The organism is Phenylobacterium sp. P4_E10, assembly GCF_056401675.1.
This window is the reverse complement of sequence record NZ_JBFUIW010000025.1, coordinates 1-43804: the sequence shown is the minus strand read 5'-3', so window position 1 is coordinate 43804 and position 43804 is coordinate 1. Positions and strand designations below refer to the sequence as shown.

The window sequence follows — 43804 nt, the reverse complement described above, 5'->3', positions numbered from 1 at the left end:
GCCTCCGCCTCCCCCGCCGCCGCCTCCGCCGGCGTATGAGGCCAAGCAATTCATCGTCTACTTCCCGTTCGATCAGTACGTGCTGACGCCGGAAGCCCAGACGGTGGTGCAGGAAGCTGCGACCTACTCGACCAGCGGCAACGCCACTCGCGTGATCGTGGTCGGCCACACCGATACGTCGGGTTCGGCCGAGTACAACATGCGTCTGTCGGAACGCCGTGCGAAGGCCGTGGCCGACGCGCTGGTTGGTCTGGGTGTTGGCCAGCAAACGCTGCAGGTCGACTTCAAGGGTGAAACCCAACTCGCCGTCCCGACTGCTGACGGCGTGAAGGAACCGCTGAACCGCCGTTCGACGATCGACATCAACTTCTAAGTCGATCTCGGCGATCAGCCGAACTAGCGGAGAGCCCGGCCGAAAGGCCGGGCTCTTTTGCTTTGGGGCGAGCCTTAGGGCCGCCGCAGGTCGGCTAGCCGGCGATCAGGATCCAGACGCCGATCGCCGCGAACAGCCCAGCCGCCGCCCAGCGGATGTACTTCAGCGGCAGGCGGGTGGCCGCGGCCTCGCCCAGCAGCACGGCCGGGACGTTGGCGATCATCATGCCCAGCGTGGTGCCGGCGGCGACCAGCAGCACCTGCTGGAACTTGGCGGCCAGGGCGACGGTGGCCACCTGGGTCTTGTCGCCCATCTCCACCAGAAAGAAGGCGACCAGCGTCGTCAGGAACACCCCGGCCCGATCCTTGGGGCGGTCGCTGTCGTCGAACTTGTCGGGAATCAGCGCCCAGCCGGCAAAGCCGATGAACGCCAGGCCCAGCAGCCACTTCATCCACGGCCCCTGCAGGAATTCGCCCGCGGCCATGCCGATCCAGGCGGCCAGCGCATGGTTGGCGATGGTGGCGACCAAGATGCCTAGGATTATGGGGATCGGTTTTCGGAACCGGGCGGCCAGCAGCATGGCCAGCAGTTGAGTCTTGTCACCGATCTCGGCGATGGCCACGAGGCCGGTGGAGACGAGCAGAGCTTCCATTGGGAACGGGCGTCCGGGCGGGGTCGAGGCATACCAATGGCTTTCCGCGCCGCCGACCCCGCATGGACCGACGCACGAAAGCCAAAGGTCTCGCCAAGCAAATGCCGAATGCGCCATGCCTTTCGGCAAGTTTGTTGACGCATTCCCCGCTGGAGCTACGGGCGGCTACTCCCCAGTGACGGCGTGTGGATAGGTTGGTGGGGGAAGGTGGGCAAGTGAGAACGACTCGCGATTGTTCCGCCCCCAGCTTTCACATGCGCGTGAACGCGTCCCTTGTCCGGCCGCGGAGCGCCTGTGGAAAACTCATGCCCGCAAGGCCCCGGCGGCAAAGGTAAATGAGGTGTTAACGAAATTCTCGTGGGGATGACCGCTCGGACCCGTTGACGAGTCATTAGCCTTCGTGGCCCCATATGAAGCGTATCGGGGGCGGGGCAGCCACTAGATATAGCGGTGACGACGGCCGGGCGGTGTCCCGGAGGCAAAGCATCTGATAGTTATGGGTTTTGGGGCATGAGCAGCGGCGAAGCGGTGATGCGGACGGTTTCGGAAGCGACGCAGACGGCCCCGGAGCGGGTCGAGCGGCCCCAGCTGCAGCTGGTCCGCAAGGTCGAGGTGGACCGGTCGCGCGACGCGCTGCTGACCGAGTTCGGCAAGACCACCCTTGAGGACCGCTACCTGCTGGCGGGCGAGAGCTACCAGGACATGTTCGCCCGGGTGGCCACGGCCTACGCCGACGACGCCGAGCACGCCCAGCGCGTCTACGACTACATCTCGAACCTCTGGTTCATGCCGGCCACCCCCGTGCTCTCCAATGGCGGCGCCGGTCGCGGCCTGCCGATCTCCTGCTTCCTGAACGCCGTCGGCGACTCGCTGGAAGGCATCCAGAGCGTCTGGAACGAAAACGTCGCCCTGGCCTCCAACGGCGGCGGCATCGGCACCTACTGGGGCGGCGTCCGCTCCATCGGCGAAAAGGTCAAGGGCGCGGGCCAGACCAGCGGCATCATCCCCTTCATCCGCGTGATGGACTCGCTGACCCTGGCGATCAGCCAAGGCTCGCTGCGCCGCGGGTCGGCCGCTGTCTATCTCGACATCCACCACCCGGAGATCGAGGAGTTCCTCGAGATCCGTAAGCCGTCGGGCGACTTCAACCGCAAGTCCCTGAACCTGCACCACGGCATCAACATCACCGACGAGTTCATGGAAGCCGTCCGCGAAGGCGCCATGTTCGGCCTGCGCTCGCCGAAGGATCAGGAAGTCCTGCGCGAGGTCGACGCCCGCTCGCTGTGGCAGAAGATCCTCGAGATCCGGCTGCAGACCGGCGAGCCCTACCTGATCTTCTCCGACACCGTGAACCGCTCGATGCCGCAGCATCAGCGCGACCTCGGTCTGTCGGTGCGCCAGTCGAACCTGTGCTCGGAGATTATGCTCCACACCGGCGCCGACCATCTGGGCCACGAGCGGACCGCGGTCTGCTGCCTGTCCTCGGTCAACGCCGAGAAGTTCATGGAGTGGCGCGACCACCCGACCTTCATCGAGGACGTGATGCGCTTCCTCGACAACGTGCTTGAGGACTTCATCCGCAACGCGCCGGCCGACATGAAGAACGCCGTCTACGCCGCCCAGCGCGAGCGTTCGGTGGGCCTGGGCCTCATGGGCTTCCACTCGTTCCTGCAGATGCAGAACGTGCCGTTCGAGAGCGCCCTGGCCAAGAGCTGGAACATGCGCCTGTTCAAGCACCTGCGCCGCCAGTGCGACGCGGCCTCACGCACCCTGGCCGCCGAACGCGGCGCTTGCCCGGACGCGGCCGAGAAGGGCGTCATGGAGCGGTTCAGCCACAAGCTGGCCATCGCCCCGACCGCCTCGATCTCGATCATCTGCGGCGGCACCTCGGCGGGCATCGAGCCGATCCCGGCCAACATCTACACACACAAGACCCTGTCCGGCTCGTTCGCCGTCAGGAACCCCTACCTGGAGCGCGTGCTCGACGAGAAGGGCAAGAACACGGCCGGGGTCTGGGACTCGATCCTGGAGAACGAAGGCTCGGTCCAGCACCTCGACTTCCTCAGCCAGGACGAGAAGGACGTCTACAAGACCGCCTTCGAACTGGATCAGCGCTGGGTCATCGAGCTGGCCGCCGACCGCACCCCGGACATCTGCCAGTCGCAGTCGGTCAACGTATTCCTGCCGGGCGACGTCGATAAGTGGGATCTGCACATGCTGCACTGGCAGGCCTGGGAACGCGGCTGCAAGTCGCTCTACTACCTGCGCTCCAAGTCAGTGCAGCGCGCGGCCCACGCTGGCGGCGAAGGCGCGGCGGTGATCATCGACGCCCCGTCCGAGCGCACCGACTACGAGGAATGCCTGGCCTGCCAGTAGGCGGTCAGGCCCGGACGTCCCCGCGCCGATTCTTCGGTCGGGGACGCGCCGCGCGATAATCCGGAAGGACTTGGAGGCGGCCGTTGGGTCGCCTCTTTTCGTTGGGCCCGGCGCGAAGTCGGGGCGCGCAAAATGTAGGCAAACCCGTTGTTTTGTCTCGATTTGAAGCAGGTCCGCGCCCGCCTGACGGCCACCTAAGGTGTAACCCCCATGTGAGCCTCGAAAGAGGAACGGATTTACCGTTGGCGTCATTTCATCATCATGGAAGGATGCTTGTTGAGCCGCACGCTCAACGATGCGGCAGGGAGGTTCGCTATGAGGCCGTTGGCTGGGGTGGCCATCGCCTTGGGTGTCGGCGCCGCGACGCAAGTTGCTGCGCAGACTGTAACGCCAGGGTCGGCAAAGGCTACGAGCCTGAAGGACGCCGCCTTCGCGCAAAACTACGCCCCAAAGGTGCAGGGCGACGACTTCTCCAACCTCATCGAGCATGAGCAGTTCGCCGCCGACGGCAGTCCGGTGCGGTGGACGACCAGCACCTTCAAGCTCGGCAAGAGCGACACCGGCGCCAGCAACCAGGTCCGCCTCAGCCTGGGCGGCGCCATGCGCACGCCCAGCGGCCTGCCGCAGAATATCGATCCCCGCGCCCAGTTCGACGCCGACGCCTACGAGATCGCGGTCACTCGCGACTGGGCCCCGGTGCGCTTCGACGCCGGCCACCTCGACGTCGACGTCACCCCGCACACTGGGCTGGGGGTCTCCAACAGTGGCGGCCAAGCCGAGGCGGGCGCGACCCTCACCGTCGCCCAGAAGCGCGAGGAGACGCTGGAAAACAGCCTGAGCGACCTGGGCGTGCGCGACGGCGCTTCCTACGGCGACAAGGGCCGCTGGTACCTGTTCGCCGCCGCCAGCGGCCGAGCGGTCGGACTGAACGTGCTGCGCAGCGGCAACAGCTGGAACCGCGACGGTTGGTCGACGGACGCTTCCAGCGCCCTGATCGGCGACGCCCATGTCGGCGTGGCCTACCGCAAGGGCGCGATGCAGACCTCGCTGGGCTACATCCACCGCGAGGTGAAGGGCGAGCACATGGTGTTCGGCCAGGAGACGGTGGACGACTCGGTCGTCGCCTTCACCTTCTCGATCAAGCCGAAGGAATGATCCTTCAATTCCTCCCCCGCCGGGGGAGGTGGATCGCCGCTGAGCGGCGAGACCGAGGGCTGCGGAGCAAGATCCCCCTCAGTCAGCCATGGGGCTGACATCTCCCCCAGAAGGGGAGCAACTTGATGCCTCACCCTTCCCAACCCTGGTCGAAGCCCATCCGCTCAGCCCACAGGCCGTGCAGTCGCGGGTCCTCGTCGATGCGGCGCACCACATCGGCCATGTTCGGCGCTTCGCGATAAAACCGCCTGCGGCGCGGTCTGAACCGCGAGACCACAGCGACATAGAGGTCCAGCACGCTGAGCTGGTCGCCCAGCAGGTAGCGGCCCGGCGAGACCTGGGCCCCCATGATCCGCCAGCATTCGGCGATCCGCTCCAAGGTGCGTTCGGTCAACGCCTCGTGGCCGGCGGGATCGGGGACCAGCCGCGACGGATCGTCCTTCACCCAGTAGAGCGAATAGATGGCGCTGGAGACGAAACTCATCCAGCGCAGGAACGGGGCCCGTTTGTCCGCGCCGGGTTGCGGGGCCAGCCGCGCGTCCGGGAACTGCTCGGCCAGCCAGATCAGGATCGCGGCGCTCTCAGTGATCGCCTGGCCGCCCGGCAGCACCAGGGTCGGCACCTGGCGCATCGGATTGGCCGCCAGCACCTTGTCGCCGCTCTCGGGGTCGTCCTTGTCCCAGGTGTAGGAGTCAATCAGCCGATAGGGCTGGCCGGCGAGGGTCAGCGCCGCCTCCACGGCCACCGCTCCTGACCCCCGTGCGCTGAACAGCGTCCATGGCTCGCTCATGATTCATCCCCGTGCTGTTCACAACATCTTGGGGCAGCGCTTCACTTCGCCGCTAGATGTTGTCGTGGATCGGTGGCTAACTTCGGCCGTTAACGTCTCCGACCAGATTCGAAAGCCGCAACCGTGACCGCGACGTCCGCCCTGCCTGGCCTGCTTACTCCGTCCTACGCCTACAAGCCGTTCCGCTATCCGTGGGCCTACGACTTCTGGAAGAAGCAGCAGCAGGTCCATTGGATGCCCGAAGAGGTGCCGCTGGGCGAAGACCTCAAGGACTGGGCGGCCAAGCTCAACGATAAGGAGCGCAACCTCCTCACCCAGATCTTCCGGTTCTTCACTCAATCGGACGTCGAGGTGAACGACAACTATATGGAACGCTACAGCCGCGTCTTCAAACCGACCGAGGTGAAGATGATGCTGGCCTCCTTCTCCAACATGGAGACGATCCACATCGCGGCCTACGCCCTGCTGCTCGAAACGATCGGCATGCCCGATAGCGAGTTCACGGCGTTCCTGGATTACCAGGAGATGCGGGACAAGCACGACTACATGCAGAAGTTCGGCGTCGACTCGAACGCCGACATCGCCCGCACCTTGGCCATGTTCGGCGGCTTCACCGAGGGCCTGCAGCTGTTCGCCAGCTTCGCGATGCTGCTGAACTTCCCGCGCCACAACAAGATGAAGGGCATGGGCCAGATCGTCTCCTGGTCGGTGCGCGACGAGAGCCTGCACTGCGAAGGCATCATCAAGCTCTACCACGCGTTCAACAAGGAGACCGGCGCGGTCACCAAGAGCGTCGGCGACGACATCATCGATTGCTGCAAGACCGTGGTCGGTCTGGAAGATGCCTTCATCGACCTGGCTTTCAACGCCGGCGAGATCCAGGGCATGACCCCGGACGACATCAAGTCCTACATCCGCTTCATCGCCGACTGGCGCCTGCGCCAGCTGCAGCTGCCGGAAGTCTACGGCGTGAAGGAAAACCCGTTGCCCTGGCTGCAGTCGATGCTGTCGGGCGTCGAGCACGCCAACTTCTTCGAAGCCCGCTCGACCGAGTACTCCAAGGCCGCGACCAAGGGCCAATGGCAAGGCGCCGACGGCGTCTGGTCGTCGTTCGACAACATGCTCGCCAAGCGCAACGAGCCGGCGGAGTAGGGCTGGGTCCACGCGCCACGCATGTTTCGTCGTCTTCTCCTGGGGCTGGCGCTCGCCTGCGCTTCTGGCGCGGCGTTTGCCCAGTCGGCCCCGGTCCCGGTCATCGAGATCGGCGACGTCGCCCGTTTCTATACGATCTATGACGCCGCCGGCGGCAAGCCGACCCCCGAGCAGCTTCAGCACGACTATCTCGACGCGGGATCGGACGGGCTGAAGACCTTCGCCCGGCTGCGCAACACCACCGGGGCGCGGATCGCGGAGGCTGTCGCCGCGCGTCCGCAGATCTATGTCGAGGGCCGGCGCTGCGCCGAGGTGCTGCTCGCCGCGCGAGGCCGCTTGCAGATCTCGCTGGCCAAGCTCGCGGAGCTCTATCCGCTGGCGCGGTTTCCCGCAGTGACGATCGCGGTCGGCCGCGGAAAGCCGGTCGGCGTCGGCAGTCCTGTGACGGGCATGCAGATCGGGCTGGAGGCACTTTGCGCCGCCGACTTCCTCAATCCCGACATCGAGGACCGCTTCGTCTACGTGCTGGCGCACGAATTCATCCACGTTCAGCAGTCGCCGGTCCTGACCGAGAAGCAAAACCCGACCGTGCTGGAGGCGTCGCTGGTCGAGGGCGCGGCCGAATTCGCCACCGAGCTGATCGCCGGCGAGGTCGCCTACTCGCACCTCGCGCCGCTGGTCGCGGGCCGCGAGGCGCAGATCGAGACGGCCTTCCAGGCCGACCAAGACAAGACCGACCTTTCGGCCTGGCTCTACAACAGCAAGCCGGGCGAGCCGGGCGACCTCGGCTACTGGGTCGGCTACCGGATCGCCAAGGCCTACTACGCAAACGCGACCGACAAGCGTCGCGCCCTGCGCGAGATCCTGGAAGTCAGCGACGCCAAGGCCTTCCTCGCCGCTAGCGGATGGAAGCCGGGCATGCGGCTCGAATAGATCCTCCCCCACTGGGGGAGCAATTGGCGGATCCTCACCGCCTCGACGTGCAGCCCGTCGCGCATCACCCCGTCGACCCGCCGGGTGTCGGTGTCGCGCAGCGCCTGATCATCGCGGCTCCCTCCGGTCTGGCCACCACCTCTCCCCGCGTCCATTGTGCCATCAACGCAAGAACGAGGGGAAACGCCATGGGTAAGCTCGTCGAGGTGTCCGACGCCGGCCACGTCCGCACCATCCGCCTGAACCGTCCGGAGAAGAAGAACGCGCTCAGCCAGCAACTGGCCTGGGGCGTGGTGGCCGCGGTGGACGAGGCGGCCCGCGACGACAATGTCTGGGTGGTGGCGATCACCGGGGCCGGCGACGCCTTCTGCGCCGGGCTCGACCTCTCGGGCGCAGAGCCCTTCCATCCGGCCGGCGGCATGACCGCCCAGCTCGACGACATCAGCTGGGTCGGTCAGTTCGTCCTGGCGATCCGCAAGCGCTGCGACAAGCCGGTGGTCGGCGGGATCAACGGCGTGGCGGTGGGGGCGGGCCTGGGCCTGGCCATGGCCACCGACGTGCGCCTGATCGCCTCCAGCGCGCGGCTAATGGCCGGCTACACCCGGATCGGCGGCTCGCCGGACGCCGGCCTGACCATCACCCTGCCGCAGGCGATGGGCTATGAGCGCGCCATGCGCTTCATGATGGAGAACCGCACCCTCGTCGGCCAGGAGGCGGTCGACTGGGGCATGGCCGGCGAGGTGGTCGCCGACGCCGGGTTCGAGGCGCGGCTGGCCGAGTATTGCGCCCAGCTCTGCGAGTGGTCGCCGATCACCCTGCGGCTGCTCAAGCGCGGCATCGTGAAGTCCTACGAGTCGATCGATATGGAGCAGCAGCTGCGCTACGAGGTCTCCAACATCGGGCGCGCCTTCGGCAGCGAGGACGGCAAGGAAGCCCGCCGCGCCTTCCTGGAAAAGCGCAAGCCGGAGTTCAAGGGACGCTAGGAGCGTCCCAAGATTTCCTGCGGCATCTCGATATCGATCTCCAGGGTCGAGACCTGGTCCTGACGGTCGAGCTTGACGTTGACCTTGTCGCGGCTGATCGGGATGTGCTTGGCGATCACCGCCAGGATTTCCTCCTGCAGCACGGCGGCCAGGTCCGGCCGACCGGCCAGGGCCCGCTCGTGCGCCAGCAGCACCTGCAGCCGGTCGCGCGCCACCGGGGCGGTGCGGTTGCGGTTGAAGAAGTTGAGAAAGCTCACGCGACCGCCGCCTTTCTGCCGAACAGCCGGCTCATCAGGCCGCGCTTGGTCTGCGGCGGGCTGACCGCCACGTCTTCCCCCAGCAGCCGCCGCGCCGCCTCGGTATAGGCCCGGGCCGCCGGCGAACTCGGATTGTGCAGGGTGACCGGCGAGCCGACATTGGAAGCGGTCAGCACGTCCGGGCTCTCCCCGACGATGCCCAGCAGCGGGATCGCCAGGATCTCCAGAACATCCTCGACCTTCATCATCTCGTTGCGGGCGGCGCGCGCCGGATCGTAGCGGGTCAGCAGCAATTGCTTCTCCAGCCGCTCGCCGGTCTCGGCCCGCATGGTCTTGGAGTCGAGCATGCCGATGATGCGGTCGGAGTCGCGCACTGACGAGACCTCGGGATTGGTCACCACCACCGCCAGGTCGGCGAACCGCATGGCCAGTAGCGCGCCCTTCTCGATTCCCGCGGGACTGTCGCAGATCACCCAGTCGAAGCGCTCGCGCAGTTCGTCGATCACCCGCGCCACGCCCTCCTCGGTCAGGGCGTCCTTGTCGCGGGTCTGCGAGGCTGGCAGCAGATGCAAGGTCTCCAGCCGCTTGTCGCGGATCAGGGCCTGCGGCAGCTTGGCGTCGCCCTGCACCACGTTGACCAGGTCGAACACCACCCGGCGCTCGGCTCCCATCACCAGGTCGAGATTGCGCAGGCCGACATCGAAATCGACCACCGCCACGCTTTGCCCGGCCTGGGCCAGCGCCGCCCCGAGCGACGCCGAGGAGGTGGTCTTGCCGACTCCTCCCTTGCCTGACGTGACGACCATTACCTTGGACATGTGATCCACTCTTTCTACTCGTCGCCCCTCAGGCCAAAGCGGCCAGCCGCAGCGAACCTCGGTCGCACATGACCTGGACGGCGCGGCCGTGCAGCGCATCGCCCCAATGCTCCGCGGTCCGGTAGAGCCGATCGACCCCGACCAGCTCGGCCTCCAGCCTGCTGCAGAAAATCCGCGCCGCTGAGCCGGTCCGCAGCCCGGCGATCGCCCGGCCGCGAAGCGGGCCGTAGACGTGGATCGAGCCGCCGGCGATCACCTCCGCCCCCGAGGCGACCGCGCCGATGATGGTGATGTCGCCGTCCTCGAACAGGATCGATTGCCCCGAGCGCACCGGCCGGTCGATCAGCAGCGAGCCGGCGGCGGGTGGGGGTTCAGCGGGCGTGTCGGCCGGGGCCAGGGCGGTCCACGCCTCCAAGGTCTGGGCTCGCCCATGGAGGGTCTTGGGGAGGCGCTCCCAGCGGGTGCCGGCCAGCAGCGGTGCGGCGACGCCCTCGACCCCGATCAGCCGTAGGTCGCGGGCTTCCAGGCCCTCCAGCACGATGTGCACCGCCTCGGGACCGCCGGTCTCCAGGGTCGCGGCGAGGTTGGCGACGATCGGGCGATCGATGAAGAACCCGGCCGCCCCGCGCATCTGTTGGTCCAGCGCGGCGAACCAGTCGGCCATCGGGTACTCGGGCGCGACGATCAACGCCATGAACGTCCGTCCACGGAGCGTGATCGGCGGCAGGAGCGAATCCTCGCCCGATGCGGTCGCCGGAACGGAACTCTGGGAGGCGCGCAGATCAGCCATGGACCGTGGAAACTCCCTCCCAACTCAAGCGCTCGCCACGCCCGCGGCGGCCAGGCCGCAGGCTGGTCGCAACCGAGCGGTCGCGATCCGAATCATGTTGCAGGAGATGGCCCGCGACCCGCCGTGCGCCCCTTGTGTCCGGGGCGACCTGGGCCGATTTGCGGCCGGGAAATGGCCGATTAGGAGCCGAGCTTGGCTGTTGCCGGCGGCGCCGGGCGCCTCAGTTGATGGCCTCGCCGCGCTGGAACTTCTCCACGCGCGCGGCGTGGAAGTCGCTAACGGCGGCGGTGTGCGGCGTGCGTTGCGCGAACACCTCGATTTCGGCCAGCATCTCGTTCCAGGCGCTTTCGAAGGCGGGCGACCAGTCCGCGCCCAGCAGGTCGCGCAGGGCGTCGCGCACGATGGCGAAGAAGGTGGAGAACACCTCGCGGGGCACGTCATAGCCCTCGTGGGTGACCATCTCGGTCCCGATCATGTGATCGGCGTAGCGGCGCTCGCCGACGAAATCGAGGATGGCGGAAAAGGTGCGCGACAACATCTCGCCGCGGATCGCCCCATCGGTGTCGCGCCAGAAGTAAGGCTCCATCTGCGGGTGCAGTTCGAACATCCGCGCATAGACCCGAGCGGTCGGATCGATATCGCGCTCGGCCAGAAGTTCGAGGCTGGCCTCGATCTCGGCGGCGCGCGCGAAGGCGTTGTCGTCAGGCATGTCCGCTTCCTTCCCGCCCGGCCTCGATACGGGCCGGTCAGGAAAGAGTGGGCCCCGGCGCTTGCCGTCGCAACCCAGTAGCGTTCCTTAGCCTCAGCTGTTCCAGGGCCCTGAACGCGGCCGATCGGTGGTCGGCACCGCGGTGGCGGCGCGGCGACCGCCGCTGACGATCGGCGAGCCGCCCATCGGCGGGCCGGCCCGCAGCTTCATCAGCGCCGCCACGCGGTTGGCGGTGGCCGGGTGGGTCGAGAACAGATTGTCGGCTCCGTGGCCGTTCAGCGGGTTGATGATGAACATCTGTCCGGTGGCGGGATTGCGCTCGGCGGTGACGTTGACGATGCCGTGGGCGTAGGCCTCGATCTTCTGCAGCGCGCTGGCCAGGGCTTCGGGATCGCCGCTGATCTCGGCGCCATGCTTGTCGGCCTCGTACTCGCGGCCACGGCTGATCGCCATCTGCACCAGGGCGGCCGCCATCGGGGCCAGCACCATCAGGGCGATGGTCCCGATGATCCCGCCCGGGCGTTCGCGGTCGTTGCCGCCGAAGAACAGCGCGAAGTTCGCAAGTGACGAGATCGCCCCGGCGATGGTCGCGGTGATGGTCATGGTCAGGGTATCGCGGTTCTTCACGTGCGCCAGCTCGTGCGCCATCACCCCGCGGATCTCGCGTCGGTCCAGCATCCGCAGCAGGCCGACGGTGGCGGCCACGGCGGCGTGCTCGGGGTTGCGGCCGGTGGCGAAGGCGTTCGGCTGCTCGGTCTCCATCACGTAGACCTTCGGCCGCGGCAGGTTCGCGCGGTCAGCCAGCTCGTAGACGTCGATGACGTAATTGCGCAGCAGCGGCTCGGCGGTCGACGGGTCGACCTCGCGCGCGCCGTACATCCGCAGCACGATCTTGTCGGAGTTCCAGTAGCTGAAGAAGTTCATCGCCACGGCCAGGGCCAGGGCGATCGCCATGCCTGCGGCTCCGCCGATCAGATAGCCGATGCCGACGAACAGGGCGGTCAGGGCCGCCAGCAGCATGAAGGTGCGAAGATGGTTCTGCATGGGGCTGGATATGGGGGCGGCCCGGGTCGGTTCGCAAGCGGGTCTGGCGTCCGGCCGCGCTTGCAGGATATTCAGGGCCCGCGCCTAGCGCTCGCCCCTTCGCCGGACAGGAACTGCGACTTGATCATTGAACCCCGTATCCGCGGCTTCATCTGCACCACCGCCCATCCCGTCGGGTGCGCGATGAACGTCCGCCAACAGGTGGCCTATGTGACCGGCCAGCCGCCGATCGAGAACGCACCCAAACGGGTCCTGGTGCTGGGCTGCTCGGCCGGATACGGCCTGGCCTCGCGCATTGTCACCACGTTCGGCGGCGGGGCCGACACGGTGGGCGTCTCGTTCGAGAAGGAGCCGACCGAGACCAAGACCGCCAGCGCCGGCTGGTACAACAACCGAGCCTTCGAGGCGGAGGCCAGGGCCGCGGGCCGCAAGGCTGTCACCCTCGACGGCGACGCCTTCTCCGACGAGATGAAGGCCAAGGTGGTCGCAGCCGTCCGTGAAGAGCTCGGCCAGATCGACATGCTGGTCTACAGCATGGCCGCTCCGGTCCGCACCGATCCGCGCACCGGCGTGACCCACCGCTCGGCCATCAAGCCGCTGGGCGAACCGGTCCGCGTCAAGACGCTCAACACCGACAAGGGCGAGGTGTTCGACACCGAGCTCGCCCCCGCCACGGCCGAAGAAACCGCCGCCACCATCGCCGTCATGGGCGGCGAGGACTGGGAGATGTGGATCGACGCCCTGGCGCAGGCCGGCCTGCTGGCCGACGGCTTCCGGACCCTCGACTACACCTATATCGGCTCGCAGCTGACCTGGCCGATCTACTGGCACGCGACGCTCGGCAAGGCCAAGGAGGACGTCGATCGCGCCGCCGCCGCCATCCGCGGCCGGCTCGGCCCGGACGCCGCCCGCGTGGTCTCGCTGAAGGCGGTGGTCACCCAGGCCAGCTCGGCCATCCCGGTGGTGCCGCTCTACGGCGTGGTGCTGTTCAAGGTGATGAAGGAGATGGGCCTGCACGAGGGCTGCATCGAGCAGATCGACCGCCTGTTCCGCACCGTGTTGCCGTCCCCGGCGCTCGACGAGGCCGGACGCGTCCGCCTCGACGATTGGGAATTGTCCGAGCCGGTCCAGGCCGAGGTGAATCGCCGATGGGAGCTGATCAGCACGCAGACCTTGCCTGAGCTCGGCGATCTTGCGGGCTTCCGCAGCGACTTCCTGAAGATCTTCGGCTTTGGCCTGCAAGGCGTCGACTACGCCGCCGAGGCCGACCCGCAGGTAGTCCCCAGCCTGGCTTAGAACGCGTTGGCGCGAAGGGTCGCGGCCGCCGCCATGATGCGGTCGGTCTCGGCCCCGGCGCCGGCCGCCTGGTCGCGCAGCAGCGCTTCGCACTGGTCGCCGGGCATCGGGCGGGCGAACAGGTAGCCCTGCATCCGGTCGCATCCGGCGGCGCGCAGGAAGATGGCCTGGGCCTCGTCCTCGACGCCCTCTGCGACGATACGGATATCCAGCGACTTGGCCGCGCCCAGCATTGCTCGCACCAGCTTCGAGGTGCGCGGGTCGCGTCCGACCCCGCCGATCAGCGACTGGTCCAGCTTCACCGTATGGATCGGCAGCTGCAGCAGGGCGCGCAGGTTGGAATAGCCGGTGCCGAAGTCGTCCAGGGCGATGCGCACCCCGCGCGACGCCAGCCGCTCGATGTGGCGGCGTGCAAGCGCGATGTCGTGCACCAGGAACGTCTCGGTGATCTCAACCGTCAAGGCGGTGGCCGGAAGGTCGGTGTCGGCCAGCCGGCTGATCAGCTTGCGCGAGAAGGCCGGGTCCAGCAGCTCGCGCTGCGAGACGTTGCACGAGATGGTGTCGATCAAGCCTTCGGTGACCCAGGGCGAGGCCTGCTGGCAGGCGCTCTGGAAGATCGCCCCGTCCAGCTCGCCGATCAGGCCCAGTTCCTCGGCCAGCGGCACGAAGACCCCCGGCGGGATCATGCCGCGCTCAACGTGGTTCCAGCGGGCCAGCACCTCTGCGGCGATCATCCGACCGTCGGAGGCGTTCACCACCGGCTGGAACCAGGGCACGATGTCGCCGGCCGGGATCGCCCGGCGCAGCTCGGTCTCCAGGCTGTGGCGCGCCTCGCTGGCCTGGCGCAGGTCGTCGTCGAAGGCCGACCAGCGGCTGCCGCCAGCCGCCTTGGCCCGATAGAGCGCCATGTCGGCGAAACGCTGCAGGTCGGCGGCGTCGGTGGCGTCGTGCGGATAGACCGCCACCCCGACCGAGGCGCCGGGCGCGATCGCCCGTCCATAGATGGTGTGGGTCAGGGTCAGCAGCTGGGTGAGGGCCGCGGCCCGCTGGCGCACGTCCGCGCCGCTGGCGATCACCGCGAATTCGTCGCCGCCGAGCCGCGCGACCACGTCGCCGGGCCGCGCGTCGGATTGTAGTCGCCGGCCGATCTCGTTCAGCAGCAGGTCGCCGGCATGGTGGCCGAGGCTGTCGTTCAGGTGCTTGAAGCGGTCCAGGTCGATGACGAACAGCGCCATGGCCTCGCCGGTGGCCTGAGCTTCGTCCAGCCGCTCGACTAGGGCGGAGGTGAAGGCCCCGCGGTTCAGCAGGCCGGTCAGCCCGTCGGTGCGGGCCAGGTGCATGGTCAGCGCCCGCTCGGCCTCCAGCTCGTCCACCCGGCCGGCCAGGGTTTCGTACACCCGGCGCAGCTCGTGGTTGGTCTGGAACAGCTCCAGGGCCTTGGTCTCGAGCAGGGCCTCGGCTTCGCGCCTGGCGCGCCTCTCCCGCTCGATCCGCCGCGCGACTGTCGCCGCGTCTATCATCTCCGGATCCACGTCGGCCTCAGGCGGCTTTGCGGTCGATGGTGAAGCGGACGAACTCGCCGGCGGCGTCGACCATCTTGGACGACGAGACCGCCACGGGTTCGCGGTAGTAGTCGGAGGTGGCCTGGATCAGTCCCTCGGCCAGGGCCTCCAGTCCGCGCTCCGAGCGATAGTCCAGCAGCAGCCGGTCGGCCGAGCGCTCGGCGATCCGCATCGAGGGGAGCTCGGCGTCCGGATAGAGTTTGCGGACTTCGACGTGGATGTGGTCGTCGATCGAGGCCAGGAAGTCGAACAGCGACTTGGCGGCGTCGAAGTACTGGCCATAGCCTGCCGTGAAGGTGGTGCAGAGTTTCTGGCCGAACCCGCGCAACAGCCCGGCCGGATCGGCGCCCGAGCGCGCGACCAGGGCCATCAGCAGATCGCGCAGCTCGGAGAACGGGTAGGTGCCGACCGCGGTGTAGGCCCCGCCGGTCGAGAGCTGGCAGTCGTCGATGATCGTGTCGACCATGTCGGGGCCCATCTGGTCCTCGACGAATTCCAGGAACTCCGTGAAGACGATGCCCTTCATGCCCGCTGCCCCCGCGCTCCCGTATCGACGTTGCGCGTAGTAGCGGAAAGGACGGAATCGTCCGTTAACGGGCGACCGGAAGAGTAGCGGTCTGGACATTCTGATCCTCCCCTCCTGGGGGAGGTGGATCGGCGCGAACGCGCCGAGACGGAGGGAGCCCGCCTTCAGGAAGCGGGCGTCAAAGTCCCCCTCGGTCCGCCGTTCGGCGGACAGCTCCCCCAGCGGGGGAGCATCTCCTCATCAGGCCTTAGCCGGTTCGGCCCCGTCCTCGACCGGCTCCTCGATCTGGCCTTCCCACTTGGCGACCACGGCCGCGGCCACGGAATTGCCGAGCACGTTGGTGGCCGAGCGGCCCATGTCCAACAGGTGGTCGACGCCGAGGATCAGCAGCAGGCCGGCTTCGGGCAGGTTGAAATAGGTGAGGGTGGCGGCGATCACCACCAGCGAGGCGCGGGGCACCCCGGCCATGCCCTTGGAGGTGACCATCAGCAGCAGCAGCATGGTGATCTGCTGGCCGACCGACAGTTCGATGCCGTAGGCCTGGGCGATGAACAGCACCGCGAAGGTGCAGTACATCATCGAGCCGTCGAGGTTGAACGAATAGCCCAGCGGCAGCACGAAGCTGGCGATGCGGCGCGACAGGCCGAACTTCTGCAGCTCCTCCAGGGTCCGCGGATAGGCCGCTTCAGACGAGGCGGTGGCGAAGGCCAGCAAGGCCGGCGAACGGATCGCGCCCAGCAGCTTCAGCGCCCGCTTGCCGACGATCAGCAGCACCGCGGCGCAGAGCAGCGCCCAGAGCACGCCCAGCGAGGCGTAGAAGCCCAGCACGAACTTGGCGTAGTCGACCAGCACCCCCAGGCCCTGGGTCGAGATGGTGGCGGCGAGGGCGGCGAAGATCGCCAGCGGCGCGGTCTTCATCACATAGCCGGTGACCTTCAGCATGATGGTGGCGATCTGGTCGACCAGGGCCAGCACCGCCGGCGCCTTGTCGTCGATCGACGACACCGCGGTGCCGACGAACACCGAGAACACCACGATCTGCAGGATCTCGTTGTTGGCCATGGCCTCGACGATCGACTTCGGCACAAGGTGGGTGACGAATTCCTTCAGGGTCAGCTTGGTGGCGTCCACCGCCCCGGCCGCGCCGGCGGGGTCGGCCACCAGGCCCATTCCGACGCCCGGCTGGATCAGGTGCACCATGAACAGGCCGATGGTCAGCGAGACGATGGAGGCGGTGATGAACCAGCCCATGGTCTTGATCCCGACCCGGCCGATCGAGGCGGCGTCCTCCATGTGCGCGATGCCCGCCACCAGGGTCGAGAACACCAGCGGGGCGATGATCATCTTGATCAGCCGCAGGAAGACGTCGGTGATGATGGTCAGGTTTTCGGCGACCGACTTGGCCTGCTCGGGGCTCAGGCCTTGGTTCACGCCCCAGCCGACCAGCACGCCGAGCACCATGGCTCCCACGATGAAGGCGGTGAAAAGTCTGTTCATGGCGGGGCCCTGGCGGAAGTACTGAGGGCGACCTTGTGGCCGACAACAGGCCGGTTCGTCCATAGCATTGCAAAAATGGGGCTCAGACGTCTCGCAACCTTCGCAGGAGCAGGCTAAACTGACCCATGTTCAACGAAGAAAAAGCAGCCGCCATCGTCGAGCGGCTTAGTGAAGAATATCAGGCGACCGTCGAAGCTCTGCGGAGCGCCTTGAAGACCTTCCTGGAGCGCGGAACACCGCCGGATCCGGCCCTCCGGAGCCAGGGAATTTTCTGCTATCCTGAATTGCGCCTGACCTGGCCTTCCGGCCACAGCTATCCGCGCTTGTCGCGGGCCTATGCGCGCCTGTCGCAGCCTGGAGACTACAGCGTCACCATCACGCGGCCGGATCTCTATCGCGAGTACCTGACCGAACAGATCAGCCTGCTGATGACCGACTTCGACGTCACGATCGAAGTCGCCCGCTCGAACCAGGAAATGCCGTTCCCTTACGTGCTGGACGGCGCGGTCGACCTGGCCATGGCCGATGTCGGTTCCTCCGAGATCGCCCGCCACTTTCCGACCACCGAGCTCGCCCACATCGGCGATGAGATCGCCGACGGCTTCTGGAACGCCGGCCTGGAGCCGACCCGGCCGCTGGCCCTGTTCGACGGCTTGCGCACCGACTTCTCGCTGGCGCGGCTGGCCCACTACACCGGTACGCCGGCCGAGCACGTGCAGCCCTTCATCCTGTTCACCAACTACCACCGCTATGTGGACGAGTTCGTCCGCTGGGGCTGCGAGCAGATCAAGGCGGGGCGCTTCGACGCCCTCTCGGCCGCCGGCCGAGTGCTGGTCACAGCCGACACCGAGAACCCGGAGCAGGTGGTGGCCGACGGCGCCTGGCGGCGCCACCAGATGCCGGCCTATCACCTGATGGCCAAGGGCCGGCGCGGCCTGACCCTGGTCAACATCGGCGTTGGCCCCTCCAACGCCAAGACCATCACCGATCACCTGGCGGTGCTGCGTCCGCAGGCCTGGCTGATGATCGGCCACTGCGGCGGTCTGCGCGGCTCGCAGACCATCGGCGACTACGTCCTGGCTCACGCCTATCTGCGCGACGACCATGTGCTGGACGACGTGTTGCCGCCGGAGATTCCGATCCCGCCGATCGCCGAGATCCAAGTCGCCATGGGCCGCGCGGCCGAGATGGTCACCGGCGAGAGCGGCGAATTGCTCAAGCGCCGCCTGCGCACCGGTACGGTGGTCACCACCGACGACCGCAACTGGGAGCTCCGCTTCTCGTCCTCGTCGCTGCGGTTCAACCAGTCGCGGGCCGTGGCCATCGACATGGAAAGCGCCACCATCGCCGCCCAGGGCTACCGGTTCCGTGTGCCGTACGGGACCTTGCTCTGCGTGTCGGACAAGCCGCTGCACGGCGAGATCAAGCTGCCGGGCCAGGCCAACGCCTTCTACGAACGCGCCATCGGCCAGCACCTGCAGATCGGCATCGCCACCATGGATCTGCTGCGCGAGGAGGGGCCCAAGCTGCATTCGCGCAAGCTCCGCAGCTTCGACGAACCGCCGTTCAGGTAGGGCGGAGGCTCCGGGGCGCCCTTTGCGGCGCCCCTGGGGGCTCGCAAATTCCCCGCGAAATGGCTAAATCCGGGCCATGACGAAGATCAATTTCGACGGCATCGAGAACTTCCGCGACTTCGGCGGCTACGCCACCGCGTCGGGCCGCCGCCTGCAGAACGGCCGGCTGTTCCGGTCGGCCAACCACGCCTACGCCACCGACGAGGATCTCGCCAAGTTGCGGGACCTGGGCGTCTCGGTGATCGTCGACCTGCGCCGCCGCCGGGAGCGCGAGCGCGAGCCGTCCCGCCGCTGGGAAGGCTTCGCGGGCCAGGTGATCGAGAACGATATCGACGGCACCTACGCCGACTGGGCCGAGGCCCTGACCACCGCCGAGCGGATCGACGCGGGCTGGTTCTACGAGGACAGTCTCGGCTACTACCATCGCGCCCCGCACGAGCCGCGGCACGTCGATCTGTTCCGCCGCTACTTCCAGACCCTGGCGGAGGCCGACGGCGCCCTGGTTGTGCACTGCGCGGCCGGCAAGGACCGCACCGGCATGATCTGCGCCCTGACCCATCACATCGCCGGCGTCCACCGCGACGACACCATGGCCGATTATCTCGCCACCAATGACGAGACCCGGATGGCCAAGAAGATCGGATTCCTTGGCCCCTGGATCACCGAGCTCACCGGCCGCGTGCTCGACGACGCGGCCCTGCGCCAGGCGGTCAGCGTCAACGAGGCGTTCCTGGCCGAGGCCTTCAAGGTGATGGAAGACCAGCATGGCGGCGTCGACGCCTATCTGGAAGAAGTGCTGGGTGTGGACACGGCCCTGCGCGCCCGGATCGAACAGCGGATCTTGGGGTAGGCTCAACAACTCCTCCCCCGCTGGGGGAGGTGGCTCGACGCATAGCGGCGAGACGGAGGGGGACTACCGAGTCCGCTGTCCCCCTCAGTCAGCCATTCGGCTGACCGCTCCCCCAGCGGGGGAGCAACTTGGTGTGCGATGGGCTGACATCCTGCCCGCCATCCCCTAAGCGTCCCCGCAATCAAATTACGGGCCAGATTTACGGGGACGACCACATGCAGAGCTTCCAGCCGCCGCGGCGCATCCTGATGGGCCCGGGCCCCTCCGACGTCAGCCCCCGCGTGCTCTCGGCCCTGGCGCGTCCGACCATCGGCCACCTGGATCCGCAGTTCCAGGAGCTGATGGAGGAGATCAAGTCGGCCCTCGCCCGCCTGTTCAACGCCCCCGACCACGCCTGCGTCCCGCTGCCCGCGCCCGGCACCGCCGGCATGGAAGCGGCGATCATGAACCTGCTGGAGCCGGGCGACCGGGCGGTGATCGCCATCAACGGCGCCTTCGGCGGCCGCATGGCCGACATGGCCGACCGCGCCGGCGCCGAGGTGGTGAAGCTCGAGTTCGAATGGGGCAAACCGGTCGACCCGGCGGTGGTCGAGGAAGCCCTCAAGGCCACGCCGGCCAAGGTCTTCGCCTTCGTCCACGCAGAAACCTCGACCGGCGCGCGCAGCGATGCGGCCACACTCTGCGGCCTGGCCCGCAAGCACGGCGCGCTGTCGATCGTCGACTGCGTGACCTCGCTCGGCGGCATCACCGTCGACGTCGCCGCCTGGGACGCCGACGCCGTCTATTCGGGCACTCAGAAGTGCCTGTCGGCGCCTCCTGGCCTGTCGCCCATCGCGCTGTCGAAGCGCGCCCAGGAAGCCATAACCGGCCGTAAGACCAAGGTCCGCAACTGGCTCTGCGACTTCAATCTGCTGATGAGCTACTGGGGCGGCGATGGCGGCCGCACCTACCACCACACCGCGCCGATCAACGCCCTCTACGGCCTACACGAAAGCCTGGTCGCCCTGTTCGAGGAAGGCCAGCAGGCGGTGCTGGTCCGCCACGCCCGCACCCACGAGGCGCTGGCCGCCGGCATCGAGGCCATGGGACTGAAGTTCCTGGTCGACGCCAAGGACCGGCTGCCGCAGCTCAACGCGGTGATCGTGCCGGACGGTGTCGATGAGGCCGCAGTCCGCGCCTACGTCCTGGCCAAATGGGATCTGGAGATCGGCGCCGGCCTCGGCCCGCTGAAGGGCAAGGTCTGGCGCATCGGCCTGATGGGCGCCTCGGCCACCCCCTGGCACGTGCGCCTCTGCCTCAACGCGCTGGCCGAAGCTCTCGCCGCCCAGGGCTTCAAGGCCGACGGCCCCGCCGCCCTCGCCGCGGCCGAAGGCAAGCTCGCCTAGCGCGGTTCGATCCCCTCTCCCCCGTGGGGGAGAGGGTAGGGGTGAGGGGGCGTCCGACCGAGCTGAAGCACAGGCCGAACTTTCCCCTCCCCATCGCCTCGCAAGGGCGTAACCTCCTCCCAAGTCCGCCGTTCGAGCGGTCGCCAGGGGAGACCGCCTCGTGAGCAGCGTGGAAGCCAGCGGATCGGGCGCCGTCGCCGATCTGCCCATTGATGCCGAGGTGATGGGCGACGGCCGCCTGACCAGGGGCGGGGTCTCCTGGGCGCTCTTCGAGGGCGCGCGTAATCCCTACGTCGTCCTGATCACCATCTACATCTTCATGCCCTATGTGGCGGGCGTGATGGTCGGCGACCCGGTTCGCGGCCAGGAGATCATCTCCCAGTGGAGCCAGTACGCCGGCTGGGCGGTGATGCTGACCGCCCCCCTGCTCGGCGCCTCCATCGACCAGCTCGGGCCGCGCAAGCGCTGGCTGGCCCTGGTCGTCGGCCTGATGGTCCCGATGATGGCCGCGCTCTGGTGGGCCAAGCCGGATGGGGCGGGGCTCAGCGTCACCATGGTGCTGCTGCTGACCACCTCTATCGGCCTGCTGTTCTCGTTCAGCGAGGTCCTGCACAACTCGCTGCTGGTCCGCGCCGCCGGTTTGTCGGGGGCGCACAAGGCTTCCGGCCTGGCCCTGGCGCTCGGTAACCTGGTGTCGGTTCTGGCCCTGGCCTTCACCGCCTGGGCCTTCGCCCTGCCGGGCAAGGTCGACTGGTCCTGGGTTCCGAAGACGCCGCTGTTCGGTCTCGACCCCGCCGCCCATGAGCCGGAGCGGGTGGTCGCTCTGCTGGCCGCCGGCATCTTCGCGCTCGGAGCCTTGCCGCTGTTCCTATTCACGCCCGACGCGCCCAAGACCGGCATCCCGATGCTGAGCGCTTTCCGCAACGGCGCGAGCCAGCTGGTGCGGATGATCGCCACCGTGCGCGGCTACAAGGACGCCGCGATCTTCCTGGTCAGCCGCATGTTCTATGTCGACGGCATGAACGCCATCCTGATCTACGCCGGGCTCTACGCCATCGGCGTGATGAAGTGGGGCGCGCTGGAGATGCTGATCTACGGCATCATCCTCTCGATCCTCGCCGTGCTCGGCGGCTTCGTCGGCCGCTGGCTTGACGCCGGCCTCGGTCCCAAGGGCGCGGTGCGGTTGGCGATCTTCATGTCGCTGGTCGGCATCATCGCCATGCTCGGCATGGCCCCCGATCGTATCCTCTATTTCTGGACCTTCGACCCGGCCGCCCATCCGCCGATGTGGGACGGCCCGGTGTTCCGCACCCTGCCGGAGTGGATCTTCATCCTGATCGGGTTCTCCAACGCCATCTTCATCACCGCTCAGTACGCCTCCAGCCGCACCATGCTGACGCGCATCACCCCGCCCGACCAGACCGGAGCCTTCTTCGGCGTCTATGCGCTGTCGGGCGTCGCCACCGGTTGGCTCGGCCCGATGATGGTCAACTGGGGCACCAAGGCCACCCACAGCCAGCAGGGCGGCTTCGCTACCGTCACCCTGCTGCTCGCCATCGGCTTCGTCGGCCTGCTGTTCGTGCGCGGAGGCGGCCGCCGCATCTGACTTCCCCTCGGGCTGCGCCAGGGCTAAGGCCCAGGCCATGCAGTTCATCGCCCAGCGTTCCGCGGACTGGCGCGACCCGATTGAGGTCCTCGGCGGCTTCGCGGGCGAGCCCTGGGCCGTGGGCCTGCTCTCCGGCGGCGGCGGTGAACGTGGACGCTGGTCCTATGTCGCCCGCCGCCCCGACCAAGTGCTGACCGCCGGCGGAGACGATCCGGCCGACGCCTTTGCGGGACTGGTCGATCTGCTGGGGTCGGTCTCGCCACAGGCGGGGCAGGGGCCGCCGTTCCAGGGTGGGGTGATCGGCCTAGCCGCCTATGAGCTGGGCGACCGGGTCGAGCGTCTGGGCCTGGCGCGCCAGCCCGACTGGCCCGACCTCGCCGCTGCGCGCTACCTCAGCCTGCTGGCCTTCGATCATGTCGAGCGGCGCATCCTCGCCATTGGCCGCGGCGTCGACCCCGCCGCCGCCGAACAGCGCGCCGCCGAGGCCCTGGACTGGCTCGCCGAGAAGCCGGCGCCCCGCCTCCGCGGCCCGCTCGCCCGGCCGCTCTTCGCCTCCGATCCAGCGGCCTACGAGGCGGCGGTCGCGCAGGTCGTGGGCCGCATCCACGCCGGCGAGATCTTCCAGGCCAACATCGCCCGCGTCTGGTCCGCGCGGCTGACCGAGGGCGCGACCCCGTTCGACCTGCTGGCGCGGCTGGTCGAAACCAGCGCCGCCCCGTTCGCGGCCTACCTGCGGCTGCCGGGCCTGGCCCTGGTCTCAAATTCGCCGGAGCGGTTCATCGCCGTGGGCGGCGGCCAGGCCCAGACCCGTCCGATCAAGGGCACCCGCCCGCGGGGCTGCACGGGCGGCGAGGATGCGGCGCTGGCAGCCGACCTGCTGGCCAGCGAGAAGGATCGGGCCGAGAACCTGATGATCGTCGACCTGATGCGCAACGACCTGGCCCGCGTCTGCGCGCCTGGGAGCGTCAAGGTCCCCGAGCTGTTCGCCCTGGAGAGTTTCGCCAACGTCCACCATCTGGTGTCCACTGTCACCGGGCGGCTGGCGGAGGGACGCACCGCGCTCGACCTGTTGCACGCCGCCTTTCCGCCGGGCTCGATCACCGGCGCACCCAAGGTTCAGGCCATGAAGGTGATCGCCGGGCTGGAGAGCCCGCGCGGTCCGTACTGCGGCTCGCTGTTCTGGGCCGGCTTCGACGGCGGCTTCGATTCCAGCGTGCTGATCCGCACGGTCGCCTGCGTGGAGGCGGCCGGCGGCTGGCGGGTCGAGGCGCGGGCCGGAGCGGGCATCGTCGCCGACAGCGATCCGCACGCCGAACGCCTGGAGACCGAGGCCAAGATCGCCGCCATCGCCCGCGCCCTGACGGAGTCCGACTGATGATACCTGCTGACGACCGCGGCCTGCTGCTCGGCGATGGGCTGTTCGAGACGGTGCTGGCCGTGAACGGCGCGCCGGTGGGCGTCGACGCGCACCTCGATCGAATGAGCGCCGGCTGCGCTGTGCTCGGCCTGCCGCGGCTCGATCGCGCCGAGGCCGAGCGGCTGATGATCCAGGCGCTCGCCGGGCTGGACGCGCCTCGTGCGGCGGTGCGTCTGACCCTCACCGCCGGCTCCGGCGGGCGCGGACTCGACCGTCCCGACGCGCCCCAGGTGCGGATGTTCGCCACCGCCGCGCCGGCGCCCGCGCCGCGGGACGCCGCGGCTCTCGTCACCAGCACCATCCGCCGCAACGAGCACTCGCCGGCCTCGCGGCTGAAGACGCTCGCCTATCTCGACAACGTGCTGGCCAGGGCGCAGGCGCGAGAGGCGGGGGTGGACGAGGCCCTGATGCTCAACGCCCACGGCGACGTCGCCTGCGCCGCGGCGGCCAACGTCTTCTGGCTGTGGGGCGGGCGGCTGTTCACGCCCAGCCTCGACTGCGGCGTGCTGGCCGGCACGATGCGCGCGCGGGTGATCGCGACGGCGCGCGGGCTTGGCGCGGAGGTGGCGGAACTGCGCGCCGGTCCTGCCGAGCTGGCGCGCGCCGACGCGGTGTTCCTGACCAACAGCCTGATCGGCGTGCGTCCGGTCCGTTCGCTCGACGGCTTCGACCTCGCAGACGCCGCCCTGGTCGCGCGGCTGGCGGCTGAGGTCAGAGCAGGGTGATCGCCACCCCGCCGCGCGGGCGCAGGTCCATCTTGTGCCGGAACGTGAAGGTCCCCGGCAGCATCTTCTGGAACGGCGTGCGGAAGGTGTAGATCGTCTCGGCCCGCAGGATGGCCGAGTTGGCGACCTTCATGCTCGCGTCGACCGTATTCAGGTCGGTGGTCGGGATCGTCCCGCGCGCCCGGGTCCAGGCCGAGCTGGGCACGCCTGAGCCGTTCATCGTGATGCTGGTCACCCGGATCGCCAGGCCGCTGGTGGGAAACGGCTTCATCACCGCGGTGCTGGCGTCGAAGATGTTGTCCACGTCGGAGGCGCTCACCTGTGTCGCCTGGGTCACCAGGTCGCCGACCGCGGTGGTCAGGGCGCTGGCCCGGCGGTTCACCAGCAGCGCCTGGGTCGACTCGACCATGCCGTAGTAGAGCAGCAGCATGATCGGCACGACGAAGGCGAATTCGACGGCCGCGGCGCCGCGTTCATCGCGGGTCACTTGTCTTAGCATGAGGTCGAGTTCCCCCTCTTCTGCAGGGAAGGGTCGAAGGGCTCGTTGCGGAACAGACGCGTCGTGGTCACCAGCCGGCCGCCGGCGTAGTTCTCAAACAGCGGCTTCAGCAGCGGGGTGACGATCGGCCATTTGAAATAGGTCCGCACCACCACGATGTCTTCCGGGTTGCCCGGGCACCATGAGGTCTTCAGCGGGTCGAAGACATCATCGGCGGGGCGGGCGGGCAGGGCGCCGGCGCTCGTGAAGTTGGCGAAGGTCTCGGTCTCGACGTACAGCTTGCCGGGGTTCACGCCCTGGGCGTCGATTTTGCACATCGACTCCAGCCAGTTCATGTTGCGACAGACCATCTTCTCGAAATCGACCTTGGTCGCCCCGCCGCTCTTCTGGAACACCCCGGTGCGGATGTTGCGGGCGGCGAAGTCGGTGGCCATGTCGAGCGTGGCCGAGACCAACAGGATCATGCACAGCTCAAGCACGCCGAACATCAGCATCATCAATGGAATGCTGATGAAGGCGAACTCGACGGCTGTCGCGCCGCGGCTCTCGCGAGCAAAGCGGCGGATCAGCTGCAGAGGTCTGGAAGCGAGCCCCGTCATGGCGTCCCCGTTAGGTGCCCGGGAACAATAAGAAAGTCTGGCTAACCGCTGGTTTAGGGGGATGCCTAACGGAAGCTTACGGCTTGGCGGCCGCGGTGTCGGTCGCGGCCCGCTCGCAGCCGCCGGCGCAGGCATAGTCGTCGACCTTGCCGCCGCGGATCACCGAGACCCGTCCCGCGTTGGGGGCGGAGACCACCACCTGGCGCTCCAACACCGTGCGGCCCAGCTGGTCGATGACGATCAGGTTGGTCACGCCATAGCCGCGGCCGACCACCACCGCCTTGCTGATGTCCAGCACGCTGACATCGGCGATCGCCGGGTTGCCGATCAGCACGTCGCGGGTTCCACGCGGCAGCGACACCGCCGCGCTCTGGTCGATGGGCACGACCAGCGGCGGCGCAGCGGCCTGAGCGGACCCTCCGGAGAGGGCCAGAGCGGCGATCATGATTGACAGCGAGCGGCGCATGGCGAGGTCCGAATAAAATTCCGTCAGCCAAGGTTCGGTTGGAATGGTCAACAAAGCCTGAATTTTCGGGCCTCGTGTACGTGAGAATCATAATGTCGAATCCGCGATTTCCAGCGGTTTTGACCTGCATGGTTAATGATAGTTTATAGTAAACTCAAGTAAACCATGGGTTACCAAGCGTTTATACATGACTGTTTACTGCCAATTAAGCGAGATGCGCGAAATTGATCCTGCGTTTCGGGGCGAGCAGACCACTCGGGTTTGATCCCTCACAGTCAGCTCGCCAAACAAAGGAGATCGAGCACATGTCGAAGTTCGTTTCGCGTTTCATGAAGGACGAGTCCGGCGCCACCGCCATCGAGTATGGCCTGATCGCCGCCCTCATCGCCGTCGTTCTGGTCGCCGTCATGGGCACCCTGGGCACCGGTCTGAAGGCCGCTTTCGGCAAGATCGAAGGCGAACTGTCGGGCACCGCTTCCTAAGCGATCGACACGTCTTGAGGGGCGCCGCGGCGGTTTGTTCCGCCGCGGCGCTCGTGTCCACCGGATGGAGGCCCAGATGAAGCATCTCTTGCAGCGTTTGCGGACCGACAATACGGGCACGACTGCCGTTGAGTATGCCCTGATCGGAGCCTTGATCGCCGTGGCGCTCGTGACTGCGATGGGGCCGGTCCAGCAGGGACTGACCAAGGCCTTCCAAAGCGTGGCCAACGCCATGCCCAAGGACTAGGTCCAGAACCGCCGGACATCGAGTTCGAAAAAGGCCGCGTCGCGCAAGCGCCGCGGCCTTTCTCATTTCAACGCTCCATTCATCGCTCTGGCGGATGCTGTCGGCCAACGCCTTCCATGGACTTCCAGCAGATGATCACCGCGCTCCAAGCCGTCCTGCTTCTCGTCTTTCCGGTGCTGGTCGTGGTTGCGGCCCTGCGCGACGTGACGAGCTACACGATCCCCAACTGGATCTCCGGCCTGCTGATCCTCGGATTTTTCCCCGCGGCCCTCGCGCTTGGCCTGCCGCTGGGCGTGATCGGTCAGCATGGAATCGTCTTCCTGGCCGCGCTGGCGGCGGGGATGGCGATGTTCGCACTCGGATGGATCGGCGGCGGCGACGCCAAGCTGTTTGCGGTGGCCGGGCTGTGGCTCGGCTGGCCCGCCGCGGTGACCTACCTGGTGATCACCGGCGTGGCTGGCGGGGCCCTCGCGGTCGGCCTGCTGGGCCTGCGCTCCCTGTGGGTGCGCCCGTACGTGGTCAATGGGCCGGCCTGGTTCGGCCGTCTTGCGACCCCCGGCGAAGCCGTCCCCTACGGCCTTGCGATCGCGGTCGGCGCCATGGTCGCGTTTCCGGAGTCGGCGCTCCTGCGGGCCTGGCCTGGTTTCTGAGCTGCGCTTTAGGTCGCGTTAACTATGCGACCTGCAATTAACGTTTCACCGGCAAAAGGCTGGTTGATCGAGTCGTGAGCGCCCACGGACCGTAGGCGCAGCGTCTGGCGCCCCGAACCAGCGGGGCTTCGAGTAAGCGACCCATGGGCTCTGTCCGCTACGTCATACTCGCCGTCGCCGCCATCGCCGCCATCGCGCTGGCGTTCATCGTGCGCGGGATGCTGACCCCGGACCGGCCGAGCCTGGTCGCCTCAGCCCCGCCGCCCAAGCCGGTCGTCCAGGTGCTGGTCGCCAAGCGCGACCTGCCGATCGGCACCCGCCTGGTCGCCGCCGACCTCGGCTGGCAGCCCTGGCCCGCCGACGCCCTCAACGCCAGCTTCGTCACCGACGGCACGGCTCCGTCCCTGCCCGCCAAGATGCCCGACAAGGCGGTCCAGAAGGTCGCCCGCGTCACCAACGACATGATCGCCCCCCAGGGGCCGATGCAGGCGTTCGAAGGCTCCATCGTCAAGGAAGCGCTGGCCGCCGGCGAGCCGGTGGTCGCCCGCAAGGTCGTGCGCGCCGGACAAAGCGGCTTCATGGCGGTGGTGCTGCAGCCAGGCAGTCGGGCCATGGCGGTGCCGATCAACGCCGAGACCGCCGCCGGCGGCTTCATCCTGCCCGGCGACCGGGTCGACGTGCTGCAGGCGCGGGCCAGCGGCGACGGCGGCAAGGCGTTCGTGACCGAGGTGCTGATGCGCAATGTCCGCGTGCTGGCCATCGACCAGAACATCGAACCCTCCAAGGACTCCAAGACCATCGTCGGCGGCGTCGCCACGCTCGAGATTCCCGCTGTCGATGTCGAGGTCATGGCCCGGGGCAAGGCCCAGGGCGAAATGCAGCTGGCCCTGCGCTCCTACGCCGACATCGGCGGCGGCGCCGGGCGCGGTGTCGCCAGCCGCAGCGCCGCCCAGGGCGTGCGCGTCTTCCGGGGCGCCCAAGTGACCGAGGTCTCCAATCCATGACGCTGCGCCCTGTCCTGATCGCGCTCGCCGCCCTCGGCGCAGCCGCCCTGACCCCCGCCGGCGCCTTCGCCCAGGCGAGCGAAGCGGCCGCGCCGGCCATGGCCGCCGGCATGGCGGCTCAGTCGGCGGTGGTGCGCGTCAACCTCACCGGCGGTTCGGCCAGCCAGTCGCTGACCCTGCCCAACGGCAAGTCGGCGATCATCGAACTGCCGGTCGACGTTCGCGACGTCCTGGTCACCAATCCGACCGTCGCCGACGCCATGCTGCGCTCGCCTCGGCGGATCTTCATCATGGGTCTGAAGAGCGGCTCGACCGACGCGGTGTTCTTCGACGCCGCCGGCCGCCGCATCCTCTCGCTGGACATCCGGGTCGACCAGGATCCCAGCGCCGTCGCCCAGACCATCAACCGCATCATCCCGGGCGCCCGCGTCCAGGTCGACGGCATGAACGACAGCCTGATCCTCTCGGGTCAGGTCGCCAATCTCTCCGACGCCGACAAGGCCCTGCAGATCGCCCGCGCGGCGGTCGCCAAGCCCGAGAGCGTGGTCAACATGCTCAGCATCGCCTCCAAGGACCAGGTGATGCTCAAGGTCCGCATCGTCGAGATGCAGCGCAACGTCATCAAGCAGCTCGGCTTCAACCTCAACGCCGTGCTCGGCGAGCTCGGCGACACCCAATTCCTGCTGGGCACCACCGCGACCTTCGCCGTGAACGGCACCCTGCTCGGGGGCGGCGCCGCCGCGATCCGCGATCTTGGCTCCCCCAACCAGGGCGAAGTGGTGCTCAAGGCCTTCGAGCGCGTCGGCCTGGTGCGCACCCTGGCCGAGCCGAACCTCACGGCGGTGTCGGGCGAGGCGGCCAGGTTCCTCGCCGGCGGCGAATTCCCGATCCCGGTCGCCCAGGACAACGACGGCGGCGTCACAGTCACGTTCAAGCCGTTCGGCGTCGGCCTCGGCTTCACCCCGGTTGTGCTCTCCTCGGGCCGCATATCGCTGAAGGTCTCGACCGAGGTTTCGGAACTGACCAGCCAGGGCGCGTTCTCGCTGGCTTCGCCGGGCGCCACTGCGACCTTGACCATCCCCGCCCTGACGGTGCGGCGCGCCGAGACGGCGGTCGAGCTGCCCTCCGGCGGCTCGATGATGATCGCGGGTCTGCTGCAGGAAAAGAGCAAGCAGAACCTCGACAGCCTGCCGGGCATGACCACCCTGCCGGTGCTGGGCACCCTGTTCCGCTCCCGCGACTACCTGGCCGGCGAGACCGAGCTGGTGATCATCGTCACGCCCTACATCGTTGAAGCGACCAGCTCCGATCGCATGCAGACCCCGGTGGACGGCATGCGTATCGCCGACGACGCCTCGACCTTGTTGCTGGGCACGCTGACCAAGGCCTACCGAGCCAATCCCAGCGCCCAGACCGGGCGCACCTACCAGGGGCCGTACGGCTACGTGATCGAATGATGAGCGTCACTCGCCTCCTCGTCCTGCCGCTGGCTGCGGCCGCACTGACGGCCTGCGCCAGTCCCGCGCCGCCGGCCGGCGCGCTGGCCGAACCGCGCACCCCGACCGAGATCTGGAAAGCCCAGGTCGCGGCCCAGCCGACCGAAATCCGCCTGGCGGTCCATGCCCGGGGCCTCTCGCCCCATCAGTCCGACGCCCTCGGCGTCTTCGCGGCCGACTGGCGCGCGACCGGCGGCCACGGCCCGGTGACCCTGCAAGCCCCGGTCGGCGGGCCTGACTCCGGCGCCGTCTCGCAGGCCAGCGAAGCCGTCCGTGTCGCCCTCGGCGGCTACGGCGTTCCGGCCTCAGCCATCCGCATCGTCGGCTATGAGGCGAGCGGCAATGCGGGCGCGCCGCTGATCGTCGGGCGCGAGTCCTATGCGGTGACTGTCCCCGCCTGCGGCCAGGAATGGACCAACATCTCCCATTCGGCGAACAACGAGGTCCAGCCGAACTTCGGCTGCGCCGTGACCGCCAACATGGCCGCCCAGATCGCCAATCCGGCCGATCTGCTCGGCCCCAGCGCGACCACGCCGGCCGACGCCGAGCGTCGCAGCGTGGTCCTCGACAAGTATCGCAAGGGCGAACCGACCGCCTCGTCGCGCGACGACCAGGCGACTGGGACCGTCTCTCAGGTGGTGAAGTGATGCGGGGCTTAGTCTGATGAAGCCGCAAGGTACGGACCCCTTCGACCTCGACTTCGACGCGGACGACGAGTTCGCCACGCCGCAGAACGAGCCCTGGCGCGAGACGCCGCAGGCGGCGGGACCCGATCCGTTCGCCGACCCCTTCGCCGACCTGCCGCCCGTGCGCGAGCCTGAACGCCCGCGCAGCGAGGTTCGAGACGACTTCGATCTCGGTCCTCTGGTCGGCGCGGAGTCGCCCGCCGTGCCGCCGCCGCCGACCAATCCGGTCCACGACATGATCGCCGGGGCCGAGGCCGCCTTCGGCGAAGCGACCCTGCCGCGGATCACCATTCACATCTTCTGCGTCAATCCCGAGAGCGCCGAGCTGGCCGAGAAGGCCGCCGCCGACCGGCGCATGGAACGCGCCACCGTGGTCACCCGCATGGGCGGCCTGGCCGCCGCGCTGGAGACCTACCAGAACCAAGCCACGCCCTCGCTGGTGATGGTCGAAAGCGCCGATCCCAGCTCGGTGCTGCTGGGCCAGCTCGATCGCCTGGCCGAGGTCTGCGACCCCGGCACCAAGGTCGTCGTCATCGGCTCGGCCAACGATATCGCCCTCTATCGCGAGCTGATCCGCCGCGGGGTCTCGGAGTATCTGGTCCCGCCGCTCAGCCCGCTGCTGCTGGTGCGCACCGCCACCGGCCTCTACGCCGACCCGTCCGCGCCGTTCGTCGGCCGCCAGATCGCCTTCTGCGGCGCCAAGGGCGGGGCGGGGGCCTCGACCATCGCCCACAACGTCGCCCACTCGATCTCCGAGCGGCTGCAAACCGGGGCCGTACTGGTCGATCTCGACCTGCCGTTCGGCACCGCCGGCCTCGACTTCAACCAGGACCCGCTACAGGGCGTCGCCGACGCGCTCAGCCAGCCCGACCGCCTCGACGCGATGCTGATGGATCGGATGATGGCGCGCTGTACCGACCGGCTGTCGCTGTTCGCGGCGCCGGCCACTCTCGACGCCGACTACGACATCACCGCCGAGGCGTTCGAGGAAGTCACCCAGAAGATCCGCTCGGCCGCGCCGTTCGTGGTGCTTGATCTGCCGCACGTCTGGAACGCCTGGAAGCGCAAGATCCTGCTCTCGTCGGACGATCTGGTGATCGTGGCGACGCCGGACCTGGCCTCGTTGCGCAACGCCAAGAACATGATCGACCTGGTTCGCCGCGCGCGCCCGAACGACGCCCCGCCGCGCCTGGTCCTCAACCAGGTCGGGGTGCCCGGCCGTCCGGAAATCCCGGTCAAGGACTTCGGCGAAGCGCTCGACCTGAGCCCGGCCCTTTGCCTGCCCTTCGATCCCAAGCTGTTCGGCCAGGCCGCCAACAACGGCCAGATGATCAGCGAGGTCGGGCCCAAGTCGCGGTCGGCCGAGGGCATCGACCACCTGGCCCAGCAGATCGCCCGTCGCGACCCGCCGGCCGTCCAGAAGACCTCGTTGTTCTCCAGCCTGTTCAAGAAGAAGTAGATGTTCGGCAAGCGCCCCACGGAAGGCGGATCGACCGCTCCGCGCCAGGCGCCGCCGCCCGCGGCGGAGGGGGCGGCGATCGCCACGCGTCCTCAGCGTATCGAACCGGCGCCCGGACCTGCCGCGCCCGTCGCTCCGGTCCAGATCCCGCCGCCGGGCGAGCGCGCCGCCGCCAAGGCCGCCAAGGCCGCCGCCGGCCCGAAGTCGACTTCCGGCTTCGAACAGCTGCGCGCCGCCCAGGGCGCCGCGCCGGCCACCCAGGTCGTCCGTGAACAGAGCGACTACTACCACGCCACCAAGACCACGATCTTCAACGCCCTGATCAACACGATCGATCTGGCGCAGCTCGCCCAGCTCGACGCCAAGCAGGCCGCCGAAGAGATCCGCGACATCGTCGCCGAACTGGTGGCGATCAAGAACGTCTCGATGTCGGTGTCCGAGCAGGACACCCTGGTCCAGGACATCATCAACGACGTCCTCGGCTACGGCCCGCTGGAGCCGCTGCTGGCCCGGGACGACATCGCCGACGTGATGGTCAACGGCGCAGGCCGGGTGTTCATCGAAGTGGCCGGCAAGGTCCAGCTGACCAACGTCCGCTTCCGCGACAACGCCCAGCTGATGAACATCTGCCAGCGGATCGTCAGCCAGGTCGGCCGCCGCGTCGACGAGAGTTCGCCGATCTGCGACGCCCGTCTGCCGGACGGCAGCCGCGTGAACGTCATCGCTCCGCCGCTGGCGCTGGACGGGCCGACGCTCACCATCCGGAAGTTCAAGAAAGACAAGCTGACCATGAAGAACCTGGTGGAGTACGCCTCCATCAGCCCTGAAGGGGCCCGGGTTCTCGGGGTCATCGGCGCCTGCCGATGCAACCTGGTCATCTCCGGCGGGACCGGCTCGGGCAAGACCACCCTGCTCAACACCCTGACCGCCTTCATCGACCCGGCCGAACGCGTCATCACCTGCGAGGACGCCGCCGAGCTGCAGCTGCAGCAGCCGCACGTGGTGCGCCTGGAAACCCGGCCGCCGAACCTGGAAGGCCAGGGCCAGATCACCATGCGCGATCTGGTCAAGAACTGCCTGCGGATGCGTCCCGAACGGATCATCGTCGGCGAAGTCCGCGGGCCGGAGGCCTTCGACCTCCTCCAGGCCATGAACACCGGCCACGACGGCTCGATGGGCACCCTGCACGCCAACAGCCCTCGTGAAGCCATCAGCCGACTGGAATCGATGATCACCATGGGCGGCTACGGCCTGCCCTCGCGCACCATCCGCGAGATGATCGTCGGCTCGGTCGACGTGATCATCCAGGCCGCCCGCCTGCGCGACGGCTCGCGCCGCATCACCCACATCACCGAGGTGGTGGGCCTGGAAGGCGACGTGATCATCACCCAGGACCTGTTCGTCTACGAGATCACCGGCGACGACGCAGACGGCCGGGTGCTCGGCCGCCACCGCTCCACCGGCATCGCCCGGCCGCGGTTCTGGGATCGCGCCCGCTACTACGGGCTCGAACGCGAACTCGCCGAAGCCCTCGACTCGGCGGAATAGCCGATGCTGACCACGCTCCTGATCGCGGTCCTCGGCTTCATCGTCATCGCCGGAGTCGGCTTTGCCCTGACCGCGCCCAGCGGCGCGGACGCCAAGACCCTGAAGCGGGCCCAGGCCATCGCCGGCGCCGAGCCGCGCGACCGCCGCCGCCCGGCCGCCAGCTCCCAGGAGCAGCGGCGCAAGCAGATCATCAAGACGCTCAAGGACCAGGACCGCGAGCAGAAGAAGGCGCTGCTCAGCATCTCCGCCAAGCTCAAGCAGGCGGGGCTGGAGATGAAGGTCTCGACCTTCTGGATCGCCAGCGGCGTCGTCGCACTGGTCGTCTTCGGCATGGCCATGCTGTTTGCGCACCAGCCGCTGATCGCGATCGGGATGGCCTTCGCCGCCGGCCTTGGCCTGCCGCGCTGGATGGTCGGCGCGATGGCCGCCAAGCGGATCAAGAGCTTCACCGAATCCTTCCCCGACGCCATGGACATCGTCGTTCGCGGCATCAAGTCGGGCCTGCCCGTCCACGACAGCCTGCGGGTCATCGGCCGCGAAGCGCCCGAGCCGCTGGCCAGCCAGTTCAACCGGCTGGTCGAGAGCATCGGCATGGGCATGACCATCGATCAGGCGCTCGACAAGATGCACGCCGAGATGCCGACGCCGGAGGTCCGCTTCTTCGCCATCGTGCTGGCGATCCAGGCCAAGACCGGCGGCAACCTGGCCGAGGCGCTCGGCAACCTCTCGGCGGTCATCCGCGCGCGCAAGCTGATGCGCGAGAAGGTCAAGGCGCTGTCGGCTGAAGCGGTGGCCTCCGCGGCCATCATCGGCAGCCTGCCGCCCGGCGTGGCCGTGCTGATCTACATCACCGCCCCTGACTACATGAGGCCGCTGTTCACCGACCCCCGCGGTCAGGTGTTGCTGATGGTCGGCGCCTTCTGGATGACCCTCGGGGTCCTCTCGATGCGCAAGATGATCAACTTCAGGCTCTAGGGGATGGAGATGGTCGCCGCGCTCACCAACCCCGACAACATCCTGGCGGCCTTTGTGGCGATCGTCTGCTTTGCGACCATCGTCACCATCGCCACCCCGATTCTGAACCGCAGCACCCTGGAGACCCGGCTGAAGTCGGTCTCCTCCCGCCGCGAGGAACTGCGCCGCAAGTCGCGCGAGGCTCTGGCCACCCGCGGCGGCCAGAGCAGCCTGCGCCACGTGGACGAAGGGCTCTACAAGAAGGTCGTCGAACGCCTGCAGCTCTCGCGGCTGCTGGAGGACCCGCAGGTCGTCGACAAGCTGGCCCAGGCCGGCTACCGCGGCCCGCGGCCGGTCTCCACGTTCTACTTCTTCCGCTTCGTGCTGCCGTTCGTGTTCTGCGGCCTGACGGCGATCTACCTGTTCTTCATCAAGGACTTCGGCCTGCCGACCATGACCCGGGCGGCCTTGTCGGTGGGCGGCCTCACCGCCGGCTACTACGCGCCGAACCTGTTCCTCACCAACATGGCTCAGAAGCGCCGCGACTCGATCATCGGCGCCTGGCCCGACGCGCTGGACCTGCTGCTGATCTGCGTCGAGAGCGGCATGTCGATCGAGGCGGCGATCCAGAAGGTCAGCCAGGAGATCGGCGGAACCTCCATCGAGCTGGCCGAAGAGCTGACCCTGCTGACCGCGGAGATCTCCTACCTGCCCGAGCGGCGCATGGCCTATGAGGGCCTGGCCCGCCGGACCAACCATCCGGGCATCAAGTCGGTGACCACCGCCATGATCCAGGCCGAGCGCTACGGCACCCCGCTGGGCGCGGCCCTGCGGGTCATGGCCAAGGAGAACCGCGACATGCGCATCGCCGCGGCCGAGAAGAAGGCCGCGCAGCTGCCGGCCAAGCTGACCATCCCGATGATCGTCTTCTTCCTGCCGGTGCTGTTCATCGTCATCCTCGGTCCGGCGATCCTCAAGGTGCGCGACCTGATGGCGGCCGGCGGCGGGGCCGGCTAGCGGCCTGTCCGGACAAGTCCGCCCTGTTCCGGCCGCGCGAACACCGCTTCATTGGCGCTTCGCAGCACCAGCAAGGCAGCAGCTCATGTCCCGGCCGCCGAAGAAGAGCGAGACGCTCGAGATCCGTCTTCCCTATGAGACCAAGCAGGCCTTCATGGCCCGCTGCCAGGGCGAGGGGATCAGCGCCAGCGAAGCCTTGCGCGGCTTCATCGAGGCCAGGCTCGCACCGCCGCCCTCCGCCCGGCCGGCGCGCGGCTGGCTGCAACTGGCGCTCGGCGCGGCCGTCGCCCTGGCGGTCGGGGCCACCGCCCTGCCGTCGCTGGCGGGCCAGGTCGACCGCAGCGGGTTCGAGCGCTTCGACCTCGACCACAGCGGCGCGGTCAGCGGCGCTGAGTTCGCCCGCCTCGACGCCAACGGCGACGGCGCGGTCAGCCTGGCCGAGTTCCGCGCCCGCTAGCGCCTAGACGATCGGCTTCAGGAACCGCTCGGGGTTCAGGTTCAGCCAGGTCCAGGGCTTGAGCAGCGCGGCGCCCGGCTTCCAGGACAGCAGCACGATCTGCGCCTTGCCGACGATGTCCCGCGCCGGAACGAACCCGACCCCGTCCGCCTCGCGCGGCCAGCGGCTGTCCAGCGAGTTGTCGCGATTGTCGCCCATCATGAAATAGGACCCGGCCGGGACCACATAGACCTCGGTGTCGTCGCCAGGCCCGCCCGGGCCGCGGTCGAAGGTGGCGTAGGTGCGCCCAGTGGTCTCGACGATCGCCGTCACCGGCTGGTCGGGACTGTCGTGGTCCTGGCCTGGACCCATCACCCGTCGCGGGATCGGCTCGCCGTTCACATAGACCGCCCCCTCGCGCACCTGGATCCGGTCGCCCGGCAGCCCCACCACCCGCTTGATCAGGTCCTTGGGCGGTCGCCCAGGCTGGTGGAACACCAACACGTCGCCGCGCGCCGGCCCGCTCCCCAGCAGCCGTCCCTCGCCCATCGGCGGCAGCATCGGGACCGAAGCGTAGCTCCAGCCGTAGCTGAACTTCGAGACGATCACGTAGTCGCCGGTCACCAGGCCCGGCTCCATCGATGAGGAGGGGATGGTGAAGGGCTGGAACAACAGCACCCGCAACACCAGGGCGATGACCAGGGCGGTGGCCACGGTGGATACGATCTCGGCGATCTCGCCGCGGGCGGACTTGGGAGCGGTCTCTGACATGCGCCCCTCATGCCCGCAGTCTGCAGGCCCGCCAAGCCGTGCCGCGCCCGGACACACCGCGGACTTGTCCGGACAGTCGTTTCGCCCGACGTCTTCCTCGACGCCGCCTAGGCCGCCAGCGGTCCGCCGGCGATGGTGATGCGATGCATCAGTCGCCGGTGGCCGTGATAGTCGTTCATCGCCAGGTGCCAGGTCGCCCGATTGTCCCAGATCGCCATCGATCCCGGCCGCCACGAGAACCGGTGCGTGAACTGCGACTTGGTCGCGTGCTGGAACAGGTAGTTCAGCAGCGGCCGGCTCTCCTCCTGGCTCCAGCCCTCGAAGCCCAGCGTGAAGCCGGGGTTCACATAGAGCGCCTTCTTGCCGCTGCCCGGATGGGTGATCACCACCGGATGCACGGCCGAGGGGGTGTCGTCGCGTCCGGCCAGATGCGCCTGGTCGGTTTTCGTGAACACACCCTCCTTGCCGTAGATGTGCTCGGAGGCGTGGAACGCCCGCAGGCCCGCCAACGTCGCCTTCAGTCCGTCCGACAGCGCGTCGTAGGCGGCGTACATGTCGGCGAACAGGGTGTCGCCGCCGCTCGGCGGGGTCTCGATGGCCAGCAGCACCGAGCCCATGGCCGGCTCCTGGTCATAGCTGTGATCAGTGTGCCAGCCGCCGCCGATATTGGTGGTCTGGGTCTCGGTCTTCTCGACCTTGGCGATCTGCGGAAAGCGTTCGGACGGCGGGAAGTAGCGGTTGACCACGATCGGCCCGATCCGCTCGGCGAACGCGATCTGCTCTTCGGAGCTCAGGTGCTGGTCGTGCAGGAAGGCGACCCCGCGGTCGAACACGGCCTTTCGGATCAGCGCGATCTCGGCGTCGCTGGCCCTGGCCAGGGCGACGCCGCTGACTTCTGCTCCGCAGCCTTCGGTCTCGCGGATGATGGTGCTCATGTCGCCTCCCGGGGCGTTGGTTGTTGAGGCCAGCCTAGAACCTGGCTCGCCGAGGATTGTCACTCAGGTTACAGTCTCTCATGGCGGACGATCGGCGCCTGGCGCTGGACATGCTTGGCGGAGCCGGATGGCTCGCGCCCCACGGCGAGGGCCTGGCTGGCGCACTGTTGGCCGAGGGCTCGCTCGCCTGGCTGGAGGCCGGCCGCTGGGCGCAGGCCGAGGGCGACGAACAGACCGGCCTGCTGGTGGTGGTGGCCGGCGCGCTCGACCTCTATTGCCAGGCGCCCGGCGACCGCGAAGTGCGCTTCAACCAGATCGGCGCCGGTGCGGCGCTCGGCCAGACCATGAGCTTCGGCGGCGGCCCCCGGCTGGTGACGGCCGTCTGCGCCGAGCCCAGTCTGCTGCTGCGGGTCTCCGACGCCGGGCTGGAGCGTATCACCCGCACCCAGCCGGAAATCTGGCGGGCGGTGGCCAGCCTGGTCTACCTTCAGCTGCGCGCGACCCTGCATCTGGCGGCCGGCGCCATCGCCCTGCCGCCGCGCCAGCGGCTCGCGGCGCGGTTGGTCTCCCTGGTTCGCAATCAGCAATCCGACCACGGATTGACGCTCAGCCAGCAGGCCTTGGCCGAGATGGTCGGCCTTACCCGCAAGACCGTGAACGGCTACCTCGCCGACTTCCAGCGCCAGGGCCTGGTCCGCCTCGACTACGGCCGGCTGTTCGTCATCGATCCGCGGCGACTGGAGCGCGTGGCCGAGGGGTGACGCAACTGCGACGCTTGCTCGCATTGCGTGCTGTCCAAGTATTTGGATAATATCGAAGAATTGCCACTAAAGTTACATTTTAAACATGAATAGTGATTCTGAAGCAGCATTGGTGCTTCTTCGCGCCGCCCGCTGGCTTTCCGGCTGCCACGACAACGTTCCGCAAACACTGATTTCCGAAGGCTCGCTGCTAAAACTCGCCACCGGCCGCACGGTTCAGACCGAGGGCGACGAAAACACGGGCCTGATGGTTCTCATCAAGGGATCGGCCAATTTTTTCTATAGTGGCCGTGACGGTCAGCCGATCCACCTGGGCCAGATGGTGACCGGGACCGCATGGGGCCATACGCCCGAGTTCGTCGGTGGCCCGCAGCTGATCTCGGTGGTCTGCGCTGAACCTTGCCTGGTGCTGAAGGTCTCCGCGCCGGCCCTGTCGCGGATCGCCGCCCAGTACCCCGACATCTGGCGAGCGATCGCCAACTTGCTCTATCTTCAACTCCGCAGCGGACTGCAGTGGGGCGCCGACATGGTCGGTCTCGGCCCGCGCGAGCGGATCGCCGCCCGCCTGCTGGCCACCTCACGCAACGGTCGCGCCGGCGACGTCCTACAGATGAGTCAGCAGTCCCTGGCCGAAACCGTCGGCCTGACCCGCAAGACGGTCAATCTCCACTTGGCCGATTTCCAGCGCGAAGGCGTCGTGCAGCTCGAGTACGGCCGCATCCGCATCCTTGACGCCGCGCGCCTGGGACAGTTCGTCCGGGGACAGTCCGCCGCGGTGTGACCTCGGTCATAGGCGGGGGCCCCATCGGCGGGCGATCCTTCGGCGTCCTCTCCCAGGCGCCGATCCGCGCCGCCGATGCGAGACATGCCATGCTCACGCTGTTCGCGGCCTCCGCGCTTTGCGCCCTGAGCGCCGCCCTCATTCCCAGCCTCGTCTGGGCTTTCCGTCCCCGCTTGCCGCGCCGCCGATCTCCGTCGCGGTTCGAGCGTCAGGCTGCTGACAGGTTCCGGCCGCGCCCGGGATAGGCTCGCCTCCGACAAGCCCAGGAGGATGGCCATGATCCAGGCAAGCTGCTGTTGCGGGGAAGTCCGCTTCGCCCTGACCGAGCCGCCGACCATGATGGGGACCTGCCATTGCTCGCGCTGCCGCAAGCTCGGGGCCGGCGCCTTCGTGTTCGTCCGCCGTGAAACCCTTCGCTGGATCGCAGGCCAAGACGCTGTCGCCCGTTACACGCCCGCCGCGCCGTTCACCTATGCCCGCTGCTTCTGCCGTGTCTGCGGCACGTCGCTGGGCGAGATCGACTCCGAGGCCGACACGTTCCCGATCGCCGCTCATTGCTTCGACGACGACCCGCAGGTCCGCAACCGCTTCCACGAGTTCACCGCCGACAAGCCGGCCTGGTACGAGATCTGCGACGACGCCAAGCAGTTCCCCGGTCATCCGACCCGGTCGTCGTGATCAGATGGGCGAGCAGCCCGCAGGTGATTGCGGCCTAAAGCGCCAGGGGCGGCGGCGCGCGCTCAGCGCTCGGCGGCCTGATCGTCCAGGTGGCGACCGGAGGCGGAACCTCCCGCGGCGGCGCGCCGTTCACGGCGATGGCCGAGTTGCGGTAGCGGCTGTCGTAGCTGATCTCGGCGCCCAGCCACGGCGGGAGCGAAAACGGCTGCTCCTCGTGCTCCAGCTCGATCTCCGCCACGACCAGTCCGCTGGCGGCGCCGAGATAGACGTCGATGTCCCAGACATCGCCCTGGTGCGTCACCAGGTGCCGGACCTTGTCGACCAGCCCGGGGCAGAGACGCAGCAGATCTTCGCCTTCCGTCAGCGGGATCGCATAGCTGTGCTCCTGCCGCGTCAGACCGCGCCGTGGGCTCTTGATGGTGACGCTCGCCTCGAGCTCGCTGCATCGGATCCGCACGGTGTCGATGGCGGTCTTCGGCAGATAGCCTTGCCGAAAGTGCACTCCTGGGCGGGCGCCGACTCGCCACATGTCATTGGCGACGAGGAACTTCCGTTCGATTTCGATGACCACCTGAGTGCTCCAGGCCCCCGATGATCATGCACCGGCGCCGTGGGCGCGTCTCCTCAGGTTTTTTACTGGTCCCGTCTCAGGAGATCCGACGCCGGCTCGCCCGGCTACTGGGCTTTGCGGACACTGTCCCAGGAACGGCTAACCCCCGGGGCGGCCGTGGCGCTACGCAGCCAGGCGAGGTTGTTCTCGACCACTTCGGGCGGCAGGTCCTGGCGGGCCAGGCGCTCGGCTTCGTCCATGCGGCCCTGCAGGCCCAGCACCAACGCCAGGTTCTGGCGCACCGCGATCGGCGCGCCGGGCTTGGCGACGGCCTGGCGCAGCAGGCTCTCGGCCTGGGCGGTCTCGCCGCGCGCGGCGTAGAACATCGCCAGGTTGCCCATCACCACGGGGTTGTCTGGGGCCAGGCCCAGCGCCAGCTTGTGGGCGGCCAGCGCCTCCTCGTAGCGGCTGGCCTGTTCGTAGGCCACGCCCAGCAGTGACGGCGCGCGCCAGTCGCGCGGCGCCAGGCGCTGGGCCTCACGGGCCGGTTCGACGGCGTAGAACCCTTGGCCGCGTCCGACCTGGCCGCGGGCCAGCTCCAGCAGCGCCTCGACATTGCCGGGCGCCGCCGTCGTCGCCTTCTGGGCCGCAGAGATGGCGTCGTCGTACTTGCCCAGTTGGCGCAGCGCCTGGGAGAGCTGGATGCCCGCCTCGACGTCGGCGCTATCGACCTGGGCCTCATTGGCCCAGAAGGCGGCGCGGGCCAGCGGGTCGAGGCGCGCGACCTTCGCCCGCTCCTGGGCGGTGGCCTTGACCGGCGCGGGCGAAGCGGCCGTGGCGGGCGCGGCCTTGTCCTTAGACGCGGCCAGGCTTGGACCTGCGAACAGCGACAGGGCGAGGGCGGTTGCGGCGAGGGCCGACATGCGACACATGAATGGCGGGCTCCGGATGACTGCGCCCAGCATCCGCCGCCTGCTTAAAGGAAGCGTTAAGCATAATTTCCCCGGCCCGGAGTTCGCCATGACCGAAGTCGTCGTCGACCACGCAGAGGGCGTCGTCGTCCCCGTCCACGCGCTGAACGAACGCGAACTGGCCGGCTTCCTCGAAGGCCGCGCGGCCTTCGTGAAGGGTTTCGTCGAGCTCGCGGAGTTCAAGGCCAAAGCCGGCCAGCTGCTGGTCGTCCCCGACACCGGCGGCGCCATCGCCGAGGTGCTGTTCGGCCTGGGCGAGTCGGGCGAGGCCATGGGCTTCCGCGCCCTGGCCGGCAAGCTGCCGGCCGGCGACTACCAGATCGCCTCGGCCCCCGCCGGCGTCGACCGCGGCGAGATCGCCCTGGCCTTCGCGCTCGGAAGCTACCGGTTCGACCGCTACAAGAAGAAGGGCGAAAAGCGCGCCCGGCTGGTGGTCGGCGATGGCGTCGACCTCGCCGAGGTCCACAGCGTCGCCCACGCCTGCGCCCTGGCCCGCGACATGGTCAACACCCCGCCCAACGACATGGGGCCGCTGCAGATCGAAACCATCGCCCGCGAGATCGCCGAGCAGTACGGCGCCTCGATCACCGTGGTCACCGGGGAGGGACTGCTGGAGGCGAACTATCCGGCCGTCCACGCGGTCGGCCGCGCCGCCGACGCCTCGCGCGCGCCGCGCATGATCGAGATTTCGTGGGGGCAGGCCGACAAGCCGCTGGTCGCCCTGGTCGGCAAGGGCGTGGTGTTCGACACCGGCGGCCTCGACATCAAGCCGTCGGCCGGCATGCGTAACATGAAGAAGGACATGGGCGGCGCCGCTCACGTCCTGGCGCTCGGCCGGATGATCATGGCCGCGCGGCTGCCGGTGCGGCTGTCGGTGCTGGTCCCGGTGGTGGAGAACGCCATCTCGGGCGACGCCATGCGGCCGGGCGACGTGCTGGCCAGCCGTAAGGGGCTGTCGATCGAGGTCGGCAACACCGACGCCGAGGGCCGCCTGATCCTGGCTGACGCCCTGACCCGGGCCGCCGAGCTGGAGCCGGCGCTGACCCTCGACCTCGCCACCCTGACCGGCGCCGCGCGCATGGCGCTCGGCCCGCAGCTGCCGCCGTTCTACACCGACGACGACGAGTTGGCCGGCCAGATCGAGGCGGCGATGAAGGCGGTCTCCGACCCGATGTGGCGCATGCCGCTGTGGAAGGGCTATGTCGACTCGCTCGACAGCGACGTCGCCGACATCAAGAACGACTCCGACGCCTGGGCCCAGGCCGGCTCGGTCACCGCCGCCCTGTTCCTCCAGAAGTTCGCGCCAGCCGGTCCGTGGGCCCACTTCGACATCTTCGCCTGGAACCCGCGCGGCCGGCCCGGCTGGCCCTCGGGCGGCGAGGTGCAGGCTGTTCGCGCCCTCTACCGGATGATCTCGGACCGCTTCCAATGAGCTTCGATCCGCGCGTCACCCTGGCCCGCAGCGACCTGGCGGCCCGGTCGCTGGAAGCTGTCGTCACCGCCGACCGCTATGCCGATACGCGCCGATACGCCTGCGCGGCGCCCGCCGCGGCCGTGCGGCGCGCGCCCGATCCGAACGCCGAGCAGCTCGACCAACTGCTGTTCGGGGAAGGGTTTGACGTGCTTGAGGAGAAGGACGGCTTCGCCTGGGGCCAGGCCCGCCGCGACGGTTATGTCGGGTTTGTGGAAATTGGCGCCCTGAAACCTGCCGATGGCGGCCCGGATATGAAGGTTTCGGCGCTCCGGACCTACGCTTTCGCCCAGCCGAGCATCAAGTCCCGCGCCCTGGGCCCCTATTCGCTGGGCTGCCTGCTGCGGATCGAGGCGGTGGAAGGCCGGTTTGCAAGGGTTTCCGGCTCCGGCTGGATGGTCCGCGAGCATCTGGCGGCGATCGGCAGCTTCGAGACCGATCCTGCCGATGTGGCCCAGCGCTACCTCGGGACCCCCTATCTGTGGGGCGGTCGCGAGAGCTTGGGCCTCGACTGCTCAGGCCTTGTGCAGCAAGCGTTTGGCGCTTGCGGCGTAGCGCTGCCGCGCGACACCGATCAGCAGCAGGCGGCCGGACATGACGTGGCTGAGGGCGAGCTGTCCCGCGGCGACCTGGTGTTCTGGAAAGGGCACGTGGCGATCATGCTGGACGGCGCGACGATCCTCCACGCCAACGCCCACCACATGGCCACAGCAATCGAGCCCTTGTCGGTGACAAGGGCTCGTTACGTCGCGGCGGGGGTGGGCGAACCCACCGCTTTCCGCCGTTATTAGAAAGGCTTAGTGCGCGGCGGCCGGAGCCGCCGCAGCCGGAGCCGCCGCCGGAGCCGCTGCCGCCGGAGCTGCGCCCGCGGCC

The 43804-nt window shown here is 68.4% G+C and carries 46 protein-coding genes and 1 riboswitch; of the genes, 29 read left to right on the top strand and 17 right to left on the bottom strand.

Annotated features, from left to right (window positions below; all coding sequences use genetic code 11):
* Positions 1-373, top strand: a 373-nt coding sequence (locus tag AC1DQJ_RS20260) for an OmpA family protein (protein WP_477606673.1), incomplete at its 5' end; no start/stop codon positions are given.
* A gap of 94 nt (positions 374-467) precedes the next feature.
* Here the strand turns inward: AC1DQJ_RS20260 and AC1DQJ_RS20255 are convergent.
* Positions 468-1025, bottom strand: a complete 558-nt coding sequence (locus AC1DQJ_RS20255; protein ID WP_477606671.1) for a TMEM165/GDT1 family protein — start codon at positions 1023-1025, stop codon at positions 468-470.
* 17 nt (positions 1026-1042) lie between these two features.
* Positions 1043-1211, bottom strand: a riboswitch (yybP-ykoY riboswitch).
* Positions 1212-1535: 324 nt separating this feature from the next.
* Between AC1DQJ_RS20255 and AC1DQJ_RS20250 the strand changes: the two genes are divergently transcribed.
* Both AC1DQJ_RS20250 and AC1DQJ_RS20245 read left to right on the top strand, forming a co-directional pair.
* Entirely contained in the window at positions 1536-3401 is a 1866-nt protein-coding gene (locus tag AC1DQJ_RS20250) for a ribonucleoside-diphosphate reductase subunit alpha (protein WP_477606669.1), read from the top strand.
* 315 nt (positions 3402-3716) lie between these two features.
* On the top strand, positions 3717-4556 hold the full coding sequence (locus AC1DQJ_RS20245; protein ID WP_477606667.1) for a lipid A-modifier LpxR family protein: 840 nt from the start codon (positions 3717-3719) through the stop codon (positions 4554-4556).
* Between the two features lie 130 nt (positions 4557-4686).
* Here the strand turns inward: AC1DQJ_RS20245 and AC1DQJ_RS20240 are convergent, their stop codons facing one another.
* Positions 4687-5346 (bottom strand): glutathione S-transferase family protein, encoded by a 660-nt coding sequence (locus tag AC1DQJ_RS20240; RefSeq protein WP_477606665.1) that lies wholly within the window; start codon positions 5344-5346, stop codon positions 4687-4689.
* Positions 5347-5469: 123 nt separating this feature from the next.
* Here AC1DQJ_RS20240 and AC1DQJ_RS20235 point away from each other — a divergent pair, with 123 nt between their 5' ends.
* The 3 genes from AC1DQJ_RS20235 to AC1DQJ_RS20225 all read left to right on the top strand — a co-directional run bounded on the left by AC1DQJ_RS20235 (position 5470) and on the right by AC1DQJ_RS20225 (position 8414).
* Positions 5470-6498 carry a ribonucleotide-diphosphate reductase subunit beta gene (locus AC1DQJ_RS20235; protein WP_477606663.1) on the top strand — a complete coding sequence of 343 codons (1029 nt, stop codon included), beginning with the start codon at positions 5470-5472 and terminating at the stop codon, positions 6496-6498.
* Between the two features lie 21 nt (positions 6499-6519).
* Entirely contained in the window at positions 6520-7431 is a 912-nt protein-coding gene (locus AC1DQJ_RS20230) for a DUF2268 domain-containing putative Zn-dependent protease (RefSeq protein WP_477606661.1), read from the top strand.
* A 188-nt stretch (positions 7432-7619) separates the two neighbouring features.
* A complete protein-coding gene (locus tag AC1DQJ_RS20225) occupies positions 7620-8414 on the top strand; it encodes an enoyl-CoA hydratase/isomerase family protein (protein ID WP_477606659.1) in 795 nt (264 codons plus the stop codon).
* Here AC1DQJ_RS20225 and minE read toward each other — a convergent pair.
* The 5 genes from minE to htpX all read right to left on the bottom strand — a co-directional run bounded on the left by minE (position 8411) and on the right by htpX (position 12032).
* Positions 8411-8671: a cell division topological specificity factor MinE gene (gene minE / locus AC1DQJ_RS20220; protein WP_477606657.1), complete on the bottom strand. Its 261-nt coding sequence runs from the start codon at positions 8669-8671 to the stop codon at positions 8411-8413. The genes AC1DQJ_RS20225 and minE overlap by 4 nt on opposite strands.
* Positions 8668-9489 (bottom strand): septum site-determining protein MinD, encoded by an 822-nt coding sequence (minD, locus tag AC1DQJ_RS20215; RefSeq protein WP_477606655.1) that lies wholly within the window; start codon positions 9487-9489, stop codon positions 8668-8670. Before minD ends, minE begins: the two co-directional genes overlap by 4 nt.
* Before the next feature lie 28 nt (positions 9490-9517).
* Positions 9518-10183 carry a septum site-determining protein MinC gene (gene minC / locus AC1DQJ_RS20210; RefSeq protein WP_477606653.1) on the bottom strand — a complete coding sequence of 222 codons (666 nt, stop codon included), beginning with the start codon at positions 10181-10183 and terminating at the stop codon, positions 9518-9520.
* Positions 10184-10499: 316 nt separating this feature from the next.
* Entirely contained in the window at positions 10500-10988 is a 489-nt protein-coding gene (locus tag AC1DQJ_RS20205; RefSeq protein WP_477606651.1) for a globin domain-containing protein, read from the bottom strand.
* Between the two features lie 93 nt (positions 10989-11081).
* Positions 11082-12032 carry a zinc metalloprotease HtpX gene (htpX, locus tag AC1DQJ_RS20200; protein ID WP_477606649.1) on the bottom strand — a complete coding sequence of 317 codons (951 nt, stop codon included), beginning with the start codon at positions 12030-12032 and terminating at the stop codon, positions 11082-11084.
* A gap of 120 nt (positions 12033-12152) precedes the next feature.
* On the opposite strand from htpX, the gene fabV reads away from it, so the two are divergent.
* Positions 12153-13328 (top strand): enoyl-ACP reductase FabV, encoded by a 1176-nt coding sequence (gene fabV / locus AC1DQJ_RS20195; protein WP_477606647.1) that lies wholly within the window; start codon positions 12153-12155, stop codon positions 13326-13328.
* On the opposite strand, the gene AC1DQJ_RS20190 is transcribed toward fabV, so the two are convergent.
* The 3 genes from AC1DQJ_RS20190 to AC1DQJ_RS20180 all read right to left on the bottom strand — a co-directional run bounded on the left by AC1DQJ_RS20190 (position 13325) and on the right by AC1DQJ_RS20180 (position 16913).
* The gene (locus AC1DQJ_RS20190; RefSeq protein ID WP_477606645.1) at positions 13325-14860 is read right to left on the bottom strand and encodes a putative bifunctional diguanylate cyclase/phosphodiesterase; all 1536 of its coding nucleotides are present in this window, start codon (positions 14858-14860) and stop codon (positions 13325-13327) included. The genes fabV and AC1DQJ_RS20190 overlap by 4 nt on opposite strands.
* 7 nt (positions 14861-14867) lie before the next feature.
* Entirely contained in the window at positions 14868-15416 is a 549-nt protein-coding gene (locus AC1DQJ_RS20185) for a heme NO-binding domain-containing protein (RefSeq protein ID WP_477606643.1), read from the bottom strand.
* 240 nt (positions 15417-15656) lie between these two features.
* Positions 15657-16913, bottom strand: coding sequence for a dicarboxylate/amino acid:cation symporter (locus AC1DQJ_RS20180; RefSeq protein WP_477606641.1), 1257 nt, complete (start codon positions 16911-16913; stop codon positions 15657-15659).
* Positions 16914-17038: 125 nt separating this feature from the next.
* Here AC1DQJ_RS20180 and AC1DQJ_RS20175 point away from each other — a divergent pair, with 125 nt between their 5' ends.
* From AC1DQJ_RS20175 to AC1DQJ_RS20150, 6 genes are all read left to right on the top strand, one after another.
* Positions 17039-18487 carry an AMP nucleosidase gene (locus AC1DQJ_RS20175; protein ID WP_477606639.1) on the top strand — a complete coding sequence of 483 codons (1449 nt, stop codon included), beginning with the start codon at positions 17039-17041 and terminating at the stop codon, positions 18485-18487.
* A 76-nt stretch (positions 18488-18563) separates the two neighbouring features.
* Positions 18564-19337, top strand: coding sequence for a tyrosine-protein phosphatase (locus tag AC1DQJ_RS20170; protein WP_477606637.1), 774 nt, complete (start codon positions 18564-18566; stop codon positions 19335-19337).
* 215 nt (positions 19338-19552) lie between these two features.
* Positions 19553-20722 (top strand): pyridoxal-phosphate-dependent aminotransferase family protein, encoded by a 1170-nt coding sequence (locus AC1DQJ_RS20165; protein WP_477606635.1) that lies wholly within the window; start codon positions 19553-19555, stop codon positions 20720-20722.
* Positions 20723-20882: 160 nt separating this feature from the next.
* A complete protein-coding gene (locus tag AC1DQJ_RS20160) occupies positions 20883-22328 on the top strand; it encodes an MFS transporter (protein WP_477606633.1) in 1446 nt (481 codons plus the stop codon).
* 37 nt (positions 22329-22365) lie between these two features.
* Positions 22366-23703 (top strand): anthranilate synthase component I family protein, encoded by a 1338-nt coding sequence (locus AC1DQJ_RS20155; protein ID WP_477606631.1) that lies wholly within the window; start codon positions 22366-22368, stop codon positions 23701-23703.
* The gene (locus tag AC1DQJ_RS20150) at positions 23703-24470 is read left to right on the top strand and encodes an aminotransferase class IV (RefSeq protein ID WP_477606629.1); all 768 of its coding nucleotides are present in this window, start codon (positions 23703-23705) and stop codon (positions 24468-24470) included. The genes AC1DQJ_RS20155 and AC1DQJ_RS20150 overlap by 1 nt, the downstream gene beginning before the upstream one ends.
* Here the strand turns inward: AC1DQJ_RS20150 and AC1DQJ_RS20145 are convergent.
* The 3 genes from AC1DQJ_RS20145 to AC1DQJ_RS20135 all read right to left on the bottom strand — a co-directional run bounded on the left by AC1DQJ_RS20145 (position 24457) and on the right by AC1DQJ_RS20135 (position 26034).
* On the bottom strand, positions 24457-24969 hold the full coding sequence (locus tag AC1DQJ_RS20145) for a TadE/TadG family type IV pilus assembly protein (RefSeq protein WP_477606627.1): 513 nt from the start codon (positions 24967-24969) through the stop codon (positions 24457-24459). The genes AC1DQJ_RS20150 and AC1DQJ_RS20145 overlap by 14 nt on opposite strands.
* Positions 24963-25568, bottom strand: coding sequence for a TadE/TadG family type IV pilus assembly protein (locus AC1DQJ_RS20140; protein WP_477606625.1), 606 nt, complete (start codon positions 25566-25568; stop codon positions 24963-24965). Before AC1DQJ_RS20140 ends, AC1DQJ_RS20145 begins: the two co-directional genes overlap by 7 nt.
* A gap of 76 nt (positions 25569-25644) precedes the next feature.
* Complete coding sequence (locus AC1DQJ_RS20135; protein ID WP_477606623.1) at positions 25645-26034, bottom strand: pilus assembly protein N-terminal domain-containing protein; 390 nt, start codon at positions 26032-26034, stop codon at positions 25645-25647.
* 305 nt (positions 26035-26339) lie between these two features.
* Here AC1DQJ_RS20135 and AC1DQJ_RS20130 point away from each other — a divergent pair, with 305 nt between their 5' ends.
* The 11 genes from AC1DQJ_RS20130 to AC1DQJ_RS20080 all read left to right on the top strand — a co-directional run bounded on the left by AC1DQJ_RS20130 (position 26340) and on the right by AC1DQJ_RS20080 (position 36034).
* A complete protein-coding gene (locus AC1DQJ_RS20130; RefSeq protein WP_477606621.1) occupies positions 26340-26516 on the top strand; it encodes a Flp family type IVb pilin in 177 nt (58 codons plus the stop codon).
* Positions 26517-26592: 76 nt separating this feature from the next.
* Positions 26593-26763: a Flp family type IVb pilin gene (locus AC1DQJ_RS20125; RefSeq protein ID WP_477606619.1), complete on the top strand. Its 171-nt coding sequence runs from the start codon at positions 26593-26595 to the stop codon at positions 26761-26763.
* 131 nt (positions 26764-26894) lie between these two features.
* Positions 26895-27413 (top strand): A24 family peptidase, encoded by a 519-nt coding sequence (locus tag AC1DQJ_RS20120; RefSeq protein ID WP_477606617.1) that lies wholly within the window; start codon positions 26895-26897, stop codon positions 27411-27413.
* A gap of 143 nt (positions 27414-27556) precedes the next feature.
* Positions 27557-28417: a Flp pilus assembly protein CpaB gene (gene cpaB, locus AC1DQJ_RS20115; protein WP_477606615.1), complete on the top strand. Its 861-nt coding sequence runs from the start codon at positions 27557-27559 to the stop codon at positions 28415-28417.
* A complete protein-coding gene (locus AC1DQJ_RS20110; RefSeq protein ID WP_477606613.1) occupies positions 28414-29874 on the top strand; it encodes a type II and III secretion system protein family protein in 1461 nt (486 codons plus the stop codon). Before cpaB ends, AC1DQJ_RS20110 begins: the two co-directional genes overlap by 4 nt.
* On the top strand, positions 29874-30560 hold the full coding sequence (locus AC1DQJ_RS20105; protein ID WP_477606611.1) for a CpaD family pilus assembly protein: 687 nt from the start codon (positions 29874-29876) through the stop codon (positions 30558-30560). Before AC1DQJ_RS20110 ends, AC1DQJ_RS20105 begins: the two co-directional genes overlap by 1 nt.
* A 16-nt stretch (positions 30561-30576) precedes the next feature.
* Positions 30577-32058: a CpaE/TadZ family protein gene (locus AC1DQJ_RS20100; protein WP_477606609.1), complete on the top strand. Its 1482-nt coding sequence runs from the start codon at positions 30577-30579 to the stop codon at positions 32056-32058.
* Positions 32059-33606 (top strand): CpaF family protein, encoded by a 1548-nt coding sequence (locus AC1DQJ_RS20095; RefSeq protein WP_477606607.1) that lies wholly within the window; start codon positions 32059-32061, stop codon positions 33604-33606.
* 6 nt (positions 33607-33612) lie between these two features.
* On the top strand, positions 33613-34581 hold the full coding sequence (locus AC1DQJ_RS20090; protein ID WP_477606675.1) for a type II secretion system F family protein: 969 nt from the start codon (positions 33613-33615) through the stop codon (positions 34579-34581).
* A 9-nt stretch (positions 34582-34590) separates the two neighbouring features.
* Positions 34591-35577 (top strand): type II secretion system F family protein, encoded by a 987-nt coding sequence (locus tag AC1DQJ_RS20085; protein WP_477606605.1) that lies wholly within the window; start codon positions 34591-34593, stop codon positions 35575-35577.
* Positions 35578-35662: 85 nt separating this feature from the next.
* Positions 35663-36034 (top strand): hypothetical protein, encoded by a 372-nt coding sequence (locus tag AC1DQJ_RS20080; RefSeq protein ID WP_477606603.1) that lies wholly within the window; start codon positions 35663-35665, stop codon positions 36032-36034.
* Between the two features lie 3 nt (positions 36035-36037).
* Here AC1DQJ_RS20080 and lepB read toward each other — a convergent pair whose 3' ends face one another.
* Together lepB and AC1DQJ_RS20070 are read right to left on the bottom strand one after the other, a co-directional pair.
* Entirely contained in the window at positions 36038-36784 is a 747-nt protein-coding gene (gene lepB, locus AC1DQJ_RS20075; RefSeq protein WP_477606601.1) for a signal peptidase I, read from the bottom strand.
* A gap of 107 nt (positions 36785-36891) precedes the next feature.
* Positions 36892-37719, bottom strand: coding sequence for a TauD/TfdA dioxygenase family protein (locus AC1DQJ_RS20070; protein WP_477606599.1), 828 nt, complete (start codon positions 37717-37719; stop codon positions 36892-36894).
* Between the two features lie 80 nt (positions 37720-37799).
* Between AC1DQJ_RS20070 and AC1DQJ_RS20065 the strand changes: the two genes are divergently transcribed.
* The 3 genes from AC1DQJ_RS20065 to AC1DQJ_RS20055 all read left to right on the top strand — a co-directional run bounded on the left by AC1DQJ_RS20065 (position 37800) and on the right by AC1DQJ_RS20055 (position 39939).
* Positions 37800-38480, top strand: coding sequence for a Crp/Fnr family transcriptional regulator (locus tag AC1DQJ_RS20065; protein WP_477606597.1), 681 nt, complete (start codon positions 37800-37802; stop codon positions 38478-38480).
* Positions 38481-38592: 112 nt separating this feature from the next.
* On the top strand, positions 38593-39261 hold the full coding sequence (locus AC1DQJ_RS20060; protein WP_477606595.1) for a Crp/Fnr family transcriptional regulator: 669 nt from the start codon (positions 38593-38595) through the stop codon (positions 39259-39261).
* A gap of 276 nt (positions 39262-39537) precedes the next feature.
* Entirely contained in the window at positions 39538-39939 is a 402-nt protein-coding gene (locus AC1DQJ_RS20055) for a GFA family protein (RefSeq protein ID WP_477606594.1), read from the top strand.
* A 34-nt stretch (positions 39940-39973) separates the two neighbouring features.
* On the opposite strand, the gene AC1DQJ_RS20050 is transcribed toward AC1DQJ_RS20055, so the two are convergent.
* Together AC1DQJ_RS20050 and AC1DQJ_RS20045 are read right to left on the bottom strand one after the other, a co-directional pair.
* A complete protein-coding gene (locus AC1DQJ_RS20050; protein WP_477606593.1) occupies positions 39974-40510 on the bottom strand; it encodes a CYTH domain-containing protein in 537 nt (178 codons plus the stop codon).
* Between the two features lie 104 nt (positions 40511-40614).
* Positions 40615-41421, bottom strand: a complete 807-nt coding sequence (locus AC1DQJ_RS20045) for a tetratricopeptide repeat protein (RefSeq protein ID WP_477606591.1) — start codon at positions 41419-41421, stop codon at positions 40615-40617.
* An 88-nt stretch (positions 41422-41509) separates the two neighbouring features.
* On the opposite strand from AC1DQJ_RS20045, the gene AC1DQJ_RS20040 reads away from it, so the two are divergent.
* Together AC1DQJ_RS20040 and AC1DQJ_RS20035 are read left to right on the top strand one after the other, a co-directional pair.
* Positions 41510-42892 (top strand): leucyl aminopeptidase family protein, encoded by a 1383-nt coding sequence (locus AC1DQJ_RS20040; protein WP_477606589.1) that lies wholly within the window; start codon positions 41510-41512, stop codon positions 42890-42892.
* Complete coding sequence (locus AC1DQJ_RS20035; protein ID WP_477606587.1) at positions 42889-43722, top strand: C40 family peptidase; 834 nt, start codon at positions 42889-42891, stop codon at positions 43720-43722. Before AC1DQJ_RS20040 ends, AC1DQJ_RS20035 begins: the two co-directional genes overlap by 4 nt.
* Positions 43723-43804: the final 82 nt, after the last annotated feature.

Excerpts from the sequence above, each read along its gene's own strand:
- AC1DQJ_RS20255 (WP_477606671.1), bottom strand. The coding sequence starts at position 1,025 with ATGGAAGCTCTGCTCGTCTCCACCGGCCTCGTGGCCATCGCCGAGATC.
- AC1DQJ_RS20250 (WP_477606669.1), top strand. The coding sequence starts at position 1,536 with ATGAGCAGCGGCGAAGCGGTGATGCGGACGGTTTCGGAAGCGACGCAG.
- AC1DQJ_RS20245 (WP_477606667.1), top strand. The coding sequence starts at position 3,717 with ATGAGGCCGTTGGCTGGGGTGGCCATCGCCTTGGGTGTCGGCGCCGCG.
- AC1DQJ_RS20240 (WP_477606665.1), bottom strand. The coding sequence starts at position 5,346 with ATGAGCGAGCCATGGACGCTGTTCAGCGCACGGGGGTCAGGAGCGGTG.
- AC1DQJ_RS20230 (WP_477606661.1), top strand. The coding sequence starts at position 6,520 with ATGTTTCGTCGTCTTCTCCTGGGGCTGGCGCTCGCCTGCGCTTCTGGC.
- AC1DQJ_RS20225 (WP_477606659.1), top strand. The coding sequence starts at position 7,620 with ATGGGTAAGCTCGTCGAGGTGTCCGACGCCGGCCACGTCCGCACCATC.
- minD (WP_477606655.1), bottom strand. The coding sequence starts at position 9,489 with ATGTCCAAGGTAATGGTCGTCACGTCAGGCAAGGGAGGAGTCGGCAAG.
- minC (WP_477606653.1), bottom strand. The coding sequence starts at position 10,183 with ATGGCGTTGATCGTCGCGCCCGAGTACCCGATGGCCGACTGGTTCGCC.
- AC1DQJ_RS20205 (WP_477606651.1), bottom strand. The coding sequence starts at position 10,988 with ATGCCTGACGACAACGCCTTCGCGCGCGCCGCCGAGATCGAGGCCAGC.
- htpX (WP_477606649.1), bottom strand. The coding sequence starts at position 12,032 with ATGCAGAACCATCTTCGCACCTTCATGCTGCTGGCGGCCCTGACCGCC.
- AC1DQJ_RS20185 (WP_477606643.1), bottom strand. The coding sequence starts at position 15,416 with ATGAAGGGCATCGTCTTCACGGAGTTCCTGGAATTCGTCGAGGACCAG.
- AC1DQJ_RS20180 (WP_477606641.1), bottom strand. The coding sequence starts at position 16,913 with ATGAACAGACTTTTCACCGCCTTCATCGTGGGAGCCATGGTGCTCGGC.
- AC1DQJ_RS20175 (WP_477606639.1), top strand. The coding sequence starts at position 17,039 with ATGTTCAACGAAGAAAAAGCAGCCGCCATCGTCGAGCGGCTTAGTGAA.
- AC1DQJ_RS20170 (WP_477606637.1), top strand. The coding sequence starts at position 18,564 with ATGACGAAGATCAATTTCGACGGCATCGAGAACTTCCGCGACTTCGGC.
- AC1DQJ_RS20165 (WP_477606635.1), top strand. The coding sequence starts at position 19,553 with ATGCAGAGCTTCCAGCCGCCGCGGCGCATCCTGATGGGCCCGGGCCCC.
- AC1DQJ_RS20155 (WP_477606631.1), top strand. The coding sequence starts at position 22,366 with ATGCAGTTCATCGCCCAGCGTTCCGCGGACTGGCGCGACCCGATTGAG.
- AC1DQJ_RS20150 (WP_477606629.1), top strand. The coding sequence starts at position 23,703 with ATGATACCTGCTGACGACCGCGGCCTGCTGCTCGGCGATGGGCTGTTC.
- AC1DQJ_RS20145 (WP_477606627.1), bottom strand. The coding sequence starts at position 24,969 with ATGCTAAGACAAGTGACCCGCGATGAACGCGGCGCCGCGGCCGTCGAA.
- AC1DQJ_RS20140 (WP_477606625.1), bottom strand. The coding sequence starts at position 25,568 with ATGACGGGGCTCGCTTCCAGACCTCTGCAGCTGATCCGCCGCTTTGCT.
- AC1DQJ_RS20135 (WP_477606623.1), bottom strand. The coding sequence starts at position 26,034 with ATGCGCCGCTCGCTGTCAATCATGATCGCCGCTCTGGCCCTCTCCGGA.
- AC1DQJ_RS20130 (WP_477606621.1), top strand. The coding sequence starts at position 26,340 with ATGTCGAAGTTCGTTTCGCGTTTCATGAAGGACGAGTCCGGCGCCACC.
- AC1DQJ_RS20125 (WP_477606619.1), top strand. The coding sequence starts at position 26,593 with ATGAAGCATCTCTTGCAGCGTTTGCGGACCGACAATACGGGCACGACT.
- AC1DQJ_RS20120 (WP_477606617.1), top strand. The coding sequence starts at position 26,895 with ATGATCACCGCGCTCCAAGCCGTCCTGCTTCTCGTCTTTCCGGTGCTG.
- cpaB (WP_477606615.1), top strand. The coding sequence starts at position 27,557 with ATGGGCTCTGTCCGCTACGTCATACTCGCCGTCGCCGCCATCGCCGCC.
- AC1DQJ_RS20110 (WP_477606613.1), top strand. The coding sequence starts at position 28,414 with ATGACGCTGCGCCCTGTCCTGATCGCGCTCGCCGCCCTCGGCGCAGCC.
- AC1DQJ_RS20105 (WP_477606611.1), top strand. The coding sequence starts at position 29,874 with ATGAGCGTCACTCGCCTCCTCGTCCTGCCGCTGGCTGCGGCCGCACTG.
- AC1DQJ_RS20100 (WP_477606609.1), top strand. The coding sequence starts at position 30,577 with ATGAAGCCGCAAGGTACGGACCCCTTCGACCTCGACTTCGACGCGGAC.
- AC1DQJ_RS20095 (WP_477606607.1), top strand. The coding sequence starts at position 32,059 with ATGTTCGGCAAGCGCCCCACGGAAGGCGGATCGACCGCTCCGCGCCAG.
- AC1DQJ_RS20085 (WP_477606605.1), top strand. The coding sequence starts at position 34,591 with ATGGTCGCCGCGCTCACCAACCCCGACAACATCCTGGCGGCCTTTGTG.
- AC1DQJ_RS20080 (WP_477606603.1), top strand. The coding sequence starts at position 35,663 with ATGTCCCGGCCGCCGAAGAAGAGCGAGACGCTCGAGATCCGTCTTCCC.
- lepB (WP_477606601.1), bottom strand. The coding sequence starts at position 36,784 with ATGTCAGAGACCGCTCCCAAGTCCGCCCGCGGCGAGATCGCCGAGATC.
- AC1DQJ_RS20070 (WP_477606599.1), bottom strand. The coding sequence starts at position 37,719 with ATGAGCACCATCATCCGCGAGACCGAAGGCTGCGGAGCAGAAGTCAGC.
- AC1DQJ_RS20065 (WP_477606597.1), top strand. The coding sequence starts at position 37,800 with ATGGCGGACGATCGGCGCCTGGCGCTGGACATGCTTGGCGGAGCCGGA.
- AC1DQJ_RS20055 (WP_477606594.1), top strand. The coding sequence starts at position 39,538 with ATGATCCAGGCAAGCTGCTGTTGCGGGGAAGTCCGCTTCGCCCTGACC.
- AC1DQJ_RS20045 (WP_477606591.1), bottom strand. The coding sequence starts at position 41,421 with ATGTGTCGCATGTCGGCCCTCGCCGCAACCGCCCTCGCCCTGTCGCTG.
- AC1DQJ_RS20040 (WP_477606589.1), top strand. The coding sequence starts at position 41,510 with ATGACCGAAGTCGTCGTCGACCACGCAGAGGGCGTCGTCGTCCCCGTC.
- AC1DQJ_RS20035 (WP_477606587.1), top strand. The coding sequence starts at position 42,889 with ATGAGCTTCGATCCGCGCGTCACCCTGGCCCGCAGCGACCTGGCGGCC.